The organism is Pandoraea iniqua (genome assembly GCF_902459685.1).
Classification (GTDB): domain Bacteria; phylum Pseudomonadota; class Gammaproteobacteria; order Burkholderiales; family Burkholderiaceae; genus Pandoraea; species Pandoraea iniqua.
This window is the reverse complement of record NZ_CABPSF010000010.1, coordinates 169,472-226,751: the sequence shown is the minus strand read 5'-3', so window position 1 is coordinate 226,751 and position 57,280 is coordinate 169,472. Positions and strand designations below refer to the sequence as shown.

General features: G+C 63.8%; 50 protein-coding genes (1 of these 50 only partly in view). 36 read left to right on the top strand and 14 right to left on the bottom strand.

From position 1 onward, the window contains the following. On the top strand, window positions 1-214 hold the 3' end of the coding sequence (gene paaI, locus PIN31009_RS25985; RefSeq protein WP_140413332.1) for a hydroxyphenylacetyl-CoA thioesterase PaaI. The gene continues 251 nt to the left of window position 1, outside the view; the window shows 214 of its 465 coding nt (coding positions 252-465); the start codon falls outside the window, past its left edge; it ends in the stop codon at window positions 212-214. Window positions 215-294: 80 nt separating this feature from the next. Then, entirely contained in the window at window positions 295-1,590 is a 1,296-nt protein-coding gene (gene paaK / locus PIN31009_RS25980) for a phenylacetate--CoA ligase PaaK (RefSeq protein ID WP_058376214.1), read from the top strand. Between the two features lie 127 nt (window positions 1,591-1,717). On the opposite strand, the gene mltA is transcribed toward paaK, so the two are convergent. Next, window positions 1,718-2,860, bottom strand: a complete 1,143-nt coding sequence (gene mltA / locus PIN31009_RS25975; protein WP_246185862.1) for a murein transglycosylase A — start codon at window positions 2,858-2,860, stop codon at window positions 1,718-1,720. On the opposite strand from mltA, the gene PIN31009_RS28010 reads away from it, so the two are divergent. Next, window positions 2,859-3,131, top strand: coding sequence for a hypothetical protein (locus PIN31009_RS28010; protein ID WP_174996275.1), 273 nt, complete (start codon window positions 2,859-2,861; stop codon window positions 3,129-3,131). The genes mltA and PIN31009_RS28010 overlap by 2 nt on opposite strands. Window positions 3,132-3,174: 43 nt before the next feature. Here PIN31009_RS28010 and apaG read toward each other — a convergent pair whose 3' ends face one another. After that, on the bottom strand, window positions 3,175-3,549 hold the full coding sequence (gene apaG, locus PIN31009_RS25970; protein ID WP_058376217.1) for a Co2+/Mg2+ efflux protein ApaG: 375 nt from the start codon (window positions 3,547-3,549) through the stop codon (window positions 3,175-3,177). Window positions 3,550-3,768: 219 nt separating this feature from the next. Between apaG and rpe the strand changes: the two genes are divergently transcribed. The 14 genes from rpe to PIN31009_RS25900 all read left to right on the top strand — a co-directional run bounded on the left by rpe (window position 3,769) and on the right by PIN31009_RS25900 (window position 23,918). Next, a complete protein-coding gene (rpe, locus tag PIN31009_RS25965) occupies window positions 3,769-4,479 on the top strand; it encodes a ribulose-phosphate 3-epimerase (protein WP_150686568.1) in 711 nt (236 codons plus the stop codon). A gap of 10 nt (window positions 4,480-4,489) precedes the next feature. Beyond that, window positions 4,490-5,209 (top strand): phosphoglycolate phosphatase, encoded by a 720-nt coding sequence (locus PIN31009_RS25960; RefSeq protein WP_150791984.1) that lies wholly within the window; start codon window positions 4,490-4,492, stop codon window positions 5,207-5,209. Window positions 5,210-5,651: 442 nt separating this feature from the next. Then, window positions 5,652-7,157, top strand: a complete 1,506-nt coding sequence (trpE, locus tag PIN31009_RS25955) for an anthranilate synthase component I (protein ID WP_058376220.1) — start codon at window positions 5,652-5,654, stop codon at window positions 7,155-7,157. A gap of 233 nt (window positions 7,158-7,390) precedes the next feature. Beyond that, on the top strand, window positions 7,391-8,992 hold the full coding sequence (locus tag PIN31009_RS25950; protein WP_150791983.1) for an efflux transporter outer membrane subunit: 1,602 nt from the start codon (window positions 7,391-7,393) through the stop codon (window positions 8,990-8,992). Between the two features lie 17 nt (window positions 8,993-9,009). Next, window positions 9,010-10,083 (top strand): HlyD family secretion protein, encoded by a 1,074-nt coding sequence (locus tag PIN31009_RS25945; RefSeq protein WP_150686572.1) that lies wholly within the window; start codon window positions 9,010-9,012, stop codon window positions 10,081-10,083. A 10-nt stretch (window positions 10,084-10,093) separates the two neighbouring features. Continuing rightward, window positions 10,094-12,889, top strand: coding sequence for a ribosome-associated ATPase/putative transporter RbbA (gene rbbA / locus PIN31009_RS25940; RefSeq protein ID WP_174997400.1), 2,796 nt, complete (start codon window positions 10,094-10,096; stop codon window positions 12,887-12,889). Beyond that, window positions 12,886-14,145: an ABC transporter permease gene (locus PIN31009_RS25935; protein WP_246185861.1), complete on the top strand. Its 1,260-nt coding sequence runs from the start codon at window positions 12,886-12,888 to the stop codon at window positions 14,143-14,145. Before rbbA ends, PIN31009_RS25935 begins: the two co-directional genes overlap by 4 nt. A 105-nt stretch (window positions 14,146-14,250) precedes the next feature. Beyond that, complete coding sequence (locus PIN31009_RS25930; RefSeq protein ID WP_217426842.1) at window positions 14,251-16,659, top strand: DUF3141 domain-containing protein; 2,409 nt, start codon at window positions 14,251-14,253, stop codon at window positions 16,657-16,659. 372 nt (window positions 16,660-17,031) lie between these two features. Beyond that, window positions 17,032-17,619: an anthranilate synthase component II gene (locus tag PIN31009_RS25925; protein ID WP_150686573.1), complete on the top strand. Its 588-nt coding sequence runs from the start codon at window positions 17,032-17,034 to the stop codon at window positions 17,617-17,619. Between the two features lie 139 nt (window positions 17,620-17,758). Then, complete coding sequence (trpD, locus tag PIN31009_RS25920) at window positions 17,759-18,787, top strand: anthranilate phosphoribosyltransferase (protein ID WP_150686574.1); 1,029 nt, start codon at window positions 17,759-17,761, stop codon at window positions 18,785-18,787. Between the two features lie 71 nt (window positions 18,788-18,858). After that, entirely contained in the window at window positions 18,859-19,671 is an 813-nt protein-coding gene (gene trpC / locus PIN31009_RS25915) for an indole-3-glycerol phosphate synthase TrpC (RefSeq protein WP_087686197.1), read from the top strand. Between the two features lie 14 nt (window positions 19,672-19,685). Beyond that, window positions 19,686-20,381, top strand: coding sequence for a CYTH domain-containing protein (locus tag PIN31009_RS25910; protein WP_087722389.1), 696 nt, complete (start codon window positions 19,686-19,688; stop codon window positions 20,379-20,381). A 100-nt stretch (window positions 20,382-20,481) separates the two neighbouring features. After that, window positions 20,482-21,372, top strand: coding sequence for a uracil-DNA glycosylase (locus tag PIN31009_RS25905; RefSeq protein ID WP_150791982.1), 891 nt, complete (start codon window positions 20,482-20,484; stop codon window positions 21,370-21,372). A gap of 275 nt (window positions 21,373-21,647) precedes the next feature. Next, window positions 21,648-23,918 carry a TonB-dependent receptor gene (locus tag PIN31009_RS25900; RefSeq protein ID WP_150791981.1) on the top strand — a complete coding sequence of 757 codons (2,271 nt, stop codon included), beginning with the start codon at window positions 21,648-21,650 and terminating at the stop codon, window positions 23,916-23,918. Between the two features lie 134 nt (window positions 23,919-24,052). Here the strand turns inward: PIN31009_RS25900 and PIN31009_RS25895 are convergent, their stop codons facing one another. Both PIN31009_RS25895 and PIN31009_RS25890 read right to left on the bottom strand, forming a co-directional pair. Then, entirely contained in the window at window positions 24,053-25,045 is a 993-nt protein-coding gene (locus PIN31009_RS25895; protein ID WP_150791980.1) for a pirin-like C-terminal cupin domain-containing protein, read from the bottom strand. Between the two features lie 154 nt (window positions 25,046-25,199). After that, window positions 25,200-25,799: an FMN-dependent NADH-azoreductase gene (locus tag PIN31009_RS25890; RefSeq protein ID WP_058376229.1), complete on the bottom strand. Its 600-nt coding sequence runs from the start codon at window positions 25,797-25,799 to the stop codon at window positions 25,200-25,202. 256 nt (window positions 25,800-26,055) lie between these two features. Here PIN31009_RS25890 and PIN31009_RS25885 point away from each other — a divergent pair, with 256 nt between their 5' ends. Beyond that, complete coding sequence (locus tag PIN31009_RS25885; protein ID WP_150791979.1) at window positions 26,056-27,006, top strand: LysR family transcriptional regulator; 951 nt, start codon at window positions 26,056-26,058, stop codon at window positions 27,004-27,006. 54 nt (window positions 27,007-27,060) lie between these two features. Here PIN31009_RS25885 and PIN31009_RS25880 read toward each other — a convergent pair whose 3' ends face one another. The 3 genes from PIN31009_RS25880 to PIN31009_RS25870 all read right to left on the bottom strand — a co-directional run bounded on the left by PIN31009_RS25880 (window position 27,061) and on the right by PIN31009_RS25870 (window position 30,992). Further along, entirely contained in the window at window positions 27,061-28,866 is a 1,806-nt protein-coding gene (locus PIN31009_RS25880; protein WP_150791978.1) for a M61 family metallopeptidase, read from the bottom strand. Window positions 28,867-28,907: 41 nt separating this feature from the next. Continuing rightward, window positions 28,908-29,660 (bottom strand): DsbC family protein, encoded by a 753-nt coding sequence (locus PIN31009_RS25875; RefSeq protein ID WP_087686203.1) that lies wholly within the window; start codon window positions 29,658-29,660, stop codon window positions 28,908-28,910. A gap of 132 nt (window positions 29,661-29,792) precedes the next feature. After that, the gene (locus PIN31009_RS25870; protein ID WP_150791977.1) at window positions 29,793-30,992 is read right to left on the bottom strand and encodes a UbiH/UbiF family hydroxylase; all 1,200 of its coding nucleotides are present in this window, start codon (window positions 30,990-30,992) and stop codon (window positions 29,793-29,795) included. 194 nt (window positions 30,993-31,186) lie between these two features. On the opposite strand from PIN31009_RS25870, the gene ypfJ reads away from it, so the two are divergent. The 3 genes from ypfJ (at window position 31,187) to PIN31009_RS25855 (ending at window position 33,709) form a co-directional block, all read left to right on the top strand. Then, window positions 31,187-32,074 (top strand): KPN_02809 family neutral zinc metallopeptidase, encoded by an 888-nt coding sequence (gene ypfJ / locus PIN31009_RS25865; protein ID WP_150686583.1) that lies wholly within the window; start codon window positions 31,187-31,189, stop codon window positions 32,072-32,074. A 110-nt stretch (window positions 32,075-32,184) separates the two neighbouring features. After that, window positions 32,185-33,279, top strand: a complete 1,095-nt coding sequence (gene ychF, locus PIN31009_RS25860) for a redox-regulated ATPase YchF (protein ID WP_058376235.1) — start codon at window positions 32,185-32,187, stop codon at window positions 33,277-33,279. Between the two features lie 235 nt (window positions 33,280-33,514). Then, a complete protein-coding gene (locus PIN31009_RS25855; protein WP_150791976.1) occupies window positions 33,515-33,709 on the top strand; it encodes a type II toxin-antitoxin system HicB family antitoxin in 195 nt (64 codons plus the stop codon). On the opposite strand, the gene PIN31009_RS25850 is transcribed toward PIN31009_RS25855, so the two are convergent. Next, entirely contained in the window at window positions 33,693-34,154 is a 462-nt protein-coding gene (locus tag PIN31009_RS25850; RefSeq protein ID WP_246185860.1) for a GNAT family N-acetyltransferase, read from the bottom strand. The genes PIN31009_RS25855 and PIN31009_RS25850 overlap by 17 nt on opposite strands. Next, the gene (locus PIN31009_RS25845; protein WP_150791975.1) at window positions 34,151-34,831 is read right to left on the bottom strand and encodes a GntR family transcriptional regulator; all 681 of its coding nucleotides are present in this window, start codon (window positions 34,829-34,831) and stop codon (window positions 34,151-34,153) included. Before PIN31009_RS25845 ends, PIN31009_RS25850 begins: the two co-directional genes overlap by 4 nt. Before the next feature lie 62 nt (window positions 34,832-34,893). Between PIN31009_RS25845 and PIN31009_RS25840 the strand changes: the two genes are divergently transcribed. The 3 genes from PIN31009_RS25840 to PIN31009_RS25830 all read left to right on the top strand — a co-directional run bounded on the left by PIN31009_RS25840 (window position 34,894) and on the right by PIN31009_RS25830 (window position 39,122). Beyond that, window positions 34,894-36,339: an SLC13 family permease gene (locus tag PIN31009_RS25840; protein ID WP_150791974.1), complete on the top strand. Its 1,446-nt coding sequence runs from the start codon at window positions 34,894-34,896 to the stop codon at window positions 36,337-36,339. 358 nt (window positions 36,340-36,697) lie between these two features. Then, window positions 36,698-37,999 (top strand): glycosyltransferase family 87 protein, encoded by a 1,302-nt coding sequence (locus PIN31009_RS25835; RefSeq protein WP_150791973.1) that lies wholly within the window; start codon window positions 36,698-36,700, stop codon window positions 37,997-37,999. A 4-nt stretch (window positions 38,000-38,003) separates the two neighbouring features. Next, complete coding sequence (locus tag PIN31009_RS25830; RefSeq protein WP_150791972.1) at window positions 38,004-39,122, top strand: glycosyltransferase family 2 protein; 1,119 nt, start codon at window positions 38,004-38,006, stop codon at window positions 39,120-39,122. Here the strand turns inward: PIN31009_RS25830 and PIN31009_RS25825 are convergent. Continuing rightward, on the bottom strand, window positions 39,049-39,504 hold the full coding sequence (locus tag PIN31009_RS25825) for a GtrA family protein (protein ID WP_150791971.1): 456 nt from the start codon (window positions 39,502-39,504) through the stop codon (window positions 39,049-39,051). The two genes, PIN31009_RS25830 and PIN31009_RS25825, sit on opposite strands and share 74 nt — an antisense overlap. A gap of 220 nt (window positions 39,505-39,724) precedes the next feature. Between PIN31009_RS25825 and PIN31009_RS25820 the strand changes: the two genes are divergently transcribed. Next, entirely contained in the window at window positions 39,725-42,181 is a 2,457-nt protein-coding gene (locus PIN31009_RS25820) for a penicillin acylase family protein (protein ID WP_150791970.1), read from the top strand. A 114-nt stretch (window positions 42,182-42,295) separates the two neighbouring features. On the opposite strand, the gene PIN31009_RS25815 is transcribed toward PIN31009_RS25820, so the two are convergent. From PIN31009_RS25815 to PIN31009_RS25805, 3 genes are all read right to left on the bottom strand, one after another. Beyond that, complete coding sequence (locus PIN31009_RS25815; protein WP_150791969.1) at window positions 42,296-43,795, bottom strand: MDR family MFS transporter; 1,500 nt, start codon at window positions 43,793-43,795, stop codon at window positions 42,296-42,298. A gap of 340 nt (window positions 43,796-44,135) precedes the next feature. Continuing rightward, a complete protein-coding gene (locus tag PIN31009_RS25810) occupies window positions 44,136-44,375 on the bottom strand; it encodes a GlsB/YeaQ/YmgE family stress response membrane protein (RefSeq protein WP_150686592.1) in 240 nt (79 codons plus the stop codon). A 22-nt stretch (window positions 44,376-44,397) separates the two neighbouring features. Further along, window positions 44,398-44,655, bottom strand: a complete 258-nt coding sequence (locus PIN31009_RS25805) for a GlsB/YeaQ/YmgE family stress response membrane protein (RefSeq protein ID WP_058376243.1) — start codon at window positions 44,653-44,655, stop codon at window positions 44,398-44,400. A gap of 304 nt (window positions 44,656-44,959) precedes the next feature. Between PIN31009_RS25805 and hemA the strand changes: the two genes are divergently transcribed. From hemA to PIN31009_RS25780, 5 genes are all read left to right on the top strand, one after another. Beyond that, window positions 44,960-46,240 carry a glutamyl-tRNA reductase gene (gene hemA / locus PIN31009_RS25800; protein ID WP_058376244.1) on the top strand — a complete coding sequence of 427 codons (1,281 nt, stop codon included), beginning with the start codon at window positions 44,960-44,962 and terminating at the stop codon, window positions 46,238-46,240. After that, window positions 46,241-47,323, top strand: coding sequence for a peptide chain release factor 1 (prfA, locus tag PIN31009_RS25795; protein WP_087686215.1), 1,083 nt, complete (start codon window positions 46,241-46,243; stop codon window positions 47,321-47,323). Further along, entirely contained in the window at window positions 47,323-48,174 is an 852-nt protein-coding gene (gene prmC / locus PIN31009_RS25790; RefSeq protein ID WP_150791968.1) for a peptide chain release factor N(5)-glutamine methyltransferase, read from the top strand. Before prfA ends, prmC begins: the two co-directional genes overlap by 1 nt. A 121-nt stretch (window positions 48,175-48,295) precedes the next feature. Further along, window positions 48,296-48,610 carry a Grx4 family monothiol glutaredoxin gene (grxD, locus tag PIN31009_RS25785; protein ID WP_058379922.1) on the top strand — a complete coding sequence of 105 codons (315 nt, stop codon included), beginning with the start codon at window positions 48,296-48,298 and terminating at the stop codon, window positions 48,608-48,610. 32 nt (window positions 48,611-48,642) lie between these two features. Further along, the gene (locus tag PIN31009_RS25780) at window positions 48,643-49,251 is read left to right on the top strand and encodes a UbiX family flavin prenyltransferase (protein ID WP_150686594.1); all 609 of its coding nucleotides are present in this window, start codon (window positions 48,643-48,645) and stop codon (window positions 49,249-49,251) included. Window positions 49,252-49,314: 63 nt separating this feature from the next. Here the strand turns inward: PIN31009_RS25780 and PIN31009_RS25775 are convergent, their stop codons facing one another. Beyond that, a complete protein-coding gene (locus PIN31009_RS25775) occupies window positions 49,315-49,851 on the bottom strand; it encodes a VOC family protein (protein ID WP_174997398.1) in 537 nt (178 codons plus the stop codon). Window positions 49,852-50,072: 221 nt separating this feature from the next. Between PIN31009_RS25775 and PIN31009_RS25770 the strand changes: the two genes are divergently transcribed. From PIN31009_RS25770 to PIN31009_RS25745, 6 genes are all read left to right on the top strand, one after another. After that, window positions 50,073-50,366 (top strand): hypothetical protein, encoded by a 294-nt coding sequence (locus PIN31009_RS25770; protein WP_150686596.1) that lies wholly within the window; start codon window positions 50,073-50,075, stop codon window positions 50,364-50,366. A gap of 186 nt (window positions 50,367-50,552) precedes the next feature. After that, window positions 50,553-50,774 (top strand): hypothetical protein, encoded by a 222-nt coding sequence (locus PIN31009_RS25765; protein ID WP_425495516.1) that lies wholly within the window; start codon window positions 50,553-50,555, stop codon window positions 50,772-50,774. Window positions 50,775-51,908: 1,134 nt separating this feature from the next. Beyond that, entirely contained in the window at window positions 51,909-53,972 is a 2,064-nt protein-coding gene (locus tag PIN31009_RS25760; RefSeq protein WP_150791966.1) for a methyl-accepting chemotaxis protein, read from the top strand. A 61-nt stretch (window positions 53,973-54,033) separates the two neighbouring features. Further along, window positions 54,034-54,876: a CheR family methyltransferase gene (locus PIN31009_RS25755; protein ID WP_087686222.1), complete on the top strand. Its 843-nt coding sequence runs from the start codon at window positions 54,034-54,036 to the stop codon at window positions 54,874-54,876. Next, window positions 54,860-55,387, top strand: coding sequence for a chemotaxis protein CheD (locus tag PIN31009_RS25750; protein WP_058376252.1), 528 nt, complete (start codon window positions 54,860-54,862; stop codon window positions 55,385-55,387). The genes PIN31009_RS25755 and PIN31009_RS25750 overlap by 17 nt, the downstream gene beginning before the upstream one ends. Beyond that, window positions 55,384-57,237 carry a chemotaxis protein CheW gene (locus PIN31009_RS25745; RefSeq protein WP_150791965.1) on the top strand — a complete coding sequence of 618 codons (1,854 nt, stop codon included), beginning with the start codon at window positions 55,384-55,386 and terminating at the stop codon, window positions 57,235-57,237. The genes PIN31009_RS25750 and PIN31009_RS25745 overlap by 4 nt, the downstream gene beginning before the upstream one ends. Window positions 57,238-57,280 lie beyond the last annotated feature (43 nt).

Below are 57,280 nucleotides of genomic sequence, written 5' to 3'. Positions count from 1 at the left end.
CTGCAACAGCTACAACATCAACACGGTCGCGGCCGGTTGCAGCATCGAATTCCTGAAGCCGGTGTCCGGCGGTGACACGCTCACGGCCGAAGCGCAGGAACAACTGCTGTCGGGCCGTCACGGCATCTACGACATTCGCGTGACCAACTCGGCCGGCGAAGTCGTGGCGATGTTCCGCGGCAAGTCCGCCCAGATCAAGGGCAGCGTCATCTGACGCCGTCTGGCAGTGCGCGGGCCGGTGCTCGCGAGCAAAACAAACAGTATGTGTAAGACGTAAGCCCCAAGGAGACAGACATGACCACCGCCTTGCCGCTCGATCCGATCGAGAAAGCGAGCCTCGACGAACTGCGCGCCCTTCAGCTCCAACGCCTGAAGACCACGCTGCGGCATGCCTATGAGAACTCGCCGGTGTACCGGCGCAAGTTCGACGAGGCCGGCGTCCATCCGGATGATCTGAACACGCTGGCCGATCTGGCCAAGTTCCCGTTCACGACCAAGAAGGATCTGCGCGACAGCTATCCGTTCGGCATGTTTGCCGTGCCGATGGAACAGGTCTCGCGCATTCACGCCTCGTCGGGCACGACGGGCAAGCCGACGGTGGTCGGTTACACGGCCAACGACATCAGCACGTGGGCCGATCTGGTGGCGCGCTCGATTCGCGCCTCGGGCGCACGTCGCGGCGACAAGGTGCACGTGAGCTACGGCTACGGCCTGTTCACGGGCGGTCTCGGTGCCCACTACGGCGCCGAGCGCGCCGGCCTGACGGTGATTCCGTTCGGCGGCGGCCAGACCGAGAAGCAGGTGCAACTGATTCAGGACTTCAAGCCCGACATCATCATGGTCACGCCGAGCTACATGCTCGCGATTGCCGACGAGCTCGAGCGTCAGGGCATGGCGGCCTCTGAGTCGTCGCTGCGCATTGGTATCTTCGGCGCCGAGCCGTGGACCAACGACATGCGTCTGGCGATCGAGAAGCGCATGGGCATCGATGCGGTCGACATCTACGGTTTGTCGGAAGTGATGGGGCCGGGTGTGGCGTGCGAATGCGCCGAAACCAAGGACGGCCCGACGATCTGGGAAGACCACTTCTTCCCCGAAATCATCGATCCGGAAACCGGCGAAGTGGTGCCCGACGGCGAGTTCGGCGAACTGGTGTTCACGTCGCTCACGAAGGAAGCGCTGCCGATCATCCGCTACCGCACGCGCGATCTGACGCGTCTGCTGCCGGGTACGGCACGCACGATGCGCCGCATGGAGAAGATCACCGGCCGCTCGGACGACATGATGATCATCCGTGGCGTGAACGTCTTCCCGTCGCAGATCGAAGAGTTGCTGCTGCGCCAGCCGGTGCTCTCGCCGCACTATCAGATCGTGCTGGACAAGGAAGGCCCAATGGACACGATGGAAGTGGACGTCGAAGCCGCCGTGGGCTGCCATGACGACGCGGCACTGAAGTCGGCGGGCAGCGAGCTCAAGCGCGACATCAAGACGCTGATCGGCGTGTCGTGCGCCGTGCGCGTGCGTCCGGTGGGCGGCATCGAGCGCTCGGTCGGCAAGGCACGCCGGGTGGTGGATAAGCGTCCGCGTTGAGCGGCGCGTTCCTCGCCAGTCGTTACAAAAAAAGCCCGCGAAACTCGCGGGCTTTTTTCATTGCGCTTTTTTCATTGCGCTTTCTTCATTGCGCATTTTTCACTGCGCATTTCTCACTGCGCATTTCTCACTGATTCGGCAGAAACACCCACATGCGGCCACTCTGCCGCATACGGCCGGCCAGATCGCCGGCGTCGTCGCCCAGCCCCCAGAAGAAGTCGGCGCGCACGCCGCCCTTGATGGCACTGCCGGTGTCCTGCGCGAACATCAGGCGGTTGATCGGCGCGTTGGCCTGCGGCCCGAACGGCGGACGGGTGGTCGAGAGAAACACCGGGCTGCCCAGCGGAATCGACGCGGGGTCGACGGCAATCGAGCGCTCGGCGGTCAGCGGCACGCCCAACGCACCAACCGGCCCTTCGATACCGCCCACGCCGTGATTCGGCATTTCGCGGAAAAACACGAAGCGCGGGTTCACGTCGAGCAACGCATCGACACGCGACGGATTGGCGCGCGCCCAAGCACGAATGCCCTGCATGGTCGCTTGTGCCGCGGTGATCTCGCCGCGATCGATCAGCCAGCGGCCGATCGACTTGTACGGCTGATCGTTGTTGCCGCCGTAGCCCACACGCATGACCGTGCCATCGTCGAGCAGCACCTGACCGGAGCCCTGCACTTGCAGGAAGAACGCTTCGATGGGGTCGTCGACATAGACCAACTCGTTGCCGCGCAGGATGCCGCTGCGGTTAAGCTCGGCGCGTGCGGGCAGCGAGCCCACCTTGCGCCCGGCCGGCCAGCGGTAGAGCGGTGTCTGATAGATGCCGTTGCGCACGCGCGAACCATGCAGCAGCGGTTCGTAATAGCCGGTGATCAGGCCCGACTGCGTGCCATCGGAGTTGGCAATGCGAAACGGCGTAAAGTATTGCTCGAAGAACTGACGCACCGAGGCCGGGTCCAGATCGTCGAGATGCTCGGCGGCGCGGCAGGCCGGCTGCCACGTGCTCTGCCGGCCCAGCTTGACGCAGGTTTGCGCAAGCGCGAGCCGCGCGCCGATCAGCGAATCGTCCTGCCAGCCGTCGACTTGCGACCACGACACGGCCTGCATGCGGCCAGCCCCGGTCGGTGGCGAAGGCACGTTCGACGGCGGTGTGCCTGGACGATAGGCGTCCTTCGGCGGCACACTCGAACATCCGTACAGCAATGCAGCAAACGCGGCGATCGCCAGGCCCCGGCCGGCACGCCACCGCCCGAACACATTCAGGGAAAGCATCATGGGTAATTTGTTCGATGAATATCCGGCCTTGCTGGTCTTGCCGGAAGTCTTGCTGGCGATCGTGATCGTCGCCGCGATTGTTGTGATGCGCCGCAGGCCCTCGCCCACGCGCCGGGTGCGCCAGATGCGGGAAGCGCCGGCGCGGCCGATCCGACCGATGCCGAGCGATACGGTCGACGGCATCGATGCCGGTGACCCAGCGGACCGCGCGTCGACCAAGCCGCTGGACGACCCGCTCAAACGCGAAGACTGGTCCGACGACCGCCGCTGATCAGCCTCCTTCCCTGCGTTCCCCGCCTCGCTCATGCCGCCCCTCAATGCAGGGTGCGCGGCATGGTGAGCGCAAATTCGGCGATCGGCGCTTCAAAGCGCGTGCCGTCCTCGGCTACGCAGAAATATTCGCCGCGCATGGTGCCGACCGGCGTGCCGACCATGGCCCAGCTCGTGTATTCGAACTGTTCGCCCGGTTGCAGGAACGGTTGATGCCCAACCACGCCCAGTCCGTTGACTTCCTGCACCTTGTTGTCGCCGTCGGTGATAACCCAATGGCGCGAAATCAATTGCGCAGGCACTTCCCCGCTGTTGCGAATCGTGATCGTGTAGGCAAAGGCAAATTGCCGGCGATCCGGTTCCGACTGCTCGGGCAAGTATTGCGGGCGCACCGTGACGGTAAATTCATACTGGCTCATCGGGTGTTCCTATTGCGCATACGTGCGGTATTTGGGTCTGTCTGGTCACGCTGGCGGCGCCGATACCCTCGATTCGGGCACCCGCCGCGCGTCCAGCGCGTGTCGTCTTGATTTGCAAGGCATTCTGCGGCAAGTCGTCGCACGGGGCAACCGGCTTTCAGACAGGCGTCAGGCGAAAGCTTTAAAATAGCGCTTTTGACGCTCCAGCCCCATCACGCCATGACGCAATTCTGCATCGCCCCCAGCATCCTGTCCGCCGACTTTGCCCGGCTGGGCGAAGAAGTCCGTAACGTCGTGGCCGCCGGTGCCGACTGGATTCACTTCGACGTGATGGACAACCATTACGTTCCCAACCTGACCATCGGCCCGCTGGTCTGCGAAGCCATCCGCCCCCACGTGGACGTGCCCATCGACGTGCACCTGATGGTACGCCCGGTTGACCGCATCGTGCCGGACTTCGCCAAGGCCGGCGCCAATCTGATCACGTTCCACCCGGAAGCCTCGGAACACATCGACCGCACGCTGGGCCTGATTCGCGACAACGGCTGCAAGGCCGGCCTGGTGTTCAACCCGGGCACGCCGCTGAATTACCTCGATCACGTGATGGACCGCCTCGACATGATCCTCATCATGTCGGTCAATCCGGGCTTCGGCGGCCAGTCGTTCATTCCCGAAGCGCTCAACAAGCTGCGCGCGGTGCGTGCCCGTATCGACGCCTACACCGCCGAGACCGGCCGTGAAATCCGTCTGGAAATCGACGGCGGCGTGAAAGTGGACAACATTGCCGAGATCGCCGCGGCCGGTGCCGACACGTTCGTGGCCGGTTCGGCCATTTTCGGCAAGCCCGACTACAAGGCGGTAATCGACCAGATGCGCGCGGAACTGGCCAGCGTGGCGAACGCCGCGAAAGCTACCCCCGCCACGAAGTAAGGCCGACACCATGTCCCTCCCCCCGAACGATATTCATCTGGACGGCATCCGCGCGGTGCTGATCGACCTCGACGGCACCCTCGTCGACACTGCCGGCGACTTCGGCGTTGCACTGAACGCCATGCTGGCCGACTTGGGGGCTGCCCCCGTGCCGGCCGAGCGCCTGATGACGTTCGTGGGCAAGGGCACGGCCAATCTGGTGCGCAAGACGCTCGCCGAGCGCTTCTCGGAGACCGAGATCGACGCCCACTTCAGCCGCGCCCAAGACACGTACGAAGCCGTCTACACGTCGATCAACGGCGAGAACACGGCGCTCTACCCGGAAGTACGCGAGGGTCTGGCCGCATTGCGCGCTGCCGGTTTGCCGGTGGCCTGCATCACCAACAAGCAGCATCGCTTCGCCATCGGCCTGCTCGAGCACTACGGCCTGCTCGACCAATTCGATCTCGTCTACGGCGGCGATTCGTGGCCCAAGCGCAAACCCGACCCGATGCCGCTCGTGAAAGCCTGCGAAGCGTTCGGGGTGGCACCGGCACAGGCGGTGCTCGTCGGCGACTCGGGCAACGACGCTCAGGCGGCGCGCGCAGCGGGCTGCCGGTCGCTCACGGTGCCGTACGGCTACAACCATGGCGAATCTATACAAACGATTGACACCGATGGTATAGTCGGCTCAATTCTGGGCGCTGCCCGGGCCATCGTGCCCAAGGCGACGCCCTCACTGGCTGGCTGAAACCCTTCAGCGCATTGCCAACTTCCACACTGCATTCAAACGCATGTTCCTGAACAAGAAACGGAGTCTGAGCGTGATCGACCGGGGGGCCTGGCCCTGGCGACGCTGGTCCTGCTAAACCCTTCTCACAGGGTGGCCGGGACCGCTGGAGCTCGTCTTCAGCAACCCGTTTCTTGCATCGTTGTTGTTCCCAAGATTTGCTGCACTCACGCGCCGTTTTGCACGGCGCGCGTCTTCGTCAAGACACGATTCTGTCGTCGCACCGCCGTACGCTTGCGCGTATTGACGGTGCGCGCGCAGACCGGCAGGCGACGAGGAGTGCACGAGCGATGCAGTTCGACCGCAGGTCGGCCTCCCCGAAATACCTTTCAGGTTTTCTTAACGCCAATCCACGCCGAATCTGCGGGACCACCCGCCGGCAAACTTGCAGGCAGAGTGCACCATGACCGAACTCGAATTCAAATCGCTGGCCAACGAAGGCTATAACCGCATTCCCCTGATCGCCGAAGCCTTCGCCGATCTCGACACGCCCCTCTCGCTCTATCTCAAGCTGGCCTTGGGCGACCGGCGCGGTGCGAACACCTTCCTGCTCGAATCGGTCGTCGGCGGCGAGCGCTTCGGCCGCTACTCGTTCATCGGCCTGTCGGCCCACACGCTGCTGCGCAGCTTCGGCCCCAAGACCGAAGTCGTGCGCGACGGCGTCGTCGTCGAAACACACGAGGGCGACCCGCTCGAGTTCATCACCCAGTTTCAGGCGCGCTTCAAAGTCGCGCTGCGCCCGGGCATGCCGCGCTTTGCCGGTGGTCTCGCCGGTTACTTCGGCTACGACGCCGTGCGCTACATCGAGAAGAAGCTCGCGCACACCACGCCGCGCGACGACCTGAACCTGCCCGACATCCAGTTGCTGCTCACGGAAGAACTCGCCGTGATCGACAACCTCACCGGCAAGCTCTATCTCATCATCTACGCCGACCCGACGCAGCCCGAAGCCTATTCGAAGGCGCGCCTGCGACTGCGCGATCTGCGCGCCCGCCTGAAGGCGCCCGTCGACGCGCCGGTCACCTCCGGCAGCGTGCGCACCGAAACCTTCCGTGAATTCGCCAAGCCCGACTATCTGGCCGCCGTCGCGAAGGCCAAGGAAGCCATCGCAGCCGGTGAGCTGATGCAGGTGCAGGTTGGCCAGCGCCTGATCAAGCCGTATCGCGACTCGCCGCTCTCGCTGTATCGCGCCCTGCGCTCGCTCAACCCGTCGCCGTACATGTACTTCTACAATTTCGGCGACTTTCAGGTGGTCGGCGCGTCGCCCGAGATCCTCGTGCGTCAGGAGCGTCGTCAAACGCCGGACGGCGTGCATGAAATCGTGACGATCCGCCCGCTCGCCGGCACCCGCCCGCGTGGCGCCACGCCCGAGCGCGATGCGGAACTCGCTACCGAATTGCTTGGCGATCCGAAGGAAATTGCCGAACATGTCATGCTCATCGATCTGGCGCGCAACGACGTGGGCCGTATCGCGCAAACCGGTACGGTAGAAGTCACCGACAAGATGATCATCGAGAAGTACTCGCACGTGCAGCACATCGTGAGCTCGGTCGAAGGCCGCCTGCAAGACGGCTTGTCGAACATCGACGTGTTGCGCGCCACCTTCCCGGCAGGCACGCTCACCGGCGCACCGAAGGTTCGCGCCATGGAGTTGATCGACGAACTCGAACCCGTCAAGCGCGGCCTGTACGGCGGCGCCGTGGGCTACCTGTCGTTCGGCGGCGAGATGGACGTGGCGATCGCCATTCGCACGGGCATCGTGAAGGACGGCAACCTCTATGTGCAAGCCGCTGCCGGTATCGTTGCCGACTCGGTCCCCGAATCGGAATGGCAAGAGACGGAGAACAAGGCACGCGCCGTGTTGCGCGCTGCCGAGCAGGTGCAGGACGGACTCGACGCCGAGTACTGATCCGCACGGCGTTGCACCAAAGTGAAGCCGGTTGCTGTTTGAAACGCGAGCGCTTTACTTATATTTCATAGGCATAAGCGCTGAAATAAGCAGGGCTCCGAATCGATCCTCTACTCGATTCGGGGCCCTTGTTGATTTAGCACAACCGTTCGCTTTTTTTCGGCCACTTTGGTATACGCCGATTGACGTCACCACGCTATAGTTGGCATGTCCTTCGGGAGGCCGAAACATCTATGGCGAAACCATGCAATTCACGTAGGCGTTCGGGCGTTGCGAATACCCTCGCGACGTCTGCCAAAGCCGCACTTATCGTGACCGCACTCAGCACACTGAGCGCGTGTATTTCGATGGCGCCGACCTACGAGCGCCCCGCGGCGCCGATCGCAGGCGCTTGGGCGCCCGATGCACCCACAGCACCGACGGCATCCACCTCACCCGCAACCGCTGCATCGCAACCCGCCGCCACGTTGAGCTGGGGCGAGTACTTTGCCGATCCGCAGTTACGCAGTCTCATCGAAACCGCGCTGGCCAATAACCGCGACTTGCGCGTGGCGCTCTCGCGTGTCGAGCAGGCGCGTGCGGTGTACGGCATTCAACGCGCCGATTTGTTTCCGTCACTGGGCGTGGGCGCGAGTGAAACCCGTCAGCGTCTGCCCGGCGATCTGAGCCTCACCGGCAACCCGTATATCAGCAGTCAATATCAGGTCGGACTGGGCCTCGCCTCATGGGAGCTCGACTTCTGGGGCCGCATTCGCAATCTGAAAGATGCCGCGCTGGATGACTATCTGGCGTCCGACGCCTCCCGCCGCGCGCTCGAACTGAGCCTGATCACGCAAGTTGCCCAGACGTGGCTGAGCCTGCGCGAATACGACGAGCGCCTTACGCTGGCACAGCAAACCGTCGACAGCCGCGCCGAGTCGTTGCGCATCTTCACGCGCCGCGAGCAAGTCGGTTCTACGTCGAAGCTCGATCTGACCGAAGTCACCACGTTGTGGCAACAAGCGCGCGCTCTGGTCACGCAGCTTGAACAACAGCGTGCCGTGCAGGCGCATGCCTTGCAGGTCTTAGTGGGCGCGCCCATCGATACCTCACCGCGCGCCCTCGACCGTACGGTCGACGATGCCGCGCTGATGCGCGATCTCGAACCCGGCCTGCCGTCGGCGTTGCTCGAAGACCGCCCCGACATCATCGCCGCCGAATATCAACTGCGCGCCGCGCACGCGAACATCGGTGCCGCGCGTGCCGCGTTCTTCCCGCAGATCACGCTCACCGGATCGGTAGGCACGGCCAGCAGCGCACTCGACGGCCTGTTCAAGGCCGGCAGTGCCGCGTGGGCATTTACACCGAGCATCAATATCCCGATCTTTCAGGGCGGGCGTCTCGTGAACAATCTCGATCTGGCCGAAGCACGGCGCGTGGAATCGGTCGCGAACTACGAGAAGACGATTCAGGGCGCATTTCGCGATGTGGCCGACGCACTGAGCGCGCGTCACTGGCTCGCCCAGCAGGTGACGATTCTGCAAGCGACGCAGGACGCGCAAGCCGAGCGCGCTCGTTTGGCCAAATTGCGTTACGACCACGGCGCCGCAGCCTTCCTCGAAGTGCTCGACGCCCAGCGCGATTTACTCGCTATCGAACAACAGACGGTGCAGACGCGCCGCGCGCTGCTCTCGGCGCGCGTCTCGCTCTACTCGGCGCTTGGCGGCGGCAGCCGCCTGATGCCCGCGGCCGACGCGCCCGGTGGTCCGTTCGCACGCACGCCACGTGTGATCGTGCCCTCGACGCAAAGCGTCTCCGGCACGGCGGCCACAGCCCCTGCGCAGCCCGTCCAATAATCAAGAGGTCAACGAACATGACGCTTCCGAACGCCAAGAAACTGGTTCCCGCACTGATCGTGCTGGTCGTCATCGGCTTGGGCTGGTACGGATGGAAGACCTATAGCCACACCGGCCCGGGGGCAGGCTTTGCCAGCGGCAACGGACGTATCGAAGCCACCGAAGTCGACGTCGCCACCAAGCTCGGCGGGCGCGTGCTGGATATCTACGTGAGGGAAGGCGACTTCGTCAAAGCGGGGCAAGTGCTCGCCAAGATGCAGATCGACACGCTCAACGCGCAGCGTGACGAAGCGCGTGCGCAGTATCAGCAGGCCGTCACCAACGTCGCCGCCATTCAGGCGCAAGCCGCGGCCCGAGTGTCGGACAAGGCCACGGCAGAAGCCAACGCCGCCGCACGCGAAGCCGAACTCGATGCTGCCCAACGCCGTCTCGCCCGCTCGGAAACGCTCTCGAAGGAAGGCGCGTCGTCGGTGCAGGAGCTCGATGACGACCGCGCGCGCGTGCGCAGTTCGCGCGCCGCCGTGAACGCTGCACGCGCACAGATCGCCGCCGCGCAATCGGCAGTGGAAGCGGCCAACGCGCAAGTCACCGGTGCCAAATCGACCGTCGAAGCCGCGCAGGCCACCGTCAACCGCATCGAAGCCGACATCACCGACAGTGACCTGAAAGCCCCGCGAGACGGCCGCGTGCAATACCGCGTGGCGCAGCCCGGCGAAGTGCTGGCGGCCGGTGGAAAAGTACTGAATCTGGTCGATCTGTCGGACGTGTACATGACGTTCTTCCTGCCCGAAACCGTGGCCGGGCGTCTCGCCATGGGTGCCGAAGCGCGCATCATTCTCGACGCCGCGCCGCAGTTCGTCATTCCCGCGAACATCTCGTTCGTCTCGAGCACCGCGCAGTTCACACCGAAGACGGTGGAAACCGAGAGCGAGCGCCAGAAGCTGATGTTCCGCGTGCGCGCGCAAATTTCGCCCGAACTGCTGCAACAGCATCTGAAACTCGTGAAGACCGGCCTGCCCGGTGTCGCGTGGGTGAAGACCGATAGTCAGGAAGCGTGGCCGGCCCAGTTGCAGACCAAGCTGCCGCAGTGAGCGCCGCATCATGACGGCGCCCCTCCCTCCTCCTGCCGGCGGCAGCGGCAGCGGTAACGAAAGCGACAGCGCAATGCCCGTCGTGCACGTTGCGGGTGTCACGCTGCGTTACGGCCGCAAGACCGTCGCACTCGACGATGTTTCGATCGATATCCCCGCGAACCGCATGGTCGGTCTGATCGGCCCGGACGGCGTGGGCAAGTCCACGCTGCTCTCGCTGATTGCCGGCGCGCGCGCGGTACAAACGGGCACCGTGGAAGCGCTCGGCGGCGACATGGCCAGCAAGGTGCACCGTGACCTCGTGTGCCCGCGCATCGCTTACATGCCGCAGGGGCTGGGCAAGAACCTGTATCCGACGCTCTCCGTCGAAGAGAATCTGCAATTCTTCGCGCGCCTGTTCGGGCACGACGCCGCCGAGCGTCGCCGCCGCATTGACGACCTGACGCGCAGCACCGGGCTAGCCCCCTTCCTCGCACGGCCTGCGGGCAAGCTCTCGGGCGGCATGAAGCAGAAGCTCGGTCTGTGCTGCGCGCTGATTCACGATCCCGACCTGCTGATTCTCGACGAGCCGACGACCGGCGTCGATCCGCTCGCCCGCGCACAGTTCTGGGATCTGATTGCGCGCATTCGCCGCGAGCGGCCGACCATGAGCGTGATCGTCGCCACCGCCTATATGGACGAGGCGCAGCGCTTCGACTGGCTGGTGGCGATGGACGCAGGCAAAGTGCTCGCGACCGGCACGCCGGCCGAGCTGCTCGCCCGTACGCATCGCGACAATCTCGAAGCGGCGTTCATCGATCTGCTGCCCGACGACAAGAAACTCGGTTATGAGCCCGTCGTCATTCCGCCGCTGCATATCGACGAACACACCGAGATTGCCATCGAAGCCAAGGGCCTCACGATGCGCTTCGGCGATTTCGTAGCGGTCGATCATGTGGATTTCCGCATTCAGCGCGGCGAGATTTTCGGCTTTCTCGGCTCGAACGGCTGCGGCAAATCGACCACGATGAAAATGCTCACCGGCCTGCTGGAAGCCAGCGAAGGCCAAGCGTGGCTATTCGGTCGCGAGGTCAATCCGAAAGACATCGATACCCGCCGTCGCGTGGGTTACATGTCGCAGGCGTTTTCGCTCTACACCGAGCTGACCGTGCATCAGAATCTGGTGCTGCACGCGCGTTTGTTTCACGTGCCCGAGGCGGAAGTGAGCGCGCGCGTGGACGAGATGGTGCTGCGCTTCGGTCTGGCCGACGTGCTCGACGCCCTGCCCGACAGCATTCCGCTCGGCATGCGTCAGCGCCTGTCGCTCGCCGTGGCAATGGTGCATCAGCCCGAGTTGCTGATTCTCGATGAACCGACGTCCGGCGTCGATCCGGTGGCACGCGACAACTTCTGGCGCCTGCTGGTGGAGCTCTCGCGGCGCGACCGCGTGACGATCTTCATCTCCACGCACTTCATGAACGAGGCCGACCGCTGCGACCGCATCTCGCTGATGCACGCCGGGCGCGTGCTGGTCTCGGACCCGCCCGCCAAGATTACGAAAGACAAGGGCGCCGCGACGCTGGAGCAGGCGTTCATCGAATATCTCGTGGAAGCGGGCGGCGGCACGCCTGAAGCGCCCGAGTCGCCGAAGACCGAACCCGTCGCCGCAGCGCCCACTGAGACCGCACACACGCAACGCAAAGCGTTTTCGTTCGGCCGCATGATCAGCTATCTGTGGCGCGAAACGCTGGAGTTGCAGCGCGACCCGGTACGCGCCACGCTGGCGCTCGTCGGCTCGCTGGTGTTGATGCTGGTGATGGGCTACGGCATCAGCATGGACGTGGAAGACCTGCGCTACGCCGTGCTTGATCGTGACCAGACCACGCTGAGTCAGAACTACGCGCTCAATATCGCGGGCTCGCGCTACTTCATCGAGCAGCCGCCGATCGTCGACTACGACGATATGGACCGGCGCCTGCGTAACGGCGAACTGGCATTGGCGATTGAGATTCCACCGGGCTTTGCCCGCGACGTATCGCGCGGCAAGAACGTGCAGATCGGCGCGTGGATCGACGGCGCGATGCCGATGCGGGCGGAGACCGTGCAGGGTTACGTACAAGGGATGCACCAGAACTGGCTGGCCGATCAGTCGTTGCGACGCCTCGGCGTGCGCGCGAACGCCTCGCTCGACATCGAGACTCGATACCGCTACAACCCGGATGTGAAGAGTCTGCCGGCCATGGTGCCCGCCGTCATTCCGTTGTTGCTGCTGATGTTGCCGGCAATGCTCACGGCGCTGTCCGTCGTGCGCGAGAAAGAGCTCGGATCGATCCTGAATCTGTATGTCACGCCGGTCACCCGCACCGAATTTCTCATCGGCAAACAGATTCCGTACGTGGCGCTCGCCATGCTGAACTTCCTGCTCATGGCGCTGATCGCCGTGACGCTCTTCGGCGTGCCGATCAAGGGCAGCTTCTTCACGTTGCTCACAGCCATCTTCATCTTCAACGTGGTTGCCACAGGCATCGGCCTGCTCGCGTCCACCTTTACCCGCAGCCAGATCGCGGCCCTGTTCTTCACGATGATCGGCACCATGATCCCGGCGATTCAGTTCTCGGGCATGCTCACGCCGGTGCCGTCGATGGAGGGTTCGGGCCGGTTCATCGGCGAGATCTACCCGGCGACCTACATGCTGATCATCAGCCGGGGCGTCTTCAACAAGGCGCTCGGGTTTGCCGACCTCGGCAATGCCTTCTGGCCGATGCTCGTCGCCGTGCCCGTGATTCTGGGCGCCACGATCCTGCTGCTCAAGAAACAGGACAAATGATGGCGAGCCCCTCGACCCCTCAATCGCCAACGCCGCCGGCACCACCGGCACCACCGACGCCCCCGACACCTCCTGTCGCGCCAGCGAAAACCCCGGCCGGGTCTGACAAGCCGCACAACACCCACGCGTGGCGGCGGCATCTGGCCAACATCTACCGGCTTGGCGTGAAGGAGCTGTGGAGTCTGGTGCGCGACCCGATGATGCTCGTGCTCATCATCTACACGTTCACGGCCTCGGTGTATTCGTCGGCTACCGCGCAGCCCGATACGCTGCATCTGGCGCCGATCGCCATCGTCGACGAAGACGCGTCGCCGCTGTCCGCACGCATCGTCTCCGCGTTCTACCCGCCGCAGTTCACGCAGCCGCGCATGATCAGCGCGGACGCCGTGGACCGGGGCATGGACGAAGGCGCTTACACGTTTGCCCTGAACATCCCGCCCAACTTTCAGGCCGACGTGCTCGCGGGCCGTCATGCGGAAGTGCAGTTGAACGTGGACGCCACGCGCATGAGTCAGGCGTTCTCGGGCAGCGGTTACGTGCAGCAGATCGTCTCGGCGGAAGTGCGGGAATTCGTCCAGCGATACCGATCGAATGCCGAGCTGCCGGTGGAGCTGGCGTTGCGCGTGCGGTTCAACCCAACGCTGGAGCGAGCGTGGTTCGGCGCGCTCATGCAGATCATCAACAACATCACGATGCTGTCGATCATCCTGACGGGGGCTGCCCTGATTCGGGAGCGGGAGCACGGCACCATCGAGCATTTGCTCGTCATGCCGGTGACACCGACCGAGATCATGCTGGCGAAAGTCTGGTCGATGGGCATGGTGGTGCTGATCGCCGCGGCCATGTCGCTCTGGCTGATCGTGAGCGGCGCGCTGCATGTGCCGATCGGCGGGTCGGTGGCACTGTTCCTGCTGGGCGCCACGCTGCACCTGTTTGCGACCACGTCGATGGGCATCTTTCTGGCGACGCTGGCCCGCTCGATGCCGCAGTTCGGCATGTTGCTGATTCTGGTACTGCTGCCGTTGCAAATGCTCTCGGGCGGGAACACCCCGCGTGAAAGCATGCCGAAGGTGGTGCAGGACATCATGCTCGCAGCACCCACGACGCACTTCGTCGAGCTGGGGCAGGCGATCCTGTTCCGAGGCGCCGGGATCGGCGTCGTGTGGGTGCAGTTCGTGGCGCTGGCCGTGATTGGCGCCGTGTTCTTCGCCATCTCGCTGCGACGTTTTCGCCGCACGCTCAGTTCGATGGCTTGATGCTGGTAACAAGGGTCGCGCAGGTATCGCCGGGTTCTCTGGTGACACCTGCGCGTTCACAGCATCCGCCAAGCCCTGTCATGCCGGATTTGCGAGGTCATTGCCATGCCTGCCAAGTCGTCTGCCGCACTCCAACGCCGAACGTCCCGCGCGAGCGCATCAGCTGCCACCGCGTCTGCCACTTCCCCTGATATCCCATGGCTCGCCGCCAATCCGTGGCTCGACAATATGCCGTGGATGGCCGCTGCTGCCGAGTATGCCGTCGACGCGTGGCAGCGAAGCGTGCTGTACGCGGACGTGATGCGCCAGCGCGGCAATCAATATCAGGAACATCTGGCCGAGTCGGCGCCGAACGTGCTCGACTTCCCGTCGGAGGTGATTCTCGATGGCCACGATCTGCCGCGCCCGTGCAACTACTGCCTGATGCGGATTCAGCCACCCGACGATGCGCCTACGCTGCCCAACGCGCGCCCGTTCGTCGTGGTCGATCCGCGCGCGGGGCACGGGCCGGGCATCGGTGGCTTCAAGCCCGACAGTGAAATCGGTGCGGCCTTGCGGGCCGGTCATCCCTGCTATTTCGTCGGTTTTCTGCCCGACCCGGTGCCCGGCCAGACGGTCGAAGACGTGATGCATGCGGAAGCGGCATTTCTGGAGAAGGTCATCTCGATGCACCCCGAGGGTGCGGGCAAGCCGGCCGTGATCGGCAATTGTCAGGCGGGCTGGCAGGTGCTGATGACGGCAGCCATGCGCCCCGAGCTGTTCGGTCCGATCATCGTGGCCGGTGCGCCGCTCTCGTACTGGGCAGGCTGGCGCGGGCGCAATCCCATGCGCTATTCCGGCGGTCTGCTCGGCGGAAGCTGGCTCACGGCGCTCACGAGCGATCTCGGCGATGGCCGCTTCGATGGGGCGTGGCTCGTACAGAACTTCGAGAATCTCGACCCGGCCAATACGCTGTGGCGCAAGAAATACCATCTGTACGCCAACGTCGACACGGAAGCCCCGCGCTATCTCGGTTTCGAGAAGTACTGGGGCGGGCACGTGTTTCTCAACGCGGTGGAGATGCAGTACATCGTCGACAACCTGTTTGTCGGCAACCGGCTCACCAGCGCCGAGCTGATCACGAGCGACGGCATCCGGCTCGACCTGCGCAATATCCGTTCGCCGATCGTGGTGTTCTGCTCGTACGGCGACAACATCACCCCGCCGCCGCAAGCGCTCGGCTTCATCACCGATATGTATCGCGACGACGCGGAAGTGTTCAGCCACGACCAGACCATTGTGTATGCCACGCACGACAGCATCGGCCATCTGGGCATTTTCGTGTCGAGCAGCACGGGGCGTAAGGAGCACCGCAAGTTCGTCAACAACATCGATCTGATCGACGTGCTGCCGGCCGGCATCTATCAGGCGCAGATTGCCGACAAGACCGCCGATACCCCGCATCGGGAGTTGATCGACGGCGACTATGTGATGTCGATCCAGCGGCGCAGCATCGAAGACGTGCGTGCCATCGTGCAGCCGGATACCGAGAGCGACCGGCGCTTTGCGGCGGTGGCGCATCTGTCGGATATCAATCTCGGGCTGTACCGGAGCCTCGTGCAGCCGTGGGTGCAGGCGATGGTCACGCCCAACTCGGCGTACTGGATGCGCATGCTGCATCCGCTGCGCGTGAGTTACGAAATGTGGTCGGACCGCAATCCGTTTGCCGCGCCGGTTGCCGAGAAAGCCGAGCGCATTCGCGAGACCCGGCAGCCGGTGTCGCCGGACAATCCCTTCCTCGCGCTTCAGACCGCCATGTCGACGGCCATCGAGCAGTCGCTCAACTTCTATCGCGATATCCGCGACGACGGCTACGAGAAGGCTTTCGAGCTGATCTACGGCCAGCCATGGGTGCAGGCGCTCGCGGGGCTGCACGGCAGCGATGGGGCCGCGGTGCGCGTGCATCCGGGCACCTCGCCGGAGCATATTGCGTTCGTGAAAGAGGCACTGGCCAATCGTCAGCACGAACTGCATCACGGCGGCGCACTGGAGGCAGGGATTCGCGCGCTGCTGTGGGTGCATCGCCTGCATGGCGAGGCCGACGAGCGGCAGTTCAATCTGGCGCGATCGTTGCCGCGCAGCGAACGGGACATCTCCATCGAAAGTTTCCGCGAGATGATCCGCCGGCAAGCCGGTTTGCTGCGGATGTCTCCGGACGCCGCCATGAACGCCATTCCCGGCATGCTTGCGCACGCCTCGCCCGAACACATCCGTCTGGTAGCGAAGGCGGTGAAGGATCTCAGCTTCGCGGTGCCGATCGACGGCGACGAGCAAAGCGATCTGGAACGGGTTCTGGCGGTCTTCGAAGACGCTGCATTGAAGCAGGCACCGAAGCTGCAAGCGAAGCAGCAGGCGAAGCCGCAAGCGAAGCCGAAACCCGCTGCGGCGCCCCATAAGCGCACGACGGCGGTCAAGAAAAGCGCCCCGGTGGCGACGAAAGCCACAACGGCCCGTAAGCCAAAAAAGGCCACGTGAACCTCGCATTCTGCCCCCTGACCGGGGGGCAGAATCGTCGAATGTTGGGCCCTGTCTGGCGCAAATTCTTGCGAGAAATGGCCCGATCACGCGAGAAATTCGCCGTTTGACCGCTTTTTGCGACACCCCGCCCACGAGCAACGGTGGTTACTGCTACAATCGCCGTCACTATGAAGTCGATTCAGTCTTCCTCCCTCCTCTGGTCGTCCCTGACCGTCGCCCTGCGCTGGTGGCGGTAACCCGCCACGTCTATCTCATCCCCATAGCGCCCTCCCCCGCGGACCGCGAAGTCAATGTGGGGGCACGCTCAGGGGGAATTCGCAAATCTCATGCGTTCGACATTCCACTGTCACCAGACGAACAGGGACCATCATGCTGCTGATGATCGACAACTACGACTCGTTTACCTACAACATCGTCCAGTACTTCGGTGAGTTAGGCGAAGACGTGCGCGTCTTCCGTAACGACGAGATCACGCTCGACGCCATCGCCGAGCTCTCCCCCGACCGCATTTGTCTGTCGCCCGGCCCTAGCTGCCCGGCCAACGCAGGCATCACGCTCGACGTGCTCAAGCGCTTTGCGGGCGAAATTCCAATTCTCGGCGTCTGCCTCGGCCATCAGGCCATCGGCGAAGCGTTCGGCGGCAAGGTGATCCGCGCCCAGCAGATCATGCACGGCAAGGTAAGCGAGATCGAAACCACGCAACAAGGCGTGTTTGCCAATCTGCCCAAGCGTTTTACCGTCACCCGCTATCACTCGCTGGCCATCGAGCGCGACTCGCTGCCCGATTGCCTCGAAGTGACCGCATGGACCGACGACGGTGAAATCATGGGCGTGCGCCACAAGACGCTCGACGTCGAAGGCGTGCAGTTCCACCCGGAGTCGATCCTCTCGGAACATGGCCACGCCGTGCTGCGCAACTTTCTGCAAGCCGCGCCGCGTGTGGCGCAGGCCGCCTGAATTCGGCGCAGCGCTGCACCCCGAGCGATTTCGAATGACATGAGCAGGTTGTCCGGCATCGATGCCGGCACCTGACGGACAAGACAGCGGATCGCCGCGACAACCGCGCGGCCGACCCGGCAGAGGAGAGAAGTCTTCCATGATTACCCCGCAAGAAGCCCTGCAACGCACGATCGAACACCGCGAAATCTTTCACGACGAGATGCTCCATCTGATGCGTCTCATCATGAAAGGCGAGATCTCGCCGGTCATGTCGGCCGCCATCATCACCGGCCTGCGCGTGAAGAAGGAAACCATCGGCGAGATCGCCGCGGCCGCGCAAGTGATGCGTGAGTTTGCCAATCACGTCGACGCCCCGGCCGACGAGCATTTCGTCGATATCGTGGGCACCGGCGGTGACGTGTCGCACACGTTCAATATCTCCACGGCGTCCATGTTTGTCGCTGCGGGTGCCGGCGCCAAGGTCGCGAAGCACGGCAATCGCGGTGTGAGTTCGAAGTCGGGCAGCGCCGACGTGCTCGAAGCGCTGGGCGTGAACATCATGCTCTCACCCGAGCAAGTGGCCGAGTGCCTGCGTGAGGTCGGCATCGGCTTCATGTTCGCGCCGAACCACCACCCGGCGATGAAGAACGTGGCCGCCATCCGCAAGGAAATGGGCGTGCGCACGATCTTCAACATCCTCGGCCCGCTGACCAACCCAGCCGGTGCGCCGAACCAGCTGATGGGCGTGTTCCACCCCGATCTGGTCGGTATTCAGGTGCGCGTGATGCAGCGTCTGGGCGCGGAGCACGTGCTCGTCGTCTACGGCAAGGACGGCATGGACGAAGTGTCGCTGGGCGCATCCACGGTGGTGGGCGAGCTCAAGGACGGCAAGGTCACCGAGTACGAAATTCACCCGGAAGACTTCGGTTTGCAGATGGTGAGCAACCGCAGCCTGAAAGTGGGCAGCGCCGAAGAATCGAAGGCGATGCTGCTCGAAGCACTCGACGATAAGGCAGGCACCGCACGCGAGATCGTGGCGCTCAACGCGGGTACGGCGCTATATGCCGCGAATCGCGCCGCGTCCATCGGCGACGGCATCCGCATGGCACGCGAGTCCATCACGAGCGGTGCCGCGCGCGCCAAACTCGACGAATTCGTGACGTTCACGCAACGATTCAAATCGTAATCTGACGGTCTGACGTCGAACGTGTGCCTTCGACGTCAGCCCCATTATTGAAGCCCGAAATACCGATCGCTATGTCTACCGTTCTCGACAAGATTCTGGCCGTGAAGGCCGAAGAAGTTGCCGCCGCCAAGCGCGCCCGCGACCTGATCAGCCTGCGCCGCGATGCCGAAGCCACCGTGGGCGACAGCGAATTGCGCACGCGCGACTTCGTGGGCTCGCTGCGCACGAAAATCGACGGCGGGTTGTCCGGCGTGATTGCCGAAATCAAGAAAGCGAGTCCGTCGAAGGGCGTGATTCGCGAGAATTTCGTGCCGCCGGCCATCGCCGAGTCGTATCAGCGTGGCGGCGCCGCGTGTCTGTCGGTACTGACGGACGAGCAGTTCTTCCAAGGCAAGACCGAGTATCTGAAGGCCGCGCGTGCCGCCTGCGATCTGCCGGTGCTTCGCAAGGACTTCATGATCGACGCGTATCAGGTGTACGAAGCCCGCGAGATGGGGGCGGACTGCATTCTGCTGATCGCCGCTGCACTGGAACTGGCGCATATGCGTGATCTTGAAGCGCAGGCACATGAGTTGGGCATGGCGGTGCTGGTAGAAGTGCACAACGGCCGCGAGCTCGACGCAGGCCTTGAGTTGAGCACGCCGCTGCTCGGCATCAACAACCGCAATCTGCATAACTTCGAAGTCACGCTGGACACCACGCTGGGGCTGCTCAAGCACATTCCGCAGGATCGTCTGGTGGTGACGGAGTCGGGTATCCTGTCGCGTGACGACGTGACGCGCATGCGCGCGGCCAACGTCAATGCCTTTCTCGTCGGCGAAGCCTTCATGCGCGCGCCCGAGCCGGGCGATGCCCTCGCCACGCTGTTCGACATGCCGCGCTGATACAGGAGCGGCCCATGGCCATCGAACGCGAACTCAAACTTGCCCTGCCGGGCGATCTCCCCACCGCACGCGCCGACGCCCTCATCGCGCATCTCGACCACCTGCCCGGTGCCGAGGCGCGAGGCGAACGCCATCTCGTCAACCGCTATTTCGATACGCCAACGCTCGCGCTGTCGCGGGCCAAGGCGGCCTTGCGTCTGCGTTTCGTCGCGCGCGACGGTCATCCGGGGCAGTGGCTGCAAACGTTGAAATCGGTGGGTGAAGCGCGCGACGGCTTGCATGTGCGTCACGAGTGGGAACAGCCAGTCAAGGGCGAGGCGCTGGAGCTGGATGCGCTGATCGCCGCCTGCGACGTTCCGGCAACGGCGGCGATGCTGCGCGACGAAGGCGCGAGCGTGGTTGCCCAGTTCGAGACCAACTTCGTGCGGCGGTTGTGGCGCTACGTTGCGGGTGACGGGACAGCGGTGGAGATTGCCTTCGATCGTGGCGAAGTTGCCGTCGAAGCCAATGGCCAGCGCCACACGGCACCGCTGCTAGAGGTCGAGCTTGAATTGCTCGAAGCGCCCGATGACGACCGCAACGCTCAGGGCGAGCGCATTCTCTTCGCGCTGTCGCAGGACTTGCGGCAAGTGCTGCCCGAGTTGCACAGCGACGACGTGAGCAAGGCACAACGCGGCTATCGTCTGCGTCAGAAGGTGCTCGGCGGCTGAAGCCGCTGAGCGAGCGCAACCGTCGCGACGCGCTGTTGGGGGCATCGCCCGACCGGTGTCGTCCGCCTTCCGAATCCACGTATTTCCAAAGACCTACCGCATGACATCACGCGCACGAGCGAAAGCCAACGACGAGCACCAGCGTTCTCTGTTCGACGACCCCACACCGGCCACCGAGACGGCCGACGCCAACGCGGCGGTTGAAACCGGTTCGCCTGCGCGGGTGAGTGGCGCGAGTGAGACCGTGGAAGCCTCTTCTGCCGTCGCGGGGCCGCTGCAAGGCCGTGTCGAAGATCAGTTCGACGCGCTGCCGTCAGCGTGGAAAGCGCTGACCGCGCCATTCGTCGCCAGCGACGCGTACGCGCCGTTGTGCGGGTATGTCGACGCCGAAGTGGCCGCAGGCAAGACGGTCTATCCGGCCGACATTTTCCACGCGTTGCGCATGACATCGCCGCAGGACGTCAAAGTCGTGATTCTCGGACAAGACCCGTATCACGGCGACGATCACGGCATCGCACAAGCGCACGGCATGGCGTTTTCGGTGCAACGCGGGGTGCGGGTGCCGCCGTCGCTGCGCAACATCTACAAAGAAATCGAGCGCGATCTGGGCATATCGCCGCCGTCGCACGGCAATCTCGATGCGTGGGCCAAGCAAGGCGTGTTGCTGCTCAACACGACGCTGACGGTCGAAGCAGGCAATGCGGCAAGTCACGCGAAGCCGTTCAAGAAAGGCGGCTGGCAGGCGTGCACCGATACGTTACTCGGCGGTCTCGCCGCGCAACAAGGGCCGCTGGTGTTCCTGCTATGGGGCAGCCATGCGCAGGCTAAGGCCCCCCTGCTCGCGGGTCACGGCCATCTGCTGCTCGAAGCCCCGCACCCATCGCCGCTCTCGGCGCATCGGGGCTTCCTCGGCTGCGGCCATTTCAGCGCCGCCAATACCTTCCTCGAACAGCACGGCAAGACACCCATCGACTGGCGTTTGCCGGATTGAGGCTGCCGATGATCGCTTTGGCGATCATTTTCAACGTTTGGTGCCATTTTGATAGTTATCGCTATCAAAAAGCCGGACCGTGCCGGTTCAAAGTCATCACGGTTTTACCCATCGAAATATACGAATCCATAGATCCTTTCAAACGTTTACACCTTTTCTTGAACATATTAAACTTCCGGCCGCAATGAGAATTCGTCTCATTATCAACTGATAAGAATCGTGCGTTGCCCGGCCCGTCAGGCGTCCGACGGTGACGCCATAGCCGGAACACACGTATGTCTACCGCTTTCCAGACGCGCCAGCGTCTGCTCGTGACCGCCTGCGCCCTGCTCGTTGCCGGTGGCGCCCTCGCCCTCCCCGCTGCCGCACAGACCACCCAGCCCGCTCCGTCCGGCAATACGGACCCGGCCGCTGCCAGCGCCGCCCCTGCCACCGCCAACGCCAGCGCCGTCACCCTGCCGACCACGCAAGTGAACGACAGCGCCGTGCCGTCGGCCATGCAGACCAAGACGTTGCCGTCGTACAAGTTCGTCGACCCGCTGCGCGACACGCCGCGCTCGGTCACGGTCATTCCGGAAGAGCTGATCAAGCAGACAAACGCCACCACGTTCGCCGACGCGCTCAAGACGGTGCCCGGTATCACCTTCCTCGGTGGCGACGCCGCCGCGAACCCGTCGGCCGACCGCCCGGTCATTCGCGGCTTCGAATCGCGCAACTCGATCTTCGTCGACGGCATGCGTGACTCCGGTGTGCAGAACCGCGAGACGTTCGATATCGAGAACATCAGCGTCATCAAGGGCCCGGATTCGGTCTACGCCGGACGAGGCGCCGTTGGCGGCAGCATCGACATCACGACGAAAGCGCCGCGGCTGGAAGACTTCACCAACGCCAGCCTCGGCTTCGGCACCGACAGCTACAAGCGCCTGACGCTGGATGTGAACCGCCAGCTCAACGATCAGACCGCCGTGCGCTTGAATGCCATGGGCTTCGACGCCGATCAGGCCGGCCGCACCAACGTCTACAGCAAGCGTTGGGGCATCGCGCCGTCGGTGGCCTTCGGCCTGAACAGCCCGACCACCGTCACGTTCAGCTACTACCACCTGAACTCGTACGACATGCCGGACTTCAGCGCGCCGTTCCGCTCGGCAGGCGGCACGCCCGACGGCGGCTTCCAGCGCAACCAGTTCTACGGCCTGAACAATCGCGATTACCGCCGCGGCCAGACCGACACCGGCGAAATCAAGATCGAGCACCGCCTCAACGACACGTGGAAAGTGAAGAACACCACGATGGTCGGCCGCTCCACGCTCGACTACGTGGCGACGAACCCGCAGTTCCAGTCGGCCAGCTCGAACATCATTTCGCTGCAAGCCAAGAGCGGCAAGTACGCCACCAACAGCATCGCCAACCAGACCGAACTCACCGGCAAGGCCACGTTGTTCGGCTTCGAGCACACGCTCACGGGCGGTGTCGAATTCAGCAACGAACAAAGCCGCTACGAGGGCTATCTCGTCGCGGACAGCGCCGGTAACAACATCCGCTCGGGCGGCCCCTGCTCGGTGGCCTACAACTGCACGACCATCGGCGGCTGGAATCCGGACAACCCATGGACGGGCAGCCTCGTCCTCAACGGCGACAAAGCCTTCCCCGGTGCCGCAACGAACACGCGCACCGATGTGGCGTCGGCCTACCTGTTCGACAGCGTGAAGCTCTCAGAGCGCTGGCTGCTCAACGGCGGCATGCGCCTCGATCGCTTCGACGTTCACGCGGTGCAGGCCGGTGCGCCGGACCTGAAGAACATCTCGACCCTGTTCAGCTTCCAACTGGGCGTGGTGTACAAGGTGCTGCCGACACTGAGCCTGTACGCGTCGTACGGCACGTCGGCGAACCCGCCGGGTGCGAACAGCGGTCTGGGCGGGGGCACGGACCAGATTACGACGGGCAACTCGAATCTGTCGCCTGAGCGCAGCCGCAATATCGAAGTCGGCGCGAAGTGGGATGTGCTTGAGCAACGCCTGTCGCTCACCGCAGCGCTGTTCCAGACCGACAAGACCAATGCCCGCGTGAGCGATGGTCTGGGCGGCACGATCAACGCCGGCAGCCAGCGCGTGCGCGGTGCCGAACTCGGCTGGGCCGGCAACCTGACGCAACACTGGCGCGTGTTCGGCGGCTACTCGTATCTGGATGCGATCACGACCGATGCGGGTCCGAGCGCACCGGGTGCGTCGGGTCTGCCGATGGTGATGGTGCCCAAGCACAACGTCACACTGTGGACCGACTACGAAGTGCTGCCCAAGCTCACGCTCGGCGCCGGTATGACGCTCTCGAGCCTCACCTACGCGTCGGTGTCGGCCACCACGCGCAAGTGGACGCCGGGCTACGCGCGCTTCGACGCCATGGCGACATATCGCGTCTCGCGCAGCGTCGATCTGCAACTGAACGTGCAGAACATCTTCGACAAGAAGTACTACGCCAGCGCCTACCCGATCTACGCCACGTGGGCCCCGGGCCGCAGCGCTATGCTGACGCTGAACTTCCATCAGTGATGAATGGCGTGTCGTAGCGTCGCTGCGACAACGTCATGCAGGGACGTAAAAAAGGGGGATTCGGTCGCAATGGCCGAATCCCCCTTCTGCATTCCTTGGGCACTGACTTCAGTCACGCCTTCAGTCACGCCATATCAAAGCGTACCCATCGAGCCTTGCTGGTAACGCCGCATGAGGTTGATGAGATCGCCCTCGTCGCGCGCGGCAAAGTTGCCGCGAAAGACCACCGGTTCATCGAGCGGCGTACCGCCGACGAGCAGCAGGCGTGCGCCAGCGCGCCCCGCCATCTGCCATTCGCCCGGGGGCAGCAACATCGCTTCCACATCGCCGCCATCGGCACGCAACGCATGACCCGCCAGTGCCGCCTCGCCCTGCGCGATCAGCGCGATCCAGCGGCGGCCGTCGCACGGAATGGTGAAGGTACGCAGATCGTCGTCGCGCCAGTCGAGTCGCAATAACGTCGTCGGTTTTCCCTCACAGGAATGGTCACCACCGCTTTGGGGCGTTTCGTCGCTGCTTACGCGATCAGCACGATCAGCGCGATCCACTTGCCGTTCACCCCACTCGCCACAGACGAGCGTCAGATCGAGCCCGCCCGCTTGCCACTGTGGCATCGCGTCGGCGCGCACCACGGTCTGATCGGGGGCGCCATGGGCATGGCGTCCGGCGCGATTGACGACAAGACGCACACCGCGAACGGTCTTGCAAAGGTCTTCCGGCACGTCGTCATGCACGGTGCCGCAATTCGCTTCCAGCCAGAGCAGATCGCCCGGTCGCAGCGTGTCGTCACCGCCTTGCGCGTTTCGGCAGCGCATCGACGTCGTAGATTCGGGAAACAGATAGGTCGCCACGGCACATCCGGCATGCGGATGCGGTGGAATGCATGCGCCGTGACGGCGGAATACATCGACAGAGAGGAACGGATCGGTCTCGCCGGTCTGATCGAAAACACCCGCCCCCGCGGCCGCAGCACAGCGGCCGGGCCGGGAGACGGGAAGCACGCGCGGAATGACCGGCGCGTCGGCATGGGCGGCCGGGCGCTTCTTGACACGAGTCCGTAACGAAACGAGCGATTCGAGAGATTCGGGACCCGATGCGAGACCCGGGACGGAATTCGGGTTGGCCATTGGGGATTCCTGCGCATGCGGGACAACTAGCAATAAGCAACGCGGCGCGCCCGCTCGCCGGGAGAGTCCGGCGAGTCGGGCTACCTACGCAGCCCGACCGGGCGCGCCGCTTCAGTACGCCGAGTTTCAGAACGACGAAACTCAGTACGCTGAATTACAGCGCTGCGATGGCGTCGCGGGCGTTCTTGAAACCGGCAGCGGCCGATTCCGGGCCACGTGCCAGACCTTCGGCGAAGATGAACGTCACGTCCGTCATGCCCAGGAAGCCCAGAATGGCCTTCAGGTACGGGGTTTGGCTGTCGGCCGGCGTGTCCTTGTAGTTGCCGCCGCGAGCAAATGCCACCAGCACCTTCTTGCCTTGGATCAGGCCTTCCACGGTGCCGTCTTCACGGTAACGGAACGTCACGCGGGCACGGGCGATCCAGTCGAAGTACGCCTTCAGTTGCGACGGCACTTGGAAGTTGTACAGCGGCACGCCGAACACGACATAGTCGGCGGCCTGAATTTCGGCGATCAGTGCATCGCTGCGCGCGATGATGGCGTTCTGTTCCGGCGAGCGTTGGTCTTCCGGCGTGAAGAACGCGCCGATCACGGCTTCGTCCAGATGGGGCACGCCGTCGGCCAGCAGGTCGCGCACGACGACCTTGGCACCGGGGTTCTTCGCGACCAGTTGCGTCACGGTTTCGTTGGCGAGCGTGGTCGAGTTGGCACCCTGCGAGCGGGCGGCGGAATTGATTTGGAGAATCGTGGTCATTGCTGTGGCTCCTGAGCCTGGGTTCGGAAAATCCGTCCACGCAGGCCCCCTTCACCGGGGATGCCGTCAATTGCGTGTCGGCTTAGGGTGAATTCTAGTTACCCACAAAAATGAAACAAGCCGCTAAAATCGAATTGTTTGTTCCTATTTTGGAACAATGAATTTGCCCCTTCCGCGTAGCGGTTTCACGGGCGATTCATGGATGATTTAGCGGGTTTGACCAGATGCCATAAGGCGTCGCAAGGAGCGCAGTGCGATGATTGACGATCTGAACGACATGCTGATCTTCGCCGAAGTGGTGCGCTCCGGCAGCATCACCCGCGCCGGTGAACGGCTCGATCTGCCGAAGGCGACGGTCAGCCGCCGCCTGTCCCGGCTGGAGACGCGGCTCGGCACCCGGCTGCTGCACAAGACCACCCGGCGTCTTGAACTCACGGAAGTGGGCGAGGCGTATTACGAGCGTTGCCTGCCGATTCTCGAAGAGGTGGAAGAGACCCGCGATTTCGCGTCGCAGCTCTCGAATAAGCCGCGTGGACGTTTGCGCATCACCGCCCCCGCCGACTTTGCGGCGCAATGGCTGGCGCTCCCACTCGCCACGTTCTGCGCGGCGTATCCCGAAATCACCGTCGACGTCGATCTCAGCTCGCGGCAGGTCGACCTGATCGCCGAGCGTGTCGACGTGGCCATTCGTGCGGGGCAGCTCTCGGACTCCACGTTGGTAGCGCGCCCGTTGCTGATGCTCACGCGCAGCCTCTACGCCAGTCCGCTCTATCTCAGCGCCACCGGCCTGCCCGGTGTGCCGGAAGAACTTGCCGGCCACCGGTACGTGATTCTGCAAGGCGCGCGGCGGCTGTTCAATACCGACACACTGCACAAAGGGCGGCAGCGCGTGGACATCACGATGCACGGCGCGATTCAGGTCAACAGCATGGGGATGGTCAAGGAGATGGCGCTGGCGGGCAGCGGCATTGCCGCGCTGACCGACATTCTGGCCGAAGATGCGTTGCGCACCGGCCGGCTGGTCAAAGTGTTGCCCGAGTGGTCGTTACCGGCCAGTCCGGTGCATCTGGTCACGCCATCGCGCCGCTTTTTGCCGCGAAAGACGCAGGTCTTCATCGAACATATGCTGGCGGTCGCGCGGACGTGTCCCGAAGAAAACCGCGACCCGACGGTGCCGGGTCCGGCGCCTGTCGAGGCCAAGCCGTAATTCATCTCGGCGCAACACCGATCAAACCATCAGCAGGCACTGATCAAACGCAGATCAGGCACTCAGCCACTTCTCGCGGCGTTGGGCTGCGGCGCGATCGCGCGTCGCGGTGATGCGGTATTGCGTCACTTCCGGCGCATCGAGCGTGAGCGTGGCTTCGCGCAACTCGTCGCGGCGGAACGCGTGCACGCGCACCTGATCGCCCGCGCGATAGCGTTCGAGCAGCTTGTCGAGATTGCCCGTCGTCACGCGCAGACCGTCGATAGCTACGAGCGTATCGCCTGCCGACAGACCCGCCGCTTGCGCAGCGCCGCCATCGAGCACTTGCGCGAACGCGAGATCGTCACCGCGCTTGGCCGTCTTCGCGCCCAGTGAGGGGCGGCCGTGTTCCGGCGTCACCGGCGCCAGCGTCAGGCCGACGCGTTCGAGCAACGACGTGAGCGGCAAGTCGCGCGTGCCGTTGATGGCCGTCGCGAAGAACTCCGACAGATCGACACCCGACACTTCTTCAAACAACGGCTGCACTGCGTCTTCATCGATGCCGACCGGCGAGCCGCGATAGAAATCGCGCCCGTAACGCTGCCACAGCGCGCGCATGATGTCGTCGAGCGACTTCTGGCCGCGCGTCTGCGTGCGAATGGTCAGGTCGAGCGCCAGCGCGATCAGCGAGCCCTTCGTGTAGTAGCTCACGATGGCGTTCGGCGCGTTCTCGTCCTGACGGTAATACTTGGTCCATGCGTCGAACGAACTCTCGGCAACGGTCTGCTTGAGGCGGCCGCTGCCGCGCAGCACGTTGGCCACCGTCTTCGCGACCAGATCGTAATAAGCGGGCGCGTCGATCACACCACTGCGCACGAGCATCAGATCGTCGTAATACGACGTGAAGCCTTCGAACAACCACAGCAGGCGCGTGTAGTTTTCCTGATCGAGCGTATAGGGGGCAAAGGCAGCAGGCTTGATGCGCTTGACGTTCCACGTGTGGAAATACTCGTGGCTCACCAGACCGAGGAAGCCGCGATACGCGTCGCTCATCTTCGCCTGACCCTGCACCGGCAGATCGTTACGACCGGCCAGCAGCGCCGTGGATGCGCGATGCTCCAGCCCGCCATAGCCGTCGCCTACCGTCATCAGCAGGAAGACATAACGCGACATGGGCACTCGCGAGCGCGCGCTGGCCCCCGGTTCGAACAACCGGATCTGCGATTCGCAGATTTTCTTCATGTCGCGCAGCAGGCGGTCGAGATCAAGCTTCGGCACAGGGCCGGTGATCGCCACCTCGTGCGTTACGCCGCACGCCTTGAAGGTGCCGTGCACGAAGGTGCCCAGTTCCACCGGCGAATCGATGAGTTCGTCGTAATCGGTGGCGACATAGCGGCCGAAGTCGAGCGGCGCCGTCCCCTGTGCAGGTTCCAGCGCCGTCGCCACGCGCCATGCCTTGTAGGCAGCACCACGCGGACGCAGGATGTCGACTTCGCACGGCGAGTTCTCCTGCCCGTGCACGCGCAGAAACACGCTGGTGCCGTTGAAGAAGCCGTGCGTGTCGTCCAGATGCGCGGCGCGCACCGACAGATCCCACGCGTAGACCTCGTACGTCACGATCAGCGTGCCCTTGCAGGGCGCCGCCTGCCACGTGTGCTTGTCGAGCTTGTCGAGCGCCACCTTGCGGCCACGGCACGTCGCGCCGATGGTCACGATGTTGCGCGCGAACTCGCGCACCATATAGCTGCCCGGAATCCACGCCGGCAACGTGAAACGCTGGCCTTCAGGCGCAGGGCTGGAGACCGTGACGCTCACTTCGAACAAGTGAGCGGCGGGCGACTTCGGGACAATGGCGTACCGAATGGAAGGCGTAGCTTTCATGACGTGGGCGGCGCGGGCGGGCGCTTCTTATGTGGAAGGGCTTACTTGACGGTGGCGAGGGCTTTTTCGAGCTCGTCGGCAGGCACGGCGCCCGGCAGGCGGCGGCCGTCCGACAGAATGATCGTCGGCGTGCCCGTCACGTTGTAGCTGTGACCCAGCGCCACGTTCTGCTTGACCGGACCGTCGTCGCACTTGGCGCTCGGCGTGGCCGGTGCCTTCTTGTCGAGCATCCAGTCGTGCCATGCCTTGAGGCGATCGGTCGAGCACCAGATGGCCTTCGACTTGGCGTCCGAATCCGGGCCGAGCACTGGGTACAGGAAGGTATAGACGGTGATGTTGTCGATGTTCGACTTCAGGGTCTCTTCGAAGCGCTTGCAGTACGGGCAGTTCGGATCGGAGAAGACGGCGATCTTGCGGCTGCCGTTGCCCTTCACGAACTTGATGGCGCGATCGAGCGGGAGCTTCGAGAAGTCGACCTTGTTCAGCTCGGATTGACGCGCTTCCGTGAGGTTCTGACGCGTCTTGGTGTCGATCAGGTTGCCGCCCAGAATGACGTACTGCGCCTTTTCGTCGGCGTAGATGATCTCGCCGCCGACCGCCACTTCATAGAGCCCCGGCACCGGCGTGCGCGACACCGACTTCACGGGGGCATCCGAACCGAGCGTCTTTTGCACGGCGCTCTTCACGCGGTCGAGCGTCGCGTCCGGCTTGTTCTGCGCGACGGCCAGCGTGGTGACACCGGCGGCGCAAACCGCTGCGATAGCAAGCGCCGCGGCGCGATAACGTTGCAACATCGAATTTCTCCAGAAGTAGTGTCGTGCTTGATGGTGCGTATGGGGATGCAGGATGCCGGGCGCGTGCGCAGATACTTGCACTGTCCCGCGCGTCGTTTCGCCAGTTGCGAATCGACGCCGTAGACGAATGCCTTAACCCAGCGCGCGGCCGATCAGGAATTTCTTCACGAAGGGCAGCATGTTCACGCCGTCGAGCCCGGCGTTGCGCGCGAACTTCGCGAGCGGGCTGCTGGTCGAGAACAGTTTGTGCAACCCATCGGTCGTGAACGCCATGCTGCCGATATCTTCCTTGCGCGCACGCTCGTAGCGACGCAGCACGGTGGCATCGCCACAGTCGCGGAACGATTCCCGCGCAGCCACGGCGTCGCCCAGTGCGGCAACATCGCGCAAACCGAGGTTCATGCCCTGCCCGGCCAGCGGATGCACTACGTGCGCCGCGTCGCCGATCAACGCCACGCGTTGGGCAATGAGACGCTTCGCTTGCGCGAGCACCAGCGGAAACCCCTGTGCGCGGGCTGAGACCGGCGTGAGCTGGCCAAGTTCACCCTTCGAGAACGTACCGATGCGCTCGGCAAGGTCTTTGGGATCGAGCGCAAGCAACTGGCTGGCGTGCCCCTCGGCGGCCGACCAGACGAGCGAGACGTGCTGATCCGGCAACGGCAGCAGCGCGATGATCTCGCCGTCATGAAACCACTGAAACGCGGTATCGCGGTGCGATCGCTCCGCGCGGAAGTTGCACACCACACCCAATTGTTCATAAGGGCGCACCGTGCCATCGAGGCCTGCCGTGCCGCGTACCCACGAGTGCGCGCCGTCGGCCCCGACCACAAGCGATGCGCGCAGCACCTTGCCGTCGGACAAACGCACCGAGGCGGCATCCGCGTCGACTTCGAGCGCATCGGCGCGGGCGTCGACCCAATGGACTTGCGGAGAGAAGCGCAGCGCGGCGTCGAGGGCGCGTTCGAGATTCGACGATTCGGCGATCCATGCCAGTTGCGGCACGGCGGCCTGATAGGCCGAGAAGTGCAGGCTGCCGCGTTCGTCGCCGAACACTTCCATGTCGTAGACGGGATTCACGCGCGCGGGATCGACCGCCTGCCAGACACGCATGCGCTCGAAGAGGGCCTGCGAGCTGGACGAAAGCGAGTAGATGCGAGCGCCCCACAGGTCGGCGCCGGGGGCCGAAGCCGGGGCAGGCGCGGCGGCGGGCTGCGCGAGCAGTGCGACCGACAGGCGCGCTTGCGACAGCAGCAAGGCGGCGGCCTTGCCGATCAGACCACCACCGACGACGATGACGTCGTGCGTCTGGCTGGAAGTTTGGGATTGGGCCATGCGGCGAATGCAGCGCCCGCGCCATGACTGCGCGAGCCGACTGGTTCAGAAAACGAGATGGCGTATTGTCGCACGCTTGCCGCCGGGGTGACGCCCGGCCGCGCGGGGCCCGGCTGCGACCGAGCGTCGCGCCGTCGACGCCCGGCGCTATACTTCCGCGCAGGTAACGGGCATCCATGCAGGGGAGATTCAAAATGCGTCTCGACGACGAACAGGAAAGTCAGAACGTAGAAGACCGCCGGGGCAGTGGCGGCGGCTTCGGGGGACGCGCGACCATCGGGATCGGCACGATCGTGGTGGCGCTGGCGGCCTCGTACTTCTTCGGCATCGACCCTCGCGTGATCATCGAAGGCTCGCAGATGATTCAGGGGCAGACGCAGTCGCAACCCCAGCGGGCACCGGGCAATGGCACACCCGCCGCCCCCGCCAACGATCCCAAGATTGTCTTCACGCGCAAGGTGCTCGGCAACATCGAGCACACGTGGGCGAGCGTTTTCCCGGCGCAGCTGAATCGTCAGTACGTGGCGCCCAAGCTGGTGGTGTTCTCCGGGGCGACGGCCACGGCGTGCGGGACGGGGCAAACGGCCATGGGGCCGTTTTACTGTCCGGGCGACCAGAAGGTCTATATCGATCTCGAGTTTTACGACGAATTGCAGCGCAAGTTCGGCGCCGGTGGCGATTTTGCGCAGGCTTACGTGATTGCGCACGAGGTGGGCCATCACGTGCAGAACCTGCTGGGCATTTCCGAGCAGTTCGACGCAGCGCGCCGCCGGGTGAGCGAGGCGCAGGCCAATGCGCTGTCGGTGCGGCTGGAGTTGCAGGCGGACTGCTTTGCGGGGGTCTGGGCCAACAATGCGGCGAAAGCGAACCAGCAGTTGTTCGAGCCGGGCGACATTGAACAGGGGCTCAGGGCGGCGGCGGCCATTGGCGACGACCGGTTGCAGCAGCAATCGCAGGGCCGCGTGGTGCCGGAGTCGTTCACGCACGGCACGAGTGCGCAGCGGGTGTATTGGCTGCGTCAGGGATTGCAGTCGGGTGATGTGCGCAAGTGCGACACGTTCTCGGCCAAGCAACTGAGCTGAGCGCCTGCGCCCCCCGAAGGCCCCGGGGGTGGCAGAGCGGGTGATTCAGGCACGAACGGGTACAATAGCGGACTTTCCGCGACGCAATACCGGATTTCACAGGATTTAGCATGAGCCTCAAATGCGGCATCGTCGGCTTGCCCAACGTCGGCAAATCGACCCTTTTCAATGCGCTGACCAAGGCGGGCATCGCTGCCGAGAACTACCCGTTCTGTACGATCGAGCCGAACGTCGGCGTGGTCGAGGTGCCGGACCCGCGACTGGGTAAGCTGGCCGAGATCGTCAAGCCCGAGCGGATCATGCCGGCGACGGTCGAATTCGTGGACATCGCCGGTCTGGTGGCGGGCGCGTCCAAGGGTGAAGGGCTGGGCAATCAGTTCCTCGCCAACATTCGCGAAACGGATGCGATCACGCACGTCGTGCGTTGCTTCGAGGATGAGAACGTCATCCACGTGGCCGGCAAGGTCAACCCGATCTCCGACATCGAAGTGATCAACACCGAACTCGCGCTGGCCGATCTGGCCACCGTCGAGAAGTCGTTGCAGCGTTACACGAAGGCGGCCAAGTCGGGCAACGACAAGGAAGCGGCCAAGCTGGTGGCGGTGCTCGAGAAGATTGCGCCGGTGCTCAACGAGGCACGTCCGGTGCGCTCGCTCAAGCTGTCAGAAGACGAACAGGCGTTGATCAAGCCGTTCTGCCTGATCACGGCTAAGCCTACGATGTACGTGGCGAACGTGAAGGACGACGGTTTCGAGAACAACCCGCATCTGGACGCGGTGCGCAAGTACGCGGAAGCGGAAAATGCACCGGTCGTGGCGGTGTGCGCGGCGATCGAGGCGGAAATCGGCGATATGGAAGATGCCGACAAGGCCGAGTTTTTGGCCGACATGGGCATGGACGAGCCGGGTCTGGACCGCGTGATTCGTGCGGGCTTCAAGCTGCTGGGCTTGCAGACGTACTTCACGGCCGGCGTGAAGGAAGTGCGCGCGTGGACGATCCACGTGGGCGACACGGCACCGCAGGCGGCTGGCGTGATCCACACCGACTTCGAGCGCGGCTTCATCCGCGCGCAGACGATCGCGTTCGACGACTACATCCAGTTCAAGGGCGAGCAAGGCGCGAAAGAAGCCGGCAAGATGCGCGCCGAAGGCAAGGAATACGTCGTGCACGACGGCGACGTGATGAATTTCTTGTTTAACGTGTAACGACTCAGTCGACTGGATAGATTCGGGGGCACCAGATGCCTCCGAAATCTCCGCAAAAAACCCGCGCTCTCGCGGGTTTTTTTGTTTTCAAGGCGACGTGGGCTAGTTCCGAATCTTCGATCCAAGCATCGAATTGCGCCGCCATCCGCTTGTCCCGGACATGCGATCCCCATATGCTTTCGTTCGTCTCGCAGCTAGCGCGACCGGGGTTCGTTTGACGCAGCGGAGTGAAACCATGAATAACGTCATGATCATCAATGGGCACAAGGCCGTCATCTGCTATGACCCTGAGATTGAAATGTTCAGAGGCGAGTTTGTCGGCTTGAACGGGGGCGCAGATTTCTACGCCGGTGATGTCGGCGGACTGCATCGCGAAGGCCAGTTGTCTCTGAAGATCTTTCTCGAAGAAAGTTTCACTCACCAAGAGTGACCGCCAAATCCTCGTAATCCCCCTCCTCCGACGCCCCCGCACCAACCACAACAAACCCGTGGCGCAGATAGAACGACGTCGCTCGCGAGTTCTTCACCAGACATTTGAGTCGATATCCGCGTGATGGCCAATCCGGGAGCGCTTTCAACAACGCTGCCCCGACACCTGCGCCTTGCGAGGTCTCACGCACGTAGAGCATGTGAATGAAGTTATCCGCTGGCCAGACGGAGATGAATCCGAGGATCTCGTCGTTGACAGCTCTCGCTACTTGAATCGTCTCGCCCGCGGCATCCGACGCGAAGTCTTCATACCGGAACCGGTCGGGCGACAGCCACGTCATCGTCTGCCGTCTGACGTCGAGGTACAGCTGTGCGAGCACAGGCAAGTCCGCCGGTCTCACCGCTTCAATGACAAAGGCGCGGCCGTTCGTGTCGACGTAGCTCAAGCGTCCCAACCCTCTCGAATGATTTGCGCAATCCGCTCGCCGGTTTCCCGGTTATGCGCCTGCACCAATGCCACCGCGCCAGCATCGTCACCGGCCGCACAAAGACGCAGTAACTCGCGATGCTCGTCGTGCGAGCGCTGCGCATTCCCCTGCGTGCGCCACGCCAGAAACAAATACCGGCCGAGGTTCAGCCGCGCCGTCGCCACCGCACGCTGAAAGTAAGGACGCTCCGCCTTCGCGTACAGCATCGCGTGAAACGCCGCGTTGCGCGCCACCACATCCGCAAGATCCGTCGCCGCTTCCAACGCATCCAACGACGCCTCGGCCCGCGCCAGATCGGCGCGCGACAAGTTCGGCATCGCCAACGCCATCAACCGCCCCTCCAGCAACGCCCGGTAGTCGGCCAACTCCAGCGCGTCGCGCTCAGTGAGCGACGCCACCACCGTGCCGCGATTCACGCGGCTGAGCGCCAACCCGTCAGCCGCCAGCATGGTCAGCGCTTCACGCACCGGCACATGGCTCACGCCCAGCGCCGCCGCCAGATGGTCCTGCCGCAGCGCTTCGCCGGGCTTCAACTCGCCACGGCCAATCTGCTCGCGCAACGCCTCGTAAGCCCGCTCCGTCGCGGTGCCCGCTTGCGACTCCGATCCCGCTTCCGATCCGGCATCTTTCGCCATTCGTCGACTCTCCCGGCAAATTATATATAATCAAGAAAAATTATATATTATCTGGAGTCGCCATGTCACAAACCAGCCCGACACCCCTCGCTGGCAGCACGGTCGCCCCCATCCCCGGCGACGCCTTCGCGCCCGGGCGACGTTGGCGGCATGGCTTGCTGGTGGGACTCAGTGCCCTCGTTGGCTTCGCGCTGTACTCGGCAGGGTTGCGTGGCGACACGCTCGCGGTGGCCGTCATCGTGACGCTTTGCCTCGGCTACTGGGCCACCGGCTGGCTGCCCGACTTCCTCGTGTCGTTGCTGTTGATGTTCCTGCTGGTTGCGGGCACATCGCTCGGGGCAGGCGTGGTCTTCTCGGGCTTCACGTCCGATGCCTTCTGGCTGGTGTTCAGCGGCGCCGTCATCGGCATGGCGCTCGCCGTCACCGGACTCGGCGAACGCGTGGCGCGCCGCCTCGCCGCCCACTGCGGACACGCTTACGGGCTCGCCCTCACCGGGTTCGTCGCCATCGCCTTCGTGCTGTCGCTGGTCATGCCTTCTACGCTGGGACGCATCGCGATTTTGGTCCCGATCGTGCTCAGCTTTTGCGACCGCGTCGGCTTCGTCACCGGCCGCCCCGGACGCACCGGGCTGCTGCTCGCCACCGCACTCGCCAGTTGCGAGTTGTCGACCGCCATCCTGCCCGCCAATCTGCCGAATCTGGTGATGGCCGGCAGCGCGGAAACGGTGCTGGGCATCCGCCTCGGTTATGCCGAATACGCCAGCGCACTCATCCCCGCGCTGGCCGTCGTGCGCGGCGCGCTGTTGGTCGTCGTTGCGATGTGGATGTTTCCGGATCATCTCGTCGCAGCAGACCTCGCGTCGTCATCCCCCTCGCCCGCAACCGCATCCGTGGGCCCCGCCGAACGCCGCCTGCTCGGCGCGCTGACGCTGATGTTGGGGCTCTGGTTCACCGAACCTTGGCACCACGTCTCGGCCGGTTGGGTCGGGCTTGGCGTAGCGCTGTTGTGCCTCGGCCCGCTGCGCCTTGTGAATCCGGAAGCGTTTCTCAAGCAGGTGAAGCTCGCGCCGCTGTGGTTTGTAGCCGCGATCATCGGACTGACAGCGGCCGTCGATCACGCAGGTCTGGCCGACGCGTTGCGCCCCGCACTTTCGCGCCTCGACCTCGCGCAAATGTCGGCAACGCCCGCCTATCTCGTGCTGGTCCTACTCTCTGTCGTGCTGATGTTTGCCGTCACCTCGAACGCCGCGCCTGCGTTATTCACTCCCTTGGTCCCCGCCCTCTCACAGGGCGCGCCGCTCAGCATGAAAGCCGTGTTGCTCACGCAGGCCGTCGGTATCTCGACGATCGTGCTGCCGTATCAGGCCCCGCCGCTGATTCTGGCCATGGCCCTCGCCGGTATCGGGCTGCGCGACGCGACCCGGTTTTGCGTCGCCACCGCCCTGCTGTCGCTCGTCACGGTGCTACCGGCCAATGCGCTTTGGTGGCACGTCATCGGCCTGATGTGACGCGCCGTGACGTTTTGCGTTGCCATCCGAATCAACATTTCAAACGCCGGTTTGCCACAGTCACCCGATAGACGTGATCCTTTCGGAGACCGTCTCGTCTAATATCAAAGCGTGGCCCTGCCATCTCGGGAATGCCCTGCTTGAGCTTGGCGTGCCCGCGCAGTGACAATCGTGACAACAACAAAGTAAAAAAGCGGGAGCGAGACTGCGAATAAGACGCGTCGATCATGTCGCGTCGATTCGTGTCGATCCGCGTCAATACGCATCGCCTCGTCGGCCGACTCACCGCAATCTCGCAACACCAAAACAGCAGCGCAATCGAGCATCGCAGTCTTCATGCAGCCAGGGGGGTGTTGGCATGACATCGAAGCCGTCCGCAGTGGTTGACGTAGCAGCGCCCTCGCGCCGGCACTGGAGCGACGATCGCGATCGCATTCGCCTGTATGCCGCCGCCGGCCTGCTTTGCGTGCTCGGCGTGATCGGCATCTGGTGCTATCAGCACTTCATTCAACAGAATCCCAAGGTCGGCCCCTTCGGTCTCGACTTCCTGCCGTTCTGGGGCGCGTCGCATCTCGTGCTGCAAGGGCATCCGCTCGATGCCTACAACATCGAGATCATGAACGGCGTACAACTCGCAGAAGAACCGTGGACAGCCAAGATGGGCGGCTACATGCCGTGGCTCTATCCGCCCGTGATGATGGTGTTTCTCGCCCCCGTCGCGCTGCTGCCTTTCACTTTCGCTTACGCGGCCTATGCCTGCGTCGGCTTCGGCTTTTTCTACACGGCGCTGCGGCGTACCGCGCCGTGGCAGGACGCACGCTTGCCCATCATCGGCTTCCCCGGGGTGTTGCTCGTCGTGGTCGCCGGACAGATCGGCCTCTACACCACAGCCATCGCCGGCTTCTCACTGGTGTTCCTGCGCAAACGCCCCGTGTGGGCCGGCATCTTCGCGGGCCTGCTCTTCATCAAACCGCACATCGCACTGCTCTTTCCGCTGGCATTCCTTTGCGCCCGCCAATGGCGTGCCCTTGCCGCCTGTATCGCCACGGTCGCCGTCACCACATTGCTGGCCGCAGCGGTCTTCGGCATCGACGTCTACGCGGCCTTCCTTCATGCCAACGAGTACGCACGCCAAGGCGTCGCCAACGGCACGGCGCAGGTTGCACGCATTCCCACGTTCTTCATCACCGGACGCATGCTCGGCCTGCCGGTCGTCGTCGCACTCGCGATTCACGCCGTGATTGCGCTGGGTGCCGTGGCCGCCATGATCGACTTCTGGCGACGCCCCACGGCCTTCGCGTTGCGTGCCGCCATGCTCATTTGCGCAACCACGCTCGTGAGCCCATACCTCTACGATTACGACCTCGCGCTGCTCGCGCTCGTCATCGCCTGGTACGTGCGCGATGGTATGGCGCGTGGCTGGCTGCGCGGCGAGCGCGAATGGCTCGTGCTGCTGTGGATCACACCGCTGCTCGGCCTGTTCGGCGTGCTCTTCATTCACTTCCAGTTCATGCCGTTCATCACGCTGGCGACACTCGGCATGCTCTGGCGCCGTCGTCGCAAGCTCGCGCACGTTCCCGATCTGCCCGATGCGTTCGATCGGCGAATCGATGCCGCCGACCGCCATGCCCCCGGCATGGCCCATGTGTTCACGAGGTGACCCGATGCCACGCGCTGCCGACACCCGCCACACACCCGACACCACTCGCGCACCGCTCGTCTCGCTCGTGGTGCCCTGCCACAACGAAGCCCCGGCGCTCGACGCGTTCTTCCGGGCCGTCGTCCCCATTCTCGACAGCGTGGCCGGCGTTCGCTTCGAAATCGTCTGCGTGAACGACGGCAGCACCGACGACACACTCAACGCGTTGCTCGCGTTACGCCGTCGCGACGCCCGCATTCGCGTGGTGGACTTCACGCGCAACTTCGGCAAGGAAGCCGCACTTAGCGCCGGTATCGACGAAGCCATCGGCGACGCCGTGATCCCTATCGACGCCGACCTGCAAGACCCGCCCGCCCTCATCCCCGTGATGATCGAGCGCTGGCGCAACGGCGCCGAAGTGGTGCTCGCCAAGCGCACCAACCGCGCGAGTGACAGCTTCGCCAAACGCGTTGCCGCCGGGTTGTACTACCGCGTGCACAACCGGCTCTCCGAAGTGAAACTGCCCGAGAACGTCGGTGACTTCCGATTGATCGACCGGCGTGTGGTCACAGCGCTCAAGCAGTTGCCCGAGCGCCGCCGCTTCATGAAAGGTCTCTTCGCGTGGGTCGGCTTTCATACGGAAATCGTGGAGTACGTGCGCGAACCGCGCAGCGCCGGTGAGTCGAAATTCTCCGGCTGGCGGCTGTGGAATTTTGCGTTGGAAGGCATCACCAGCTTCAGCACCGTGCCGCTGCGCTGCTGGACTTACATCGGCGTATCGCTGGCGTTCGTCTCATTCGCCTATGGCTGCTTTATCGCGCTGCGCACGCTCATCCACGGCATCGATGTGCCCGGCTATGCGTCGCTGCTGGTCGGCATCCTGTTCCTCGGTGGTATCCAGCTAGTGGGAATTGGCGTGATCGGCGAATACGTCGGACGGATCTATTACGAATCGAAGGGACGCCCGCTCTATCTCGTGCGCCGGCGCTATCAGGCGAGCGGCAAAGTCAGCCATCTGCCGGCTCGCGTGGGCGGCCGCACACCGCGCCATCTGCACGAAAGTCTCGCGCTCACGCGTCGCGATACGTCCAGAGCCGATGCAACAAAAACGTCGCGGGCGGCACGATCAGCACGACAGCGATGATGCCCAGCCAGTGATTGCCGCCCAAGCGCTCGACGCCTCCGGCAATCATCGTCGTGAGCCACAGCCCGAACAGCGACACCCCCACGAAGCGCAGCAGACTCGTGCGGTGTAGCCGCGCGGAAAAACTCCAGAGCGTATTGAGCAGATAGGAACACGGTGTCGCCACGCAAAACGCCGTCGCATTCGCCAGCACCGGCCCCACGCCGAACCCATCGATAAGTGTGATCGCCACGATCACATGCACCGCCGTCGAGATCACCCCCGTCACGCCAAATCGCCATAGCGGCACGAACAACGTGCGCGCATGCCGCGACGCACGCCAACGTTGCAGACGCGATGCCGGTGGCGGTGGCGGTGACGATGGCGGACGGGGTTCGTGCATCAGCGGCGTTGTGCGTAATTGTGCGTAAAGACGAGTGATGACGAACGGGGGGCGAGTAAGAGAATCCGGCAATGATAGGTGTAAGAAAAACACCGCAGGCCGATCGAGTATAGGGATTTCTTCCACCTCGCGGAATATGGGTTGCAAGTCGCCGGGATCTGCATAGGATTGCTGGGTACTTCGCAAGAACAATACCCCCAAAGAAGACAGGAGGAAGACAATGCAACGCCCCAATGCCACATATGCCATCCACGCCATCGGCGCTCTGGCTTGTGCCTTCGCCACGTGGAGCGCGTCTGTGCACGCCGCCGACACTGCCCCCTCGGCCACGCCCCCCGCATCCGAAACACTCACGGTTGCCGGTCTCTCGCAGCCGGCCGATATCCTGATCGATCGCAACGGCGTGCCGCACATCTTCGCGGCGAACGAGCGCGACGGCTTCTTCGTGCAAGGCTTTAACGCCGCGCGCGACCGCCTGTTCCAGATCGACCTGTGGCGACGCCGGGGTCTCGGCGAGCTGTCGGAAGTCTTCGGCCGCGCTTACGTTGCGCAAGACGACGCCGCCCGCCGCTTCGTCTATCGCGGCGACATGGCGACCGAATGGCGCCGCTACGGCCCCGATGCCAAGCCGGCCGCCGAAGCCTTCGCTGCCGGCGTGAACGCCTATATCGAATGGCTCGCCGCGCACCCCGACCAGATGCCGTACGAATTCCGCACGGTCGGGTATTGGCCAGCGAAATGGACCGCCGAAGACATCGTGCGCATTCGCAGCCACGGCCTCACCCGCAACCTCAAGAGCGAAGTCGCGCGTGCCAAGGTCGTGTGCAAAGCCTCGCTCGACGCCGACAGCGTGCGCGTCGGCCTGCAACCGGCATGGAAGACGCAAGTGCCGGCCGGACTCGATCCGTGCCTGCCCGACGATCTGCTCAAGGTCTTCGATCTCGCGACGCAAGGCGTGAAGATCACCAAGGAATCGCTGCAACGCGCCGACGCCGACATCATTCAGGTAGCTGAAGCCGGTCCGTACGACGTGTCGACCGAATCGGCAGAAGGCAGCAACAACTGGGTCGTCTCGCCGCAGAAGTCGGCCACCGGCCGCGCCATCATGGCCAACGACCCGCACCGCGCCTACGCCGCGCCGAGCCTGCGCTACATCGTGCAGGTGAGCACGCCGACGCTCAATCTGATCGGCGCCGGCGAGCCGGCGATTCCGGGCGTGGCGATCGGTCATAACGGCACCATCGCGTTCGGTCTCACGATCTTCAACATCGATCAGGAAGACCTGTACGTCTACGAACTGAACCCGGCCAACCCGGACCAGTACCGCTATCGCGGCAAGTGGGTATCGATGCGCACCGCCCACGAGACGATCAACGTGCGCGACGGCGCGCCCGTCGAGACCGATCTCAAGTTCACCCGTCACGGCCCGGTGATCTACGTCGATAAGGACAAACACCGCGCGTATGCCGTGCGCACGGCATGGCTCGAACCGGGCATGTCGCCCTACTTCGACGCCATGCGCTACATGCGCGCGAAGAACTACGCGCAGTTCCAGAAGGCACTCGACACGTGGGGCGCGCCCACGGTCAATCAGGTCTATGCGGATACGGCGGGCAATATCGGCTGGGTGCCGAGCGGCATGGCACCGATTCGCCCGAACTGGGACGGTCTGATGCCCGTGCCCGGCGACGGCCGCTACGAGTGGGCCGGCTTCTGGCGTCGCGATCAGTTGCCCTCGGCGTACAACCCCGCGACCGGTTACTTCACCACGTCCAACGAGATGAACATGCCGGCCGGGTATCCGTACGATCAGCGCAAGCTCGGCTTCGAATGGACCAACGGCTCACGTCATGCGCGCATCGACGAGGTGCTGAAGGCGAAGGAAAAGGTGTCGATCGAAGATTCGGAACGTTTGCAGAACGACATCGTGTCGATTCCGGCCCGTCGCCTGATGGCGCTTCTCGCGCCGCTCAACAGCGACGATCCGCAAACGGCTGCCGCCCTCAAACTGCTCAAGGGCTGGGACGCCCACATGGGAGCCGACTCGGCACAGGCCGCGCTGGAAGAAGTCTGGTTCAGCCGTCATCTGGGCCGCGCCTACAAGAACGCGGTGCTGCCGAAGGCCGCTGCGGACAGCTTCGGCGCGCCCGACCCCGCACCGATGCTCGACGCGCTCGAACAACCCGCCGCCCGCTTTGGCGAGAACGCCAACGCCAAGCGCGACACTGTGCTGCTGAGCAGTCTTGGCGAAGCATGGGGCGAGATGGTCAAGCTGCAAGGCGCCGACCCGGGCGCGTGGCAGTGGGGCAAGCTTCAGACCAACCTGAACGCGCACCCGCTTGCCGACGCCGTCGACCCCGCCATGCGCGCGAAGCTCAACGTCGGTCCGTTGCCCAAGGGCGGCAGTGCCTTTACGCCGAACCAGTCGACGTATCGCGTGAGCGACTTCCGCCAGACCAACGGGCCGTCGTTCCGGATCGTGGTCGATGTGGGCAACTGGGACAACACGCGCGCCATGAACCTGCCCGGCGAATCGGGCAATCCGGACAGCCCGCACTATCGCGACCTCGCGCAGAAGTGGCTCGACGGCGAGTACTTCAAGCTGCCGTACACGCGTGCCGCAGTCGAAGCGGAGACGGAGTCGCGCCTGCATCTGGTGCCGGAGGCGTCGCGTTGAACTGACGTGCTGGAGCAAGCTGCTTGAATAGAAAACGGCCGGTCGGGGTTGCTCCCGTACCGGCCGTTTTCATTGGCGTGCCTGCACGCCAATCGCGATCTGGCAATCCGACGATCAATGCCCGCCGGGCACGAACTCCGGCTTGTCGCGCTTCACCCCGCGCGCGCTGTCGACGGCGTTGGTCGGCACGAGCAGCAGCAGAATGACCACGCCCACTGAAATCGCGAGAATCGACAGGAACGTCAGGTGCAGCGAGTGTTGCAGCACCGCGCGAATCGCTTGATCGGCCACGGTCGCCACACCACGATCTTCCAGCACGTGACGCAACTGGTCGGAGCTGACGGTGCCCAGCCCGCTCGAATGCGTCAGCCCGTAGTTGAGCACCGCACCGAACAGCATCGCGCCCAGCGTGCTGCCCAAATTCCGCGAGAAGATATTCGACGCCGTGGCACTGCCGCGCTGCGACGGCGCGACAAGCTCCTGAATCAGCACCAGCGCGCTCACGCTGCCGGTCCCCATCGAGAAGCCCATCAGCAACGAGCCGAACCCTGCCAGCACCGGCGAGCTGTTCGGGCCCAGCAACGCAAACACGATACCGCCCATCGGCATCAGCAGGCTGCCCAGCACCAGCACACGGCGCAGACCAAAACGGCTGAACGTCTTGGCCGCGAGCGTCGCGCCAATCGGCCAGCCCACCATGATCATCGTGAGCGCCATACCGGCGACCACCGGCGTTTGCTTGAGCACGCCCTGCGCGTACATCGGCAGGAACGTCGTCAGCCCCATGAGCACCATGCCCGAAAGCATCGTCGCCGCATTGGCCGCCGCAATCGGACGGCGGCTCCACAGCGCGAACGAGATCATCGGGTCCTTCGCGCGGCGCTCTTGCCACACGAACAGCATCGAGGCGATGGCGCACACCAGCACGCCCGACCACACATGCGTATCGGCGAAAGCATTCGCATCGGTGAGCGCAATCATCAGCGCCGCCACGGCGATGGTGAAGAACACGGCGCCGAGGAAGTCGATGCTCGGCTTCTGGCGCGGGGCCTCTTCGTGCAGATAGGCGATGAAGCCCGCCGCGGCCAGCAAGCCGATGGGGATGTTGATCCAGAAGATCCACGCCCACGACAGGTCGCGGATGATGATGCCGCCGAGCATCGGGCCGAGCACGGCCGAAATGGCCCACACGCTCGCCAGATAGCCCTGCACCTTGCCGCGTTCGCTGATCGGGTAGTAGTCGGCAATGATGGTCAGACTCACCGGCTGGATACACGCCGCGCCCACGCCTTGCAACAGGCGGAAGACGATCATCGCGGGCATCGACCACGCGAGCCCGCCGCCGAGCGAGGCAATCAGAAAGATCACGATGCCCGCGAGCACCACCGGCTTACGTCCGTAGAGATCGGCGAGCTTGCCGAACACCACGGTCATGGCGGTCTGCGTGAGCAGGAACGCGGAAAAAACCCAGCTATACAGATTCAGGCCGCCGAGCTGGGCGACAATTTGCGGCATGGCCGTGGAAATGATCGTGGCTTCGATGGCGACCATAGAAGTCGCAGCCATGACGGATGCCACGATGAAAGGCCGCACGGAATTGCGGGTAGCAGTCATTGTTGTTTTGAAGTGGGGGCGACGCGTTTGAGACGGCGGAAGACGGGGATCGAACGTGGCGGGGGTACCGCGCGCGTAGTCAAGACGACTCGGGCCAGAGGATGGCGATAAGCATAGCCGAACACCGGCAAACGCGTATGACGCGCTGGGCCGATGACGTCGATATCCCGCAAAGCCTTATGCCACGGGGCTTAGGCGCCGAGAAAACCCTGACCGGAAGCGGGTTTTGGAAGGTTTGGCGCGGCCAAAGCCCCGCCATGAGCGATGGGCGCTCGCTTTTTCCGCGATCACGCGCCGGTGGTGTTGCTTTTGCCGCGAAACCACCCGGTCGCGATGCGGCCTATCGTCGCACCAGACGCAACAGCGCGAGCAGCACGATCGCGCCGATGGTGGCCGTGATGATGCGCCCGAGGGTGCCGTGCCCGATGGCGATGCCCAGATGCTGAAGCAACCAAGGGCCGATAAACGCCCCGATCACCCCGACGACGATGTCGCCGATCAGCCCGAAGCTGCCGCCGACGACCAGTCCGGCAAGCCAGCCGGCCACCAGCCCGACCAGCAGGAGGGTGAGAATGCTCATGATCGCTCTCCGGGCTCGGGCATCAGGCGGTGCCGCGGCTGCGCTTGATAGCGCCGTAAATCACCAGCAGGACGATGGCGCCGATGATCGAGGCGATCCAGCCGGCCGACTGGCCTTCGGTATAGAGATGGAGGAACTGTCCGACATAGCGGGCGAGCAGCGCGCCGGCAATGCCGAGGATGATGGTCATGATGATGCCCATGCTGTCCCGGCCGGGATGCAAGGCGCGTGCGATGAGACCGACGATCAGACCAACGACGATGGTGCCGATAATGCCCATGACGTGTCTCCAAGGACGGGAACCCGAACGCAGTATATCGCCTATTTCCGGCATTTCGACCACCGAATCATCGGCGCCACAACGGCATTTGTTGCTCAATATTTCATCAAGTCGTCCCGAAATCCGACCCAAAGTGCCCGCACACCGTGCCCTGCCTATGTTCGGTATAAGGGATCGCTATTTGTCAAAAGGGCGTCACTGCGCGATGATGGCAAGCACTGTCCCGGTGCGAAGGGCGCGGGTTCGCCTGAAACGGGCATCGCGTCGACGCGCTATAATCAGGGGCTATTAGATCCCCCACACCATGCAACTGCTCGCTCTCGGCCTGAACCACCATACGGCGCCCGTCTCGCTGAGAGAACGGGTGGCGTTTCCGTTCGAGCGGATCGAGCCGGCGCTGGCAGGCCTGAAGAGTTTGTGGAACGACCGGTCGAGCGCCCCCGAGGCCGCCATCCTGTCGACGTGCAACCGCACGGAAATCTACTGCGTCACCGACGATGCTGCCGCCCGCGAGCGGGCCGTGCACTGGCTGTCGCAGTTCCATAACATTCCGGCCAGCGACCTCGCGCCCCATCTGTATGCCCTGCCCCAGTCCGACGCCGTGCGACACGCGTTTCGCGTGGCCAGCGGTCTCGACTCGATGGTGCTCGGCGAAACCCAGATTCTCGGCCAGTTGAAAGATGCCGTGCGCACCGCAGCCGAAGCCGGCGCGCTGGGCACGTATCTGAACCAGTTGTTCCAGCGCACGTTCGCGGTCGCCAAAGAAGTGCGTGGCCAGACCGAGATCGGCGCGCATTCGGTGTCGATGGCCGCTGCGGCGGTGCGTCTCGCCCAGCGCATTTTCGAAAGCATCAGCACGCAGAAGGTGCTGTTTATCGGCGCGGGCGAGATGATCGACCTCTGCGCGACACACTTCGCCGCACAGAACCCGAAAGCCCTCTATATCGCCAACCGTACCGCCGAGCGCGGCGAAAAGCTCGCCGAGCGGCTGGGCGGCAACGCCATCCGTCTGTCCGAATTGCCGCAGCGCCTGCATGAGTTCGACATCGTCGTCTCGTGCACGGCCAGCACGTTGCCGCTGATCGGTCTCGGTGCGGTCGAGCGCGCCATCAAGGCACGCAAGCACAAGCCGATGTTCATGGTCGATCTGGCCGTGCCGCGCGACATCGAGCCCGAAGTGGGCCGCTTGACCGACGTCTTCCTGTACACGGTCGACGATCTTGGCGCCGTCGTGCGCGAAGGCAATGCGCTGCGTCAGGCGGCGGTCGCACAGGCCGAAGCGATCATCGAGACGCGCGTCCAGCACTTCATGCAATGGCTCGACGCGCGCAGCGTCGTGCCGGTCATTCGCGACATCCACGGCACGGCCGAAGCGATGCGCGTGGCCGAACTCGAGCGTGCGCAACGCATGCTCGCACGCGGCGACGACCCTGCCGCCGTGCTCGAAGCCCTGTCCCAGTCCCTCACCAAGAAATTCCTGCATGGCCCGACGCACGCGCTGAACACGGCGCGCGGCGATTCGCGCGAGCAAATCATTCACCTCATTCCCGAACTGTTCCGCACCTCGGGATCTTCCGACAAATAGATGAAAGCGAGCATGCAAGCCAAGCTCGACCAGTTGACGCAACGTCTGGTCGAGCTTGATGGCCTATTGAGCCAGGGCGACGTCACGCGCGATCTGGACAACTACCGCAAGCTCACCCGCGAACACGCCGAGCTGGCGCCGGTTGTCGCGCAATACCAGCAGTACCGCCAGGCGCACAACGATGTGACGGCGGCGCAGGAGATGGCGTCCGACCCGGAAATGCGTGACTTTGCCGAAGCCGAAGCGGCCGACGCCCGCACGCGCATGGACGATATGGAAGCCTCGCTGCAACGCATGCTGCTCCCGCGCGACCCCAACGACGAGCGCAACATCTATCTGGAAATTCGCGCGGGCACGGGCGGTGACGAGTCGGCGCTCTTCGCGGGCGACCTGCTGCGCATGTACACGCGCTACGCCGAACGTCAGCGCTGGCAGGTGGAAATCATGTCGGCCAGTGAGTCGGATCTGGGCGGCTACAAGGAAGTGATCGTCCGCCTGATCGGTCAGGGCGCCTATTCGCGGCTGAAGTTCGAGTCGGGCGGCCACCGCGTGCAGCGCGTGCCCGCGACCGAAACGCAGGGCCGTATCCACACGTCGGCGTGCACCGTGGCCGTGATGCCTGAGGCCGACGACGTGGCCGACGTCGAGATCAATCCGGCCGATATCCGCATCGACACGTTCCGTGCGTCGGGCGCCGGCGGGCAACACGTCAACAAGACCGATTCGGCCGTGCGTATCACGCACTTGCCCACGGGCATCGTCGTGGAATGTCAGGACGACCGCTCGCAGCATCGCAACAAAGACAAGGCACTCAAGGTGCTCGCCGCGCGCATCAAGGATGCCCAGATGCGCGCCCAGCAAGCCAAGGAAGCCGCCACGCGCAAGAGCCTGATCGGCTCGGGCGACCGGTCGGAGCGCATTCGCACCTACAACTTCCCGCAAGGGCGGATGACCGATCACCGTATCAACCTCACGCTCTACAAGCTCGAGTACATCATGGACGGCGATCTCGACGATCTCGTCAACGCGCTCGTGACCGAACATCAGGCCGAGTTGCTGGCATCGCTGGGCGAGGCCGCCTGATGTCGCAGGGGCAGGACGGCAGCACCACCGTCGAGACGCTGCTGCGCGAACCCGGGCTGCCGCCGATGGAGTCGCGCATTCTGCTCTCGCACGTGCTTGGCTGGTCGCGCACGCAGTTGATCACGCGCGACCGCGAACCCCTCGCCCCTGACGCCGTGGCCGTCTATCGCGGCCTGCATGCCCGTCGTGTCGCGGGCGAACCCATCGCTTATCTCACCGGCACCCGGGAATTCTTCGGGCTGACGTTCGCCGTCAGTCCGTCGGTGCTTATTCCCCGGCCGGAAACGGAACTGCTGGTGGAACTGGCACTGGCGCGCCTCGAGGGGTGTGCCTCCCCACGCGTGCTCGATCTCGGCACCGGCAGCGGCGCGATTGCACTGGCCATCGCTCACAGCCGCCCGGACGCCCAACTCACCGCGCTGGACCGCTCGCCGGACGCCCTGCGTGTCGCCATCGGCAACGCACAGCAACTCGGACTGGCGTCGCGTGTCCGCTTTCTGGAAAGCGACTGGTACGGCGCGTTGGCGGCCGATGAAGCGCCGGCGCCGTTCGACATGATCGTCTCGAACCCGCCGTACATCGTGGCGGGTGACGAACACCTCTCGCAAGGCGACTTGCGGTTCGAACCGGCCGACGCGCTGACCGATCACGCCGACGGTCTGGCCGCCCTGCGCATCATCGTCGCGGGCGCGGTGCCGCGGCTCAAACCCGGTGGCTGGCTGCTGTGCGAACACGGCTACCATCAGGCCGCCGACGTACGCGCGCTGTGCGATGCGGTGGGTTTCCTCGACGTCTTCTCCGAGCGGGATCTGGCGGGCATCGAGCGCACCACGGGCGGTCGCCGCGCCTGACGAGGGACGGCCCGGACCACCCGCAAAGGGCACCCCGGAGGGCACGCACCAACGAGCGCGACGGAAAACCGCTAAAATGGCGGACACGCCGATTTTCCGGCATCCCCACGGGCTTTCCACCATGACTACCCAGCAACGTATTCAGCAAATCGTCACCGACCATCCCGTCGTGCTCTTCATGAAGGGCAATGCGCAATTCCCGATGTGCGGCTTCTCGGGCCGCGCCGTGCAGATCCTGAAAGCCTGCGGCGTGGACAACCTGTTCACGGTCGACGTGCTGCAAGACGAAGAAATCCGTCAGGGCGTGAAGGAATTCGCCAACTGGCCGACCATTCCGCAGCTCTACATCAACGGCGAATTCATCGGCGGCTCGGACATCATGATGGAGATGTACCAAAGCGGCGAACTCAAGCAGATCATCGCTGAGCTTGCCTGAGCGTTGCCTGATCTCCGCCTGATCCCGGCCTGATGACCGTCTCGACGGGCAACCCGCGCCCCGCACGCATGATCGTCGCCATCACTGGCGCGACCGGTGCCGTCTATGGGGTGCGCCTGCTTGAGCGCCTGCGCGCGCTCGGCGGCGTCGAGACACATCTGCTCGTGTCGAGCGCCGGTTGGCTGACGTTACGTCACGAACTGGGGCTCGAGCGCTCGGACGTGCAGGCACTGGCCGACCAGTACCACAGCGTGCGTGAAGTCGGCGCTAACATTGCCAGCGGCTCGTTCGCCACGACCGGCATGGTCATCGCGCCGTGCTCGATGAAAACGCTCGCGAGCGTCGCCCACGGCCTGTCGGACAATCTCATTGCCCGCGCCGCCGACGTCACGCTCAAGGAGCGTCGCCGCCTCGTCATGATGGTGCGCGAAACGCCCTTCAATCTGGCGCATCTGCGCAATATGACGGCTGTCACGGAAATGGGCGGCATCGTCTACCCGCCGCTGCCGGCGTTCTACAACCGCCCCGAATCGCTCGACGCCATGGTCGACGACACCGTCGGGCGCGTGCTCGACCTATTCGGCCTCGCGCCGCAGGTCTCTACCAGTTGGTCCGGACTCGGCAAGGACGCCGAAGCGTAAGCGACTAATCGACTAAGCGGCTAATCGGCTAAGCGAGACTGGGCGGCTAAGCGACTGAGTGCGCTACCTCACGCCATCGAGCCAGCGCTGCAACGTATCCAACGCCCCTTGCGGCTGCCCCGCCGCCGATTCCGGCGTCGCCACACATAATTCCAGCATGACCTCGTTCGGATCGAGCAGATAAAGATGCTCGCCGTCGCCGTGACGCTCGACCACAAACGCCACGTCGTGCGCCGTCAGACGCGATTTCCAACGCTCGAGCGCTTCGAGATCGCGTACGCGCAGCGCCACGTGATGGATCTGGTTGGCCGGGGTATCGGGATGAGAGACGGGCGCCAACCCGTCACAATTGAAGAAGGCCACCGCTTCGCCGGGGGCGATCTGATAGCTCACGAGCAGGTACGGCTTGCCCCACAGACGGCTCATGCCGGTCTGCGCGCCCGCAAGCCTGAAGCCCATCACATCGACATAGAAATTGTGCGTGAGCGCCGCGTCGTAACTGGGATACGCGACATGATCGATGGCCACTGGCGTGACCGGTGCCGACGAGGTGGTGGCAGTGCTGGGCTCGAGAACGGCCTGACTGGTGGACGGACTCATCGCGTACCTCCCGGGCATTGAGGTGGCGAATGTCTCGCCAACGTAGCCGGCGCAGACCGTTGGGACGGCCAGCGGGAAACTGCGTCTGTAGTGTAGTCTTGCAACCCGCGTCCCGACAACCGAGTGTCAGCCGCAGCCGCATGGACTATAGTAAAAACGCCACACTTTGCGTGCCAAGGCGCGTCCCCCGTGGTGTGACACTTTCGCGAACGGAGTTTGATATGGAGACCGCATTCTCGCCTGTTGTCCTGTACGCCGTGTTGACGCTGGTATTCGTGATGCTCGTGCTTGTCGTGCCTGTGGGTGCCCGTTGGCGCCAGGTGGCATGGCCGGCCTCGATGCCACCGCTCTCGCCGCACCGCCCGGGCGATCTGCTCGGCGCTCCGCGCACGCCCTACTGGCGCTCGCCGAACGACACACGAGATTTACGCCGCCCCTCGTACTTCGCCACCTCGGAGCGGCGCGGACGACGTCCCGCCAGCTTTCTCGCACCACGCGATCACGACTGGCGCTAGCGATCGCAGGTTTCCTTACGCCTTGTTACATCTGTAGTCCTGCGGTTGCACCGCCGTGGGACCACGTTCCTTAAAATCGGACGTGATGAAACAAGGAGATCAGATGCAACATCAACATTGGATCGCTGCCGCTGGGATGGCGGCTGCGCTCGTCTCGGGCAGCGCACTCGCACGCACCATGTCTCGGTGAATATCGGCATTCCGGGGCCGGCCATCGTGGCCCCCGCCCCGGTCTACGTCGCACCGCCGGTCTATGCCGCGCCGGCCCCGATGATGGTTGCGCCGCCCCCGCCGGTGGTCTACGGACCGCGTCCGCATTACTGGCGCGGCCCGCCCCCGCGCCACTGGCATCACGACCGTGGCTGGGAGCGCCGCGATTGGCATCGCCATGACGGCTATCGCCGCTAATCTCGCAAGCCGGCACCGCAAGCCGCCACCTTTAATTTGACGGTGAATGCCCGATAAATTGACGGTGAATTGGCGATACGTTGGCGATGAGTTGCCAACAAAAAGCCCCGCATATTTTGCTTGCGGGGCTTTTTATTTTTCACGGCGAACAATTCTCAGTCAATGCGAAATTCAAATGAAACAGGCGTGATTCATATCGCGCCTGTCTCATCATCAACCGATGAATAAGCATTAATTGATCGCGTGTAATTTCGATCCGTTGAATTTCGCGTTTTGTCGCGTTTTGGCTCCCCGATTAAATCCCGAACGACGTTCTCTTTTTCGTCAGGCGAATCAATAGCGATAGCAGCACGGGTGTCCGTAGTAACCCCCGTAATACGGCCGGGCGGGGACGACGACACATCCGGCAAGCGTAACGGCAAGCAGCGCAGCAACAAGCAACTTCATGATCTGACTCCTGATGATAAGGAACGAGGGGAACGCGAGTCCGTTCGATTCCTTTATATCTTTGGCCCGATACGAAGCCCATCACGCGTCTGTAAGCCGTGTAAGCGAAGGTTGCCAAACGGGGAAAGTGTCGCACTTTGTTACGTTACATGCGGCGTCCAACGCCGTAACATCGGCGTCCCCGGTCAGCGGCAGCCGCATGACAACCCAATAACGACGCGGGTTTGCGTGGGAAGCGGCAGCTGGCACGGTGATTGCATAGTATTGTTTGCCGCCCTCTCAATTGCCCCGAAGAGAGTGGCTTTGGATGTCAGCCCCTTCCCGCGTCTGACGTGGGAGGGGGACTTTTTTCCGACAGGCTGCTCAGCCACTTCTATTGCACCTTCTCCGTGCAAACCCCCTCGTATTGCCATTTCATCTACGCGTTTGAAATGTATTGACGCTATAACAGCGTCGACTTTGCGCCCGTTTCATTTATCTTTAAATCTTTATTCGGCGCGGCTTACCGGGTGATTTTGCCGTTCAAGGCAAAAACAACATGCGGGTAGGCACCAATCTCAAGTTGACTTTCCAACTGTCGTAATCGCGTCTATAGAGGAGTGCGCGTCAACTCCTGGGCGACGCAAAAAATCCTTTTCGTGACGGCCGCACGACACGCGCCGGGGCAAGCGTATCAGGGAGAAGGTCATGGAAATCGCCACGCCTGAATTCCAAATGGAACAACAGGAACTACAGGCCATCAGTGCCGCACTTAACCGCGTTCAGGCGGTTATCGAGTTCGATCTGCAAGGTCGCGTCATGCACGCGAACGATAATTTCCTTCAGACACTCGGTTATCGGCTCGACGAAATTCAGGGCCAGCACCATCGCATGTTCTGCGAAGCCGACTACGCCGCATCGGAGGCGTATCGCGACTTCTGGGCGAAGCTCGGACGCGGTGAATTCGACTCGGGCGAATACAAGCGTGTCGCCAAGGGCGGCCGCGAAGTCTGGATTCGCGCCTCGTACAACCCGGTGTTCGATGCGAACGGCGTGCCCTACAAGGTCATCAAGTTCGCGACCGACGTCACCGCCGACCGGGCCCGCCAAGCGGAATTCGAGAGCAAGGTGCGCGCCATCGGCGTGTCGCAGGCCGTGATCGAATTCCAGCTCGACGGCACCGTGCTCACCGCCAACGACAACTTTCTGCAAGCCCTCGGCTACTCGCTCGACGAGATCAAGGGCCAGCATCACCGCATGTTCTGCGAGCCGGAGTTCGCCAACTCACCGGCGTACCGCGACTTCTGGGCCCGTCTGAATCGCGGCGAGTTCGACACCGGCGAGTACAAGCGCATCGGTAAGGGCGGCCGCGAGATCTGGATTCACGCGTCCTACAACCCCGTATTCGACGCCAGCGGGCGCCCGTACAAGGTGGTCAAGTTCGCATCGGACGTGACCGCCCAGCGTCGTCAGACGGCGGAGTTCGAAGGCAAGGTGCGCGCGATGGATCTGGCGCAAGCCGTGATCGAGTTCAACCTCGACGGCACCGTAATCACCGCCAACGACAACTTTCTCAAGACGCTCGGCTACGCGTTCGATGACATCAAAGGCAAGCATCACCGCATGTTCTGCGAGCCGGACTACGCCGCGTCCGACACGTATCGCGAATTCTGGGCGAAGCTCAACCGCGGCGAGTTCGACTCGGGCCGCTACAAGCGCATCGGCCGCGGCGGGCGCGAAGTCTGGATTCAGGCGACGTACAACCCGATTCTCGACATGAACGGCCGCCCCTATAAGGTGGTGAAGTTCGCGACCGACATCACACAGCAGGTTGAACTCGAAGCGAGCGTGAAGCGCCGCGCCGAAGACGATCAACGCAAGGTCGCCGCGTTGCTGAACACCGTCAATCGCGCCGCTGCCGGCGACCTGACCGGCGACATCGCCGTGAATGGCGCCGACCCGATCGATCAACTGGCCGAAGGCATTCGCCACATGATGGACGACCTGCGCGGCGTGATCGGCAAGGTCGTGAACTCGGCCGGCGAATTCTCGGGCGCCTCGCGCGACATCGCGGACCGCGCCAATACCGTAGCGACCGGCGCTCAGGCGCTCGGTGCCACGGTCGAAGAGATGAACGCCTCGATCGAAGAACTGACCGCATCGATCAATTCGATTGCCGACAACACCAAGGGCGCCGATCAGCTCGCCAAGGCCACGCAGCAGGAAGCGGAGACCGGCGCGCGCGCCATCGCCCGCTCGGTCGAGGCGATGGAGTTGATCAACAAGTCCTCGGAAGACATCGGCGAGATCGTCAAAGTGATCGGCGAAATTGCCGGGCAGACCAATCTGCTGGCGTTCAACGCGGCCATCGAAGCGGCGCGTGCCGGCGAGCACGGTCTGGGCTTCTCGGTCGTGGCCGACGAAGTGCGCAAGCTGGCCGAGCGCTCGTCGCAGGCCACCAAGGAAATCTCCAAGCTCATCAACGAGTCGACCAAGCGCGTGGCACAGGGCAGCGAAGTGTCGAAGCAGGCAGGCGACGCGTTCGAGAAGATTGTCGGCGGCGTATCGCGCACCACGCAGGCGATCTCCGAGATTTCGTGTGCCGCGGAAGAGCAGTTGGTCGCCGCCCGCGAAGTGAGTCTTGCGATTCAGCACGTGGCCGAAGAGACCGAGAAGTCGGCGGGCGCGTGCGAGACCATCGCGCAGGCCACGGCCGGGCTCACCAGTGAGGCCGAAGAACTCGACCGCACGGTCTCCCGTTTCAAAGTCTGACGCCGTCCCCGTTCCTTCGATCTGTCACGACTGACGCGTCCGTATCTCCGGAGAGCCCGACATGGAAATCGAAGCCGACGCCGACCCCGGTACCCAGCTCGCCTTATTGCGCGCCGTGCACCGGCACACCGGTATCTCGATGAACGAAAAGAAGTGGACGATGTTGCAGGGGCGGTTGCGCCCGCGCCTGCGCACGCTCTCACTGCGCTGTTATCGCGACTATCTCGCGCTGCTGGAAAACACGCCCGACGAAGTGCGCAACTTCGTGAATCTGGTCACGACCAACGAGACCACGTTCTTTCGCACGCCGCGCGTGTGGGACTACTTCGCGCAGCACTTTCTGCCGCGCTGGCAGGAGGGCAAACCGGGCCGGCCGTTCCGCATGTGGTCGGCCGCGGCGTCCAGCGGTGAAGAGGCTTACTCAGCGGCGATGATCTGCGAGGAATTCCGCGTGCGGCACCCGGACTTCCAGTATCAGATTCACGCGACCGACATCTCGAGTCAGGTGCTGGCGGTGGCGATGGCGGGCAACTACGGCGGGCGCAGCATCGACGGCCTGAAGCAGCAACGCCCGGGCCTGCTCGCCAAGTATTTCCGCCCCAGCGTGGGCGGACATACCGTGGTGCCCGAGCTGCGCGCTCACATCACCTTTGCCGAGCACAACCTGTATCAGCGCATGGCGCGCCGCGAGGCGTTCGATCTGATCATGTTGCGCAACGTGCTGATCTACTTCGAGGCGCCCGATCAGGAGCGGGTGCTCGAGAACGTGCGCCGCACGCTCTCCCCCGAAGGCGTGCTCATCGTGGGCGAGTCGGAATCGCTCTCGCGGCTGTCGACCGGTTACCGGTTCGAACAACCGCTCATTTACCGAAATCAGGGAGCGCCGAATGGGGTCATCGCATGACATTCAGGTGTTGATGGGCGAAGTGCGCATCGGGCGCGGCGAAGACGTCTTGCGCGCGACGCTCGGCTCGTGTGTCGGCATCGCGTTGATGTGGCGCTCGCGCGGCCTGTACGGCCTCGCGCACTGCCTGCTGCCCGAAGCCCCGGCGCCCACGCTCGCCATCGGCGCGAAGTACGTGACGCAAGCCGTGCCCTCGCTCCTGGCGCTCATGAAGGCCGACGGCGCGCGGCGCAGCGAAATCGAAGCCGTCATCGCGGGGGGCGGCAACATGATGCCGCACCAGCCGCCCGCCCGGCACGGGCTGATCGGGGTGGCCAACGCCAAGATGGCGCAAGCACTCATCGCCGAGACCGGCATTCCGATCGTGCACGTGGAAGTGGGCGGCGAAGTCGGACGGCAAATCACCATCGATTGCGCCCATCACTCGTATTTCGTGCGCGTGATCGGATCGAACGGTGCCACCGAGGTACCGCGCCGCCCGGCGCTTCGACTCGTGGGACGGGGCACATGAACGCACGCACACCCGGATTTCCCTTTCTGCATCAGGATGCGCTGGCCGGCACGACCGTGCTGCCGCCGACGGTGTCGCCCTTTCAGGGCTATGCCGGTCGCAACGCTTACGGTTACGGTGCGGGCGCGGCCGTCACGACGCATATCGCGAGCGAACCGACGCAGCGTCGCGACGACAAGGTGGAAGCGATCAACGTCGACGGCATCGATGGCATCGAGGACTTGAGCGGCGTGAACAGCGCCGCTGCGCAGACGGCCGCCCCTGCCGCGGCAACCGCCCCAGCACCCGTGCGGCGCGCGGCGACTGCCGACGACGTCGAAGTTTTCGGCTCGTTCCATCTGGGTGACGTGGAGTTCGCGCTGCCCATCGCCGCCTTGCAGGAAGTAGTGAATTACCCGTCGCGCATTACGCCGGTACCGCTTTCGCCGCCGTTTCTGCTGGGCTTGTTCAATCTGCGCGGCACGCTGATTCCGATTGTCGATCTCAAGCCGTTGTTGTCGATCTCATCGGGTGTAGGTGCGGGCGCGCAGGCACGGGTGACGGAGAAGATTGCCATCGTCGATGTCGACGGGGTACGTGTCGGATTGCTGTTCGATACGACGGGCGAGATTCTGCGTGTGCGCGCTTCGCAGCGCACCGGCTTCGAATACGATGCCGGACACACCGCGCCGCCGGTGGTTTCCGGCGCCATCAAGCTGGACGGCGGCGATCGCATTCTGCAAATTCTCGCGCCGGGTGCGCTCGTTCATATCGAGAACATGCCGCAGTTGCTGGCGCGTCAGTCGCTGAGCGCACCGCAGCGCCGCCAGCAACGTCAGCGGCTGCAATGCGTGTCGTTCACGGTGGAGCAGTCGCGCCTTGCGCTGCCGATGAGCGCGATTCGCGAAATCATCCGCATTCCCGAGTTGCAGAACTCGGCGCTCGCGAGCGTGTTCTGCGTCGGCATGCTGAACCTGCGTGGCACCGTGGTGCCGGTCATCGACTTCGCGCACTTTCTCGGCTTGCACGCGTGCCGGCCGGATGCCGACGTCGCAGGCACCGCTGCCGATCCGCGCCGCATTCTGATCGTCAAGCAGGAGGACGTGCATTTCGGCCTGCTGGTCGACGCGGTGGACAGCATCGTGACGTACTACGCCGACGAGTTGCTGGCGATGCCGTCGTTCAGCACGACGCATGCGCAACTCTTCGCCGGTTGCATCACCCGCGAAGATGCCAGCGACATCGTGCTGCTCAATGCCGACGAACTCTTTACGCACTCGCAAGTGCTCGAACTCACGCGCGGCCATCGCGAGCTGTATCGCGAAGGCGACGGTGCAACGCATCACAAGGGCGGTAGCTCGGCGCGCTTCGCAGCAGGGGCTGCGGGCAAGGCATCGCGCGGCACGCGCCACGCTTACGTGTCGTTCCGTCTGCAACATATGCTGGCCGTTCGGCTCGACCAACTGCGCGAGATCATTCACGACTCGCCCGATGTCATGCCCGCACCCGGTGCACCGTCGTTCGTGCGCGGCATGCTCAATCTGCGCCGCGAGCTGGTGACGATTGTGGATCTGCGTGCGCTCTACGGTATGCCCGCGCAGGAGGACACGCAGGCGCGCAAGATTCTGGTGATCGAACACGGCAAAGACAAGTTCGGGCTGCTCGTCGATGCCATCGAGAACATCGTGACACTGGACGAATCCGACAAGCTTCCCGTGCCCGCGATGCTGCTCGGGCGCGCCACGCACGAGATGCGCAACGACATGCGCGATGCGGTGGAGTTGCCGGCGTCGGACGGCACCGCACGCACGGCCATGCTGCTGGATCTTCAACCGCTGAAGATACGGCTGGAGACAGCACTCACGTTGTAGGCGGGTTGGGCGGGTTAGGCGGGTTGTTAGGCGGGGGTTTGAC

What these genes read in the sequence shown, in the direction of transcription:
- grxD (WP_058379922.1), top strand. Translation starts at nt 48,296, where the DNA reads ATGACTACCCAGCAACGTATTCAGCAAATCGTCACCGACCATCCCGTC.
- PIN31009_RS25930 (WP_217426842.1), top strand. Translation starts at nt 14,251, where the DNA reads ATGCCTGCCAAGTCGTCTGCCGCACTCCAACGCCGAACGTCCCGCGCG.
- PIN31009_RS25900 (WP_150791981.1), top strand. Translation starts at nt 21,648, where the DNA reads ATGTCTACCGCTTTCCAGACGCGCCAGCGTCTGCTCGTGACCGCCTGC.
- PIN31009_RS25805 (WP_058376243.1), bottom strand. Translation starts at nt 44,655, where the DNA reads ATGGGCATTATCGGCACCATCGTCGTTGGTCTGATCGTCGGTCTCATC.
- PIN31009_RS25815 (WP_150791969.1), bottom strand. Translation starts at nt 43,795, where the DNA reads ATGACTGCTACCCGCAATTCCGTGCGGCCTTTCATCGTGGCATCCGTC.
- PIN31009_RS25830 (WP_150791972.1), top strand. Translation starts at nt 38,004, where the DNA reads ATGCCACGCGCTGCCGACACCCGCCACACACCCGACACCACTCGCGCA.
- PIN31009_RS25840 (WP_150791974.1), top strand. Translation starts at nt 34,894, where the DNA reads ATGTCACAAACCAGCCCGACACCCCTCGCTGGCAGCACGGTCGCCCCC.
- rbbA (WP_174997400.1), top strand. Translation starts at nt 10,094, where the DNA reads ATGACGGCGCCCCTCCCTCCTCCTGCCGGCGGCAGCGGCAGCGGTAAC.
- PIN31009_RS25890 (WP_058376229.1), bottom strand. Translation starts at nt 25,799, where the DNA reads ATGACCACGATTCTCCAAATCAATTCCGCCGCCCGCTCGCAGGGTGCC.
- trpC (WP_087686197.1), top strand. Translation starts at nt 18,859, where the DNA reads ATGTCTACCGTTCTCGACAAGATTCTGGCCGTGAAGGCCGAAGAAGTT.
- PIN31009_RS25775 (WP_174997398.1), bottom strand. Translation starts at nt 49,851, where the DNA reads ATGAGTCCGTCCACCAGTCAGGCCGTTCTCGAGCCCAGCACTGCCACC.
- PIN31009_RS25885 (WP_150791979.1), top strand. Translation starts at nt 26,056, where the DNA reads ATGATTGACGATCTGAACGACATGCTGATCTTCGCCGAAGTGGTGCGC.
- PIN31009_RS25835 (WP_150791973.1), top strand. Translation starts at nt 36,698, where the DNA reads ATGACATCGAAGCCGTCCGCAGTGGTTGACGTAGCAGCGCCCTCGCGC.
- PIN31009_RS25755 (WP_087686222.1), top strand. Translation starts at nt 54,034, where the DNA reads ATGGAAATCGAAGCCGACGCCGACCCCGGTACCCAGCTCGCCTTATTG.
- PIN31009_RS25820 (WP_150791970.1), top strand. Translation starts at nt 39,725, where the DNA reads ATGCAACGCCCCAATGCCACATATGCCATCCACGCCATCGGCGCTCTG.
- PIN31009_RS25750 (WP_058376252.1), top strand. Translation starts at nt 54,860, where the DNA reads ATGGGGTCATCGCATGACATTCAGGTGTTGATGGGCGAAGTGCGCATC.
- trpE (WP_058376220.1), top strand. Translation starts at nt 5,652, where the DNA reads ATGACCGAACTCGAATTCAAATCGCTGGCCAACGAAGGCTATAACCGC.
- PIN31009_RS25895 (WP_150791980.1), bottom strand. Translation starts at nt 25,045, where the DNA reads ATGGCCAACCCGAATTCCGTCCCGGGTCTCGCATCGGGTCCCGAATCT.
- paaK (WP_058376214.1), top strand. Translation starts at nt 295, where the DNA reads ATGACCACCGCCTTGCCGCTCGATCCGATCGAGAAAGCGAGCCTCGAC.
- PIN31009_RS25780 (WP_150686594.1), top strand. Translation starts at nt 48,643, where the DNA reads ATGACCGTCTCGACGGGCAACCCGCGCCCCGCACGCATGATCGTCGCC.
- prfA (WP_087686215.1), top strand. Translation starts at nt 46,241, where the DNA reads ATGAAAGCGAGCATGCAAGCCAAGCTCGACCAGTTGACGCAACGTCTG.
- trpD (WP_150686574.1), top strand. Translation starts at nt 17,759, where the DNA reads ATGATTACCCCGCAAGAAGCCCTGCAACGCACGATCGAACACCGCGAA.
- mltA (WP_246185862.1), bottom strand. Translation starts at nt 2,860, where the DNA reads ATGATGCTTTCCCTGAATGTGTTCGGGCGGTGGCGTGCCGGCCGGGGC.
- rpe (WP_150686568.1), top strand. Translation starts at nt 3,769, where the DNA reads ATGACGCAATTCTGCATCGCCCCCAGCATCCTGTCCGCCGACTTTGCC.
- PIN31009_RS25745 (WP_150791965.1), top strand. Translation starts at nt 55,384, where the DNA reads ATGAACGCACGCACACCCGGATTTCCCTTTCTGCATCAGGATGCGCTG.
- PIN31009_RS25770 (WP_150686596.1), top strand. Translation starts at nt 50,073, where the DNA reads ATGGAGACCGCATTCTCGCCTGTTGTCCTGTACGCCGTGTTGACGCTG.
- PIN31009_RS25870 (WP_150791977.1), bottom strand. Translation starts at nt 30,992, where the DNA reads ATGGCCCAATCCCAAACTTCCAGCCAGACGCACGACGTCATCGTCGTC.
- prmC (WP_150791968.1), top strand. Translation starts at nt 47,323, where the DNA reads ATGTCGCAGGGGCAGGACGGCAGCACCACCGTCGAGACGCTGCTGCGC.
- PIN31009_RS25760 (WP_150791966.1), top strand. Translation starts at nt 51,909, where the DNA reads ATGGAAATCGCCACGCCTGAATTCCAAATGGAACAACAGGAACTACAG.
- PIN31009_RS25910 (WP_087722389.1), top strand. Translation starts at nt 19,686, where the DNA reads ATGGCCATCGAACGCGAACTCAAACTTGCCCTGCCGGGCGATCTCCCC.
- PIN31009_RS25825 (WP_150791971.1), bottom strand. Translation starts at nt 39,504, where the DNA reads ATGCACGAACCCCGTCCGCCATCGTCACCGCCACCGCCACCGGCATCG.
- PIN31009_RS25960 (WP_150791984.1), top strand. Translation starts at nt 4,490, where the DNA reads ATGTCCCTCCCCCCGAACGATATTCATCTGGACGGCATCCGCGCGGTG.
- PIN31009_RS25945 (WP_150686572.1), top strand. Translation starts at nt 9,010, where the DNA reads ATGACGCTTCCGAACGCCAAGAAACTGGTTCCCGCACTGATCGTGCTG.
- PIN31009_RS28010 (WP_174996275.1), top strand. Translation starts at nt 2,859, where the DNA reads ATGGGTAATTTGTTCGATGAATATCCGGCCTTGCTGGTCTTGCCGGAA.
- PIN31009_RS25925 (WP_150686573.1), top strand. Translation starts at nt 17,032, where the DNA reads ATGCTGCTGATGATCGACAACTACGACTCGTTTACCTACAACATCGTC.
- apaG (WP_058376217.1), bottom strand. Translation starts at nt 3,549, where the DNA reads ATGAGCCAGTATGAATTTACCGTCACGGTGCGCCCGCAATACTTGCCC.
- PIN31009_RS25875 (WP_087686203.1), bottom strand. Translation starts at nt 29,660, where the DNA reads ATGTTGCAACGTTATCGCGCCGCGGCGCTTGCTATCGCAGCGGTTTGC.
- PIN31009_RS25880 (WP_150791978.1), bottom strand. Translation starts at nt 28,866, where the DNA reads ATGAAAGCTACGCCTTCCATTCGGTACGCCATTGTCCCGAAGTCGCCC.
- PIN31009_RS25935 (WP_246185861.1), top strand. Translation starts at nt 12,886, where the DNA reads ATGATGGCGAGCCCCTCGACCCCTCAATCGCCAACGCCGCCGGCACCA.
- PIN31009_RS25845 (WP_150791975.1), bottom strand. Translation starts at nt 34,831, where the DNA reads ATGGCGAAAGATGCCGGATCGGAAGCGGGATCGGAGTCGCAAGCGGGC.
- ychF (WP_058376235.1), top strand. Translation starts at nt 32,185, where the DNA reads ATGAGCCTCAAATGCGGCATCGTCGGCTTGCCCAACGTCGGCAAATCG.
- hemA (WP_058376244.1), top strand. Translation starts at nt 44,960, where the DNA reads ATGCAACTGCTCGCTCTCGGCCTGAACCACCATACGGCGCCCGTCTCG.
- PIN31009_RS25810 (WP_150686592.1), bottom strand. Translation starts at nt 44,375, where the DNA reads ATGAGCATTCTCACCCTCCTGCTGGTCGGGCTGGTGGCCGGCTGGCTT.
- PIN31009_RS25905 (WP_150791982.1), top strand. Translation starts at nt 20,482, where the DNA reads ATGACATCACGCGCACGAGCGAAAGCCAACGACGAGCACCAGCGTTCT.
- PIN31009_RS25855 (WP_150791976.1), top strand. Translation starts at nt 33,515, where the DNA reads ATGAATAACGTCATGATCATCAATGGGCACAAGGCCGTCATCTGCTAT.
- ypfJ (WP_150686583.1), top strand. Translation starts at nt 31,187, where the DNA reads ATGCGTCTCGACGACGAACAGGAAAGTCAGAACGTAGAAGACCGCCGG.
- PIN31009_RS25950 (WP_150791983.1), top strand. Translation starts at nt 7,391, where the DNA reads ATGGCGAAACCATGCAATTCACGTAGGCGTTCGGGCGTTGCGAATACC.